Source organism: Cupriavidus sp. BIC8F, assembly GCF_032465815.1.
Taxonomy (GTDB): Bacteria; Pseudomonadota; Gammaproteobacteria; order Burkholderiales; family Burkholderiaceae; genus Cupriavidus; species Cupriavidus necator.
In genome coordinates, this window is the sequence record NZ_CP136094.1 from 2,535,840 (window position 1) to 2,591,537 (window position 55,698).

At 67.9% G+C, this 55,698-nt stretch carries 54 protein-coding genes and 3 pseudogenes (1 of these 57 cut by a window edge); 41 read left to right on the forward strand and 16 right to left on the reverse strand.

Annotation, left to right across the window (positions count from 1 at the left end):
* Window positions 1–43 precede the first annotated feature (43 nt).
* The 5 genes and pseudogenes from RS901_RS11880 to RS901_RS11900 form a co-directional block, all read left to right on the forward strand.
* A complete protein-coding gene (locus RS901_RS11880; protein ID WP_316148965.1) occupies window positions 44–343 on the forward strand; it encodes an antibiotic biosynthesis monooxygenase in 300 nt (99 codons plus the stop codon).
* Window positions 344–365: 22 nt separating this feature from the next.
* Window positions 366–587 (forward strand): hypothetical protein, encoded by a 222-nt coding sequence (locus tag RS901_RS11885; protein ID WP_013956112.1) that lies wholly within the window; start codon window positions 366–368, stop codon window positions 585–587.
* 33 nt (window positions 588–620) lie between these two features.
* Window positions 621–863 (forward strand): hypothetical protein, encoded by a 243-nt coding sequence (locus tag RS901_RS11890; protein WP_316148966.1) that lies wholly within the window; start codon window positions 621–623, stop codon window positions 861–863.
* 91 nt (window positions 864–954) lie between these two features.
* Window positions 955–1,443, forward strand: coding sequence for a low molecular weight protein-tyrosine-phosphatase (locus tag RS901_RS11895; protein ID WP_316148967.1), 489 nt, complete (start codon window positions 955–957; stop codon window positions 1,441–1,443).
* Between the two features lie 87 nt (window positions 1,444–1,530).
* Window positions 1,531–2,295: pseudogene (locus RS901_RS11900) on the forward strand (site-specific recombinase); the annotation flags it as partial.
* 13 nt (window positions 2,296–2,308) lie between these two features.
* Here the strand turns inward: RS901_RS11900 and RS901_RS11905 are convergent.
* Window positions 2,309–3,334 (reverse strand): IS1595 family transposase, encoded by a 1,026-nt coding sequence (locus tag RS901_RS11905; protein ID WP_316148968.1) that lies wholly within the window; start codon window positions 3,332–3,334, stop codon window positions 2,309–2,311.
* Between the two features lie 68 nt (window positions 3,335–3,402).
* Between RS901_RS11905 and RS901_RS11910 the strand changes: the two are divergent.
* The 10 genes and pseudogenes from RS901_RS11910 to iscX all read left to right on the forward strand — a co-directional run.
* Window positions 3,403–4,746: pseudogene (locus tag RS901_RS11910) on the forward strand (site-specific recombinase); the annotation flags it as partial.
* Window positions 4,747–4,852: 106 nt separating this feature from the next.
* On the forward strand, window positions 4,853–5,407 hold the full coding sequence (iscR, locus tag RS901_RS11915; protein ID WP_114134615.1) for a Fe-S cluster assembly transcriptional regulator IscR: 555 nt from the start codon (window positions 4,853–4,855) through the stop codon (window positions 5,405–5,407).
* 55 nt (window positions 5,408–5,462) lie between these two features.
* The gene (locus RS901_RS11920) at window positions 5,463–6,686 is read left to right on the forward strand and encodes an IscS subfamily cysteine desulfurase (RefSeq protein WP_316153480.1); all 1,224 of its coding nucleotides are present in this window, start codon (window positions 5,463–5,465) and stop codon (window positions 6,684–6,686) included.
* Between the two features lie 66 nt (window positions 6,687–6,752).
* The gene (gene iscU, locus RS901_RS11925; RefSeq protein WP_010809025.1) at window positions 6,753–7,151 is read left to right on the forward strand and encodes a Fe-S cluster assembly scaffold IscU; all 399 of its coding nucleotides are present in this window, start codon (window positions 6,753–6,755) and stop codon (window positions 7,149–7,151) included.
* Between the two features lie 43 nt (window positions 7,152–7,194).
* Window positions 7,195–7,515, forward strand: coding sequence for an iron-sulfur cluster assembly protein IscA (gene iscA / locus RS901_RS11930; protein ID WP_010809024.1), 321 nt, complete (start codon window positions 7,195–7,197; stop codon window positions 7,513–7,515).
* 24 nt (window positions 7,516–7,539) lie between these two features.
* A complete protein-coding gene (locus RS901_RS11935; RefSeq protein ID WP_316148972.1) occupies window positions 7,540–7,761 on the forward strand; it encodes a DUF3565 domain-containing protein in 222 nt (73 codons plus the stop codon).
* Between the two features lie 63 nt (window positions 7,762–7,824).
* Window positions 7,825–8,343 (forward strand): Fe-S protein assembly co-chaperone HscB, encoded by a 519-nt coding sequence (gene hscB, locus RS901_RS11940; RefSeq protein ID WP_316148973.1) that lies wholly within the window; start codon window positions 7,825–7,827, stop codon window positions 8,341–8,343.
* A gap of 107 nt (window positions 8,344–8,450) precedes the next feature.
* Window positions 8,451–10,316: a Fe-S protein assembly chaperone HscA gene (hscA, locus tag RS901_RS11945; RefSeq protein WP_316148974.1), complete on the forward strand. Its 1,866-nt coding sequence runs from the start codon at window positions 8,451–8,453 to the stop codon at window positions 10,314–10,316.
* 40 nt (window positions 10,317–10,356) lie between these two features.
* A complete protein-coding gene (gene fdx, locus RS901_RS11950; protein WP_013956120.1) occupies window positions 10,357–10,695 on the forward strand; it encodes an ISC system 2Fe-2S type ferredoxin in 339 nt (112 codons plus the stop codon).
* A gap of 33 nt (window positions 10,696–10,728) precedes the next feature.
* The gene (gene iscX, locus RS901_RS11955; protein ID WP_013956121.1) at window positions 10,729–10,923 is read left to right on the forward strand and encodes a Fe-S cluster assembly protein IscX; all 195 of its coding nucleotides are present in this window, start codon (window positions 10,729–10,731) and stop codon (window positions 10,921–10,923) included.
* A gap of 43 nt (window positions 10,924–10,966) precedes the next feature.
* Here iscX and RS901_RS11960 read toward each other — a convergent pair whose 3' ends face one another.
* The 5 genes from RS901_RS11960 to prfB form a co-directional block, all read right to left on the reverse strand.
* Window positions 10,967–11,986, reverse strand: coding sequence for a hypothetical protein (locus tag RS901_RS11960; protein WP_316148975.1), 1,020 nt, complete (start codon window positions 11,984–11,986; stop codon window positions 10,967–10,969).
* 129 nt (window positions 11,987–12,115) lie between these two features.
* The gene (locus RS901_RS11965) at window positions 12,116–12,856 is read right to left on the reverse strand and encodes a glycine zipper 2TM domain-containing protein (protein ID WP_316148976.1); all 741 of its coding nucleotides are present in this window, start codon (window positions 12,854–12,856) and stop codon (window positions 12,116–12,118) included.
* A gap of 265 nt (window positions 12,857–13,121) precedes the next feature.
* Window positions 13,122–14,666 (reverse strand): lysine--tRNA ligase, encoded by a 1,545-nt coding sequence (gene lysS / locus RS901_RS11970; protein WP_316148977.1) that lies wholly within the window; start codon window positions 14,664–14,666, stop codon window positions 13,122–13,124.
* A 63-nt stretch (window positions 14,667–14,729) separates the two neighbouring features.
* Window positions 14,730–15,488 carry an SDR family oxidoreductase gene (locus RS901_RS11975; protein WP_316148978.1) on the reverse strand — a complete coding sequence of 253 codons (759 nt, stop codon included), beginning with the start codon at window positions 15,486–15,488 and terminating at the stop codon, window positions 14,730–14,732.
* A 122-nt stretch (window positions 15,489–15,610) separates the two neighbouring features.
* Window positions 15,611–16,715 (reverse strand): peptide chain release factor 2 gene (gene prfB / locus RS901_RS11980; protein ID WP_316148979.1). Its coding sequence is split into 2 segments (ribosomal slippage): window positions 15,611–16,633 and window positions 16,635–16,715, totalling 1,104 coding nucleotides; the frame shifts between segments, so codons are not numbered across the junction.
* A 192-nt stretch (window positions 16,716–16,907) separates the two neighbouring features.
* On the opposite strand from prfB, the gene RS901_RS11985 reads away from it, so the two are divergent.
* Window positions 16,908–17,618: a peptidoglycan DD-metalloendopeptidase family protein gene (locus RS901_RS11985; protein ID WP_316148980.1), complete on the forward strand. Its 711-nt coding sequence runs from the start codon at window positions 16,908–16,910 to the stop codon at window positions 17,616–17,618.
* Window positions 17,619–17,644: 26 nt separating this feature from the next.
* Here RS901_RS11985 and recJ read toward each other — a convergent pair whose 3' ends face one another.
* Both recJ and RS901_RS11995 read right to left on the reverse strand, forming a co-directional pair.
* Complete coding sequence (gene recJ, locus RS901_RS11990) at window positions 17,645–19,342, reverse strand: single-stranded-DNA-specific exonuclease RecJ (RefSeq protein WP_316148982.1); 1,698 nt, start codon at window positions 19,340–19,342, stop codon at window positions 17,645–17,647.
* A gap of 61 nt (window positions 19,343–19,403) precedes the next feature.
* Window positions 19,404–20,513 (reverse strand): hypothetical protein, encoded by a 1,110-nt coding sequence (locus RS901_RS11995; RefSeq protein ID WP_316148983.1) that lies wholly within the window; start codon window positions 20,511–20,513, stop codon window positions 19,404–19,406.
* 147 nt (window positions 20,514–20,660) lie between these two features.
* Here RS901_RS11995 and RS901_RS12000 point away from each other — a divergent pair, with 147 nt between their 5' ends.
* The 4 genes from RS901_RS12000 to RS901_RS12015 all read left to right on the forward strand — a co-directional run bounded on the left by RS901_RS12000 (window position 20,661) and on the right by RS901_RS12015 (window position 25,915).
* Window positions 20,661–21,911, forward strand: coding sequence for a lipoprotein-releasing ABC transporter permease subunit (locus RS901_RS12000; RefSeq protein WP_316148984.1), 1,251 nt, complete (start codon window positions 20,661–20,663; stop codon window positions 21,909–21,911).
* Window positions 21,904–22,644 (forward strand): lipoprotein-releasing ABC transporter ATP-binding protein LolD, encoded by a 741-nt coding sequence (gene lolD / locus RS901_RS12005; RefSeq protein ID WP_316148985.1) that lies wholly within the window; start codon window positions 21,904–21,906, stop codon window positions 22,642–22,644. The genes RS901_RS12000 and lolD overlap by 8 nt, the downstream gene beginning before the upstream one ends.
* A 13-nt stretch (window positions 22,645–22,657) precedes the next feature.
* A complete protein-coding gene (locus RS901_RS12010; RefSeq protein ID WP_316148986.1) occupies window positions 22,658–23,518 on the forward strand; it encodes a TatD family hydrolase in 861 nt (286 codons plus the stop codon).
* A 72-nt stretch (window positions 23,519–23,590) separates the two neighbouring features.
* Entirely contained in the window at window positions 23,591–25,915 is a 2,325-nt protein-coding gene (locus tag RS901_RS12015; protein ID WP_316148987.1) for a ComEC/Rec2 family competence protein, read from the forward strand.
* Between the two features lie 166 nt (window positions 25,916–26,081).
* Here RS901_RS12015 and RS901_RS12020 read toward each other — a convergent pair.
* Window positions 26,082–27,028 (reverse strand): annotated as a pseudogene (locus RS901_RS12020) (MurR/RpiR family transcriptional regulator).
* Between the two features lie 255 nt (window positions 27,029–27,283).
* Here RS901_RS12020 and edd point away from each other — a divergent pair.
* From edd to ftsB, 12 genes are all read left to right on the forward strand, one after another.
* A complete protein-coding gene (edd, locus tag RS901_RS12025) occupies window positions 27,284–29,179 on the forward strand; it encodes a phosphogluconate dehydratase (protein WP_316148988.1) in 1,896 nt (631 codons plus the stop codon).
* A gap of 149 nt (window positions 29,180–29,328) precedes the next feature.
* Window positions 29,329–29,835 (forward strand): gluconokinase, encoded by a 507-nt coding sequence (locus RS901_RS12030; RefSeq protein WP_316153482.1) that lies wholly within the window; start codon window positions 29,329–29,331, stop codon window positions 29,833–29,835.
* Between the two features lie 333 nt (window positions 29,836–30,168).
* The gene (locus tag RS901_RS12035; RefSeq protein WP_114134598.1) at window positions 30,169–31,644 is read left to right on the forward strand and encodes a circularly permuted type 2 ATP-grasp protein; all 1,476 of its coding nucleotides are present in this window, start codon (window positions 30,169–30,171) and stop codon (window positions 31,642–31,644) included.
* Between the two features lie 67 nt (window positions 31,645–31,711).
* Window positions 31,712–32,665, forward strand: a complete 954-nt coding sequence (locus tag RS901_RS12040; protein ID WP_013956138.1) for an alpha-E domain-containing protein — start codon at window positions 31,712–31,714, stop codon at window positions 32,663–32,665.
* Window positions 32,666–32,712: 47 nt separating this feature from the next.
* On the forward strand, window positions 32,713–33,552 hold the full coding sequence (locus tag RS901_RS12045; protein WP_316148990.1) for a transglutaminase family protein: 840 nt from the start codon (window positions 32,713–32,715) through the stop codon (window positions 33,550–33,552).
* Between the two features lie 115 nt (window positions 33,553–33,667).
* Window positions 33,668–34,489 (forward strand): peptidase, encoded by an 822-nt coding sequence (locus tag RS901_RS12050; protein ID WP_316148991.1) that lies wholly within the window; start codon window positions 33,668–33,670, stop codon window positions 34,487–34,489.
* Between the two features lie 21 nt (window positions 34,490–34,510).
* A complete protein-coding gene (locus RS901_RS12055; RefSeq protein WP_316148992.1) occupies window positions 34,511–35,317 on the forward strand; it encodes an alpha/beta hydrolase in 807 nt (268 codons plus the stop codon).
* Between the two features lie 162 nt (window positions 35,318–35,479).
* The gene (locus RS901_RS12060; RefSeq protein ID WP_316148993.1) at window positions 35,480–37,132 is read left to right on the forward strand and encodes a CTP synthase; all 1,653 of its coding nucleotides are present in this window, start codon (window positions 35,480–35,482) and stop codon (window positions 37,130–37,132) included.
* A 28-nt stretch (window positions 37,133–37,160) separates the two neighbouring features.
* Window positions 37,161–38,030: a 3-deoxy-8-phosphooctulonate synthase gene (gene kdsA, locus RS901_RS12065; protein WP_010808998.1), complete on the forward strand. Its 870-nt coding sequence runs from the start codon at window positions 37,161–37,163 to the stop codon at window positions 38,028–38,030.
* Window positions 38,031–38,112: 82 nt separating this feature from the next.
* Window positions 38,113–38,406 carry a DUF1330 domain-containing protein gene (locus tag RS901_RS12070; protein WP_316148995.1) on the forward strand — a complete coding sequence of 98 codons (294 nt, stop codon included), beginning with the start codon at window positions 38,113–38,115 and terminating at the stop codon, window positions 38,404–38,406.
* An 88-nt stretch (window positions 38,407–38,494) separates the two neighbouring features.
* Window positions 38,495–39,784: a phosphopyruvate hydratase gene (gene eno / locus RS901_RS12075; protein ID WP_013956143.1), complete on the forward strand. Its 1,290-nt coding sequence runs from the start codon at window positions 38,495–38,497 to the stop codon at window positions 39,782–39,784.
* A 168-nt stretch (window positions 39,785–39,952) separates the two neighbouring features.
* Entirely contained in the window at window positions 39,953–40,294 is a 342-nt protein-coding gene (ftsB, locus tag RS901_RS12080) for a cell division protein FtsB (protein WP_316148996.1), read from the forward strand.
* Between the two features lie 55 nt (window positions 40,295–40,349).
* On the opposite strand, the gene RS901_RS12085 is transcribed toward ftsB, so the two are convergent.
* From RS901_RS12085 to RS901_RS12095, 3 genes are all read right to left on the reverse strand, one after another.
* On the reverse strand, window positions 40,350–40,772 hold the full coding sequence (locus RS901_RS12085; protein WP_316148998.1) for a hypothetical protein: 423 nt from the start codon (window positions 40,770–40,772) through the stop codon (window positions 40,350–40,352).
* 103 nt (window positions 40,773–40,875) lie between these two features.
* Window positions 40,876–41,877, reverse strand: coding sequence for an Hsp33 family molecular chaperone HslO (locus RS901_RS12090; RefSeq protein WP_013956146.1), 1,002 nt, complete (start codon window positions 41,875–41,877; stop codon window positions 40,876–40,878).
* Between the two features lie 39 nt (window positions 41,878–41,916).
* Complete coding sequence (locus tag RS901_RS12095; RefSeq protein WP_010808992.1) at window positions 41,917–42,441, reverse strand: gamma carbonic anhydrase family protein; 525 nt, start codon at window positions 42,439–42,441, stop codon at window positions 41,917–41,919.
* 137 nt (window positions 42,442–42,578) lie between these two features.
* Here RS901_RS12095 and RS901_RS12100 point away from each other — a divergent pair, with 137 nt between their 5' ends.
* Complete coding sequence (locus RS901_RS12100; protein ID WP_410054106.1) at window positions 42,579–43,460, forward strand: ferritin-like domain-containing protein; 882 nt, start codon at window positions 42,579–42,581, stop codon at window positions 43,458–43,460.
* Between the two features lie 17 nt (window positions 43,461–43,477).
* Here the strand turns inward: RS901_RS12100 and RS901_RS12105 are convergent, their stop codons facing one another.
* A complete protein-coding gene (locus RS901_RS12105) occupies window positions 43,478–44,683 on the reverse strand; it encodes an MFS transporter (RefSeq protein WP_316149001.1) in 1,206 nt (401 codons plus the stop codon).
* Between the two features lie 39 nt (window positions 44,684–44,722).
* Window positions 44,723–45,925, reverse strand: a complete 1,203-nt coding sequence (locus RS901_RS12110; RefSeq protein WP_316149003.1) for a serine hydrolase domain-containing protein — start codon at window positions 45,923–45,925, stop codon at window positions 44,723–44,725.
* Window positions 45,926–46,040: 115 nt separating this feature from the next.
* Here RS901_RS12110 and RS901_RS12115 point away from each other — a divergent pair, with 115 nt between their 5' ends.
* Entirely contained in the window at window positions 46,041–46,928 is an 888-nt protein-coding gene (locus RS901_RS12115; protein WP_316149004.1) for a LysR family transcriptional regulator, read from the forward strand.
* Here the strand turns inward: RS901_RS12115 and RS901_RS12120 are convergent.
* A complete protein-coding gene (locus RS901_RS12120) occupies window positions 46,925–48,655 on the reverse strand; it encodes an acyl-CoA synthetase (RefSeq protein WP_316149005.1) in 1,731 nt (576 codons plus the stop codon). The two genes, RS901_RS12115 and RS901_RS12120, sit on opposite strands and share 4 nt — an antisense overlap.
* Window positions 48,656–48,823: 168 nt before the next feature.
* On the opposite strand from RS901_RS12120, the gene RS901_RS12125 reads away from it, so the two are divergent.
* Window positions 48,824–49,723: an alpha/beta hydrolase gene (locus RS901_RS12125; RefSeq protein WP_316149006.1), complete on the forward strand. Its 900-nt coding sequence runs from the start codon at window positions 48,824–48,826 to the stop codon at window positions 49,721–49,723.
* 16 nt (window positions 49,724–49,739) lie between these two features.
* On the opposite strand, the gene RS901_RS12130 is transcribed toward RS901_RS12125, so the two are convergent.
* The gene (locus RS901_RS12130) at window positions 49,740–50,825 is read right to left on the reverse strand and encodes an NAD(P)/FAD-dependent oxidoreductase (RefSeq protein WP_316149007.1); all 1,086 of its coding nucleotides are present in this window, start codon (window positions 50,823–50,825) and stop codon (window positions 49,740–49,742) included.
* Between the two features lie 160 nt (window positions 50,826–50,985).
* Between RS901_RS12130 and RS901_RS12135 the strand changes: the two genes are divergently transcribed.
* The 6 genes from RS901_RS12135 to bamC all read left to right on the forward strand — a co-directional run.
* Window positions 50,986–51,831 carry a 3',5'-nucleoside bisphosphate phosphatase gene (locus tag RS901_RS12135; RefSeq protein ID WP_316149009.1) on the forward strand — a complete coding sequence of 282 codons (846 nt, stop codon included), beginning with the start codon at window positions 50,986–50,988 and terminating at the stop codon, window positions 51,829–51,831.
* Window positions 51,832–51,902: 71 nt separating this feature from the next.
* Complete coding sequence (locus tag RS901_RS12140) at window positions 51,903–52,526, forward strand: L-threonylcarbamoyladenylate synthase (protein ID WP_035822863.1); 624 nt, start codon at window positions 51,903–51,905, stop codon at window positions 52,524–52,526.
* A gap of 79 nt (window positions 52,527–52,605) precedes the next feature.
* Window positions 52,606–53,271: a site-2 protease family protein gene (locus RS901_RS12145; RefSeq protein WP_316149011.1), complete on the forward strand. Its 666-nt coding sequence runs from the start codon at window positions 52,606–52,608 to the stop codon at window positions 53,269–53,271.
* 16 nt (window positions 53,272–53,287) lie between these two features.
* The gene (locus RS901_RS12150) at window positions 53,288–53,866 is read left to right on the forward strand and encodes a class I SAM-dependent methyltransferase (RefSeq protein WP_316149012.1); all 579 of its coding nucleotides are present in this window, start codon (window positions 53,288–53,290) and stop codon (window positions 53,864–53,866) included.
* Between the two features lie 137 nt (window positions 53,867–54,003).
* Complete coding sequence (dapA, locus tag RS901_RS12155; RefSeq protein WP_010808980.1) at window positions 54,004–54,888, forward strand: 4-hydroxy-tetrahydrodipicolinate synthase; 885 nt, start codon at window positions 54,004–54,006, stop codon at window positions 54,886–54,888.
* A 48-nt stretch (window positions 54,889–54,936) separates the two neighbouring features.
* Window positions 54,937–55,698, forward strand: the 5' portion of a protein-coding gene (gene bamC / locus RS901_RS12160) for an outer membrane protein assembly factor BamC (protein WP_316149013.1). Its footprint extends 459 nt past the window's final position; 762 of the gene's 1,221 nt are visible here — the first part of the coding sequence; the start codon lies at window positions 54,937–54,939; its stop codon lies beyond the right edge, outside the window.

Here is a 55,698-nt window from a genome sequence, read left to right on the forward strand (position 1 = left end):
GGCCTATAGTGAAATGCGTCACACCTGATCTAGGAGGCGCATCATGGTAAAACTTGGACTGTGGGTACCGCTGGAGGCCAGGCCGGGCAAGGAGCAGGAGGTTGAGCAGTTCCTGCGCGACGGGCTCGCGCTGGTGGAGCAGGAGGCCGGCACCACGGCCTGGTTCGCGCTGCGGCTGGGCCCGTCGATGTTCGGCATCTTCGATGCTTTCCCCGATGAGTCAGCGCGCGAGGCGCACCTCGGCGGCAAGGTTGCCGCGGCGCTGATGGCCAGGGCGCCGGAGCTGTTCATGGCGACGCCGCCGATCCAGAAGCTGGAGGTGGTGGCGGCCAAGCTGCCTTGATGGCGAACGACAAGGAGCTACGATGGAACGCCAGTTTGAATACGGCGGCTACGCGGTCGTGGTCAGCGCGGTCCCGAATGCCGCAGGCGGGTTTGCGGCGCAGATGCGCATCGCCGATGCCTTCGGCGAGCCTTCCGGCCCCAGCTTCGAGGCGATTGCGGGCGACGCGCCCACGCCCGAAGGGGCCATCGCCCTGGCGGAGGCCGGCGCCATGCGCGCGATCGACGCCGGCGAGGTCAACTAGCCAGGCATCCCCCATTTTCCGTGGAGAACCACAATGACCGAAATCGGCGAATGGAAGAAGAAGGTCTATGAAACCCACGAAGTGCAGGTCCAGGTCAGGCAGCGCTCACAGAGCGAATGGTCCTACACCGTGCGCGTCTGCCGCCCCGGCACCAATATCCGCGCCGCCGGCACGCTGACTGAGGCCTCGCGCATCACCGAGCACTACAAATCGCGCGAAGCCGCGGAAGTGGCCGGGTTTGCGCACGGCGAGCGGCTGGCCAAGCAACTGGCCTGAAGGGCTGCGGGTAGAATTGCGGGCTGTCCGGCCGGCGGCCCTGCCGAGGGCCGGTGCGCCTGCCGTTCCACTCCCGCCAAGCCGTGATCCAATGAAGACATACGCCATCCTGATGTGTTGCATGGGAAACATCTGCCGTTCCCCGACGGCGGAGGGCGTGCTGCGCGCCAAGCTGGCTGCGGCCGGGCTGGCCGCGCTGGTGGAGCTGGATTCGGCAGGCACGCATGAATACCACCTCGGCCGCGCGCCCGATCCCCGTACCCAGCGCCATGCGCTGCAGCGCGGCTATGACCTGTCCGCGCTGCGCGCGCGCAAGGTCGGCCTGCCTGACTTCGACCGCTTCGACCTGATCCTGGCGATGGACCGCGAGAACCTGGCCGGCCTGGCGCGGCTGCGCCCCGATGCCGGCGACAAGCTGCGCCTGCTGATGAGCTTCGCCACCCGCCACGACGCCGACGAAGTGCCGGACCCGTACTACGGCGAAGGCGATGGCTTCGAGCGCGTGCTCGACTACATCGAAGATGCCTGCGACGGCCTGGTGGCCGAGCTGCGCCAGCGCCTGCAAGGCAGCGCCGGCTGATCCGGGCGCCCGTTCCGTCGTCTTTTCTGCGGCCCGCGCCGCGACGCCACGAGCGCCGCGGCCGGCGGCCCGATCCCACGAGAATCCATGCTTCGCAAACTGTTCCGCAAATGGCGCGAATCGCGCAATGCCAGCCTGCAGCTCGACGCCATCCTGGCCGCGGCCGATCCTGAGGCGCCGCTGGCCGAGCGCAACGGCTGGCTGATCGAACTGGGCTTCTGGATCCGCCGCGATGGCGGGCTGGGCGCAGATGCTGGCAGCCAGGATCCTGGCGCGGACCGCCGCCACCCCGAGCATGTGCGGCTGCGCTACCTGCTGCAGGTGCTGGAGCGGCATCCCGACTGGGCCGAACGTTTTGCCCTGACGGTACGCAGTCTGGTGCGCGAGAACGACCCCACCGGCCTGTTCTGCGATACCGGCGTGGCCCTGCACCCGGGCTTCGTCAGCGAGATGGTGGGACGGCTGCAGGACCGCTTCCTGCCGCCGCCGCCCAACCGCAGCGACATGGCGGGGCTGTTTGCGCTGGTGTTCGTCGGGGATGAGGACGCGGAGTGGGTCGAGGCTGTCGACGATGAAATGCTGGCGCGGCTGGCGCGCGTGCTGCAGGCCGGCGGCCCCGAGGGCGAAGCGGCGGGCATGGCGCACTATCGCGATGCGCTGGGCCAGACGCTGGCCACCAGCATCGCGGTGCTGGTCAGCCAGGTGCGCGCCACCGGCCTGAGCCAGGCGATCCGTTCGCGCCTGGCCGGGCGCGTGGAAGAGACGCCGTTCTTCCGCCTGGACGAGGCCATCCAGGCCTTGCGTGAAGATGGCCTGCGCCATGACGACAACAGCTTCGGCCATCGCCTGAACCGTGCTTATCCGGTTAGCTCCCAGACCTACTAGATGTAGTGGGTAGCGATTTTTTGGCATAGAGCTCGGCATAGGTCGGCGCGGTGACGTCACCAGCGATGCCGAGCAGGGAGCGAAACGCGTTGAAGGGATAGAAACGGCGGTTGAAGCGGAAGGTGAATTCGTTGAGATAGGCTTGTAGGTGCTGCGGGCTGACACCGTGATGACTGCCGCGCAGCCAGGTCTTGAGATTGGAGAACACAAGGTGAATGATCGGCAGGAGGGTTTCGGCCACTTGCATGTCACCACGCTGCGCGATGGCGATATGGCCATAGCCGCGCTCGCCCAGCTTGGCATAACCGCTCCAGTCGTCGGTGATGATGGTTGCGCCGGATGCAACGGTACGCTCGATGAATCCGTCCAGCGACCGGGCACTTCGGTCAGGAACCAGAGCGAGCCGAACTCGTCCGGCATACCGTGCGCTCTTGCGTTTGTTGCGGCTGCCGGCAAGCTTGCGTTGCCGAACCTCGACAGCGCCGGCCACAAGAACCATGTCGTGCACGCCCCTGCCTTTGCCGCGAGTACGCCCACCGACGTAGGTCTCATCGGCCTCGACGTGTTCCTCAGGCTTGCCGCCGATCCGATCCTGGTCGGGGCGCACCATGCCGGCGCGCAACTTGTGGAGTATCTGGAAGGCGGTCTCGTAACGCGACAGGCCAAGTTGGCGCTGGAACTGAACGGCCGACATGCCAGGCGTCTGACTGGCGACCAGATACGCCGCCCAGAACCAAACCGACAGCGGTGTGTGCGTGCGCTCCATGACGGTGCCAGCGGTGAGGCTCGTGTCGCGTGTGCAATGGCGACAACGGAAAACGCCGGGGCGATTGGCAAAGCGGTACGGCTCATCAAGCAAGCCACAGTGGCCACAAATGAACCCATCGCTCCATCGAGCGCGCTCAAGGTAGGCCATGCATGCCGCTTCGTCTGGAAACATCTGCTGAAACTCCGGCAGCGAGCCCGGAAACGGCAGATCGCTTCGGTCAAGCACGTCAATAACCATGGTTGCCCCGGGTAGGCACAGATGACCAACATACTATCGGTAGGGGGCTTGGGAGACAACCGGATAAGCACGGCCTGAACTATTTCCGCGCGCTGCTGGACGGCTGCCATGCCGCGATCCGCCATGTGTATGAGGACCTGGAGGAAAACGGCGTATCGATCGAGGTGGTGTTCCAGATCGAGCGCATGAAGGTGCAGCTCAGCCGCATCGAGCTGCTGCTGGCGGCCTGGGTCGAACCCCACCGGCCCGGCATGCATGCGCACCTGGTGGCGGAACTGATCCGATCCACCCAGGCCCGGCGCAGCCTCTCGCATCTGGCCGGTACCTCGTTCGCGCAGCTGGCGCGCAAGGTGGTGGAGCGCTCGGCCGAGACCGGCGAGCACTACATCACGCGCGACCGCAAGGAATACGCCGAACTGGTGCGCGCCGCGGCCGGCGGCGGCCTGGTCTCGGTCGCCACGGTGTACCTGAAGTTCCTGATCTACGGCCTGCACCTGGACAAGTTCAGTGAGGGGTTGCTGGCCTCGCTCAACTACGCCGGCAGCTTCCTGGCCATCCACTTTGCGCACTTCACGCTGGCGACCAAGCAGCCGGCCATGACCGGGCCGGCGCTGGCGCACCGGCTGGACGGGGCAGGGCGGCCGGAAGGGCGCGAGATATTCGTCGACGACACCATCGCCATGATCCGCTCCAATGCGGCGGCGATTGTCGGCAACCTGGCGGTGGTGTTCCCGGTGGCGCTGGGGATCCAGTGGCTTGCGCACAAGCTGCTGGGCGCCAACCTGATCACGCCGGCCAAGGCGATTGCCACCATCGAATCGTTCTCGATCCTGGGCCCGACGCCGCTCTATGCCGCCTTCACCGGCGTGCTGCTGTGGTTGTCCAGCCTGATTGCCGGCTGGGCCGACAACTGGTTTGCGCTGCACCGCGTGCATGACGTGATGGCCTACAACCGGCGCCTGGGCTACGTGCTGGGTGCGCGCGGCGCCACCCGGCTGGCGGATTTCTGGAAGCGCAACCTGTCGGGTATCGTCGCCAATGTGTCGCTGGGCTTGCTGCTGGGGCTGGGGCCGGAAATCCTGAGCTTCTTCGGGCCGCATATGGAAGTGCGCCATGTGACACTGTCGACCGGCTCGGTCGGCGCGGCCATCGGCGTGCTGGGGCTGGATGCGCTGCGCATGCCGTCGCTGTGGCTGGCGGTGGCGGGCATTGCGCTGATGGGGATGCTGAACGTGGCGGTGAGCTTCGCGCTGGCGTTCAATATGGCGCTGCGGTCACGCAACCTGCGGCGCGTGGACCGCGCCGAGCTGAGCGCGGCCGTGCGGCGGCGCATCCTGACGCAGCCGCTGTCGCTGGTGATGCCGCCGCGCGTGGCAGGCCCGGAGACGGCCGCAGGCGGGCGCGAAGCGTGATGGGGACGTGGTGCGGTGCGGCAGGGGTAGTTGACTGAATTAGTCGGGTACCTTTATACTTGACGGAAACGATCAAGTATTGGCATCACCCCCAGAGCCCTGCACCATGAGACTGACCACCAAAGGCCGCTTCGCGGTCACTGCGATGATCGACCTGGCCATGCGCCAGGACCAGGGACCGGTCACGCTCGCCGGCATCAGCCAGCGGCAAAAGATCTCGTTGTCCTACCTGGAACAGCTGTTTGGCAAGCTGCGCCGGCACGAGATCGTTGAAAGCGTGCGCGGCCCGGGCGGCGGCTACAGTCTGGCGCGCAAGGCCGAGGACGTCACCGTGGCGGACATCATCATCGCCGTGGATGAGCCCCTGGATGCCACCCAATGCGGCGGCAAGGGCAATTGTAACGGAGATGACGGCTCCGGGCGCTGCATGACCCACGAACTGTGGGCCACGCTGAACCAGAAGATGGTCGAGTACCTCGACTCCGTTTCCCTCAAGAACCTGGTGGACCAGCAGCGCGAGCGCCAGCCCGCGGCCGTACTGCACGACATGCGCGAAGACGCCGCGCAGCCGGCGGCAGCGGTGCGCGGCAAGGCCGACAAGCAGGAAAAGCCGGTCCGGGCCAGAATGGTGAATTCAGTTTTCAGCCTGGCGCAGTCCTGAGCGCGCCCAGGCAACGACAGCAAAACAGCGATCAGCGGTCCCTAACAAGGCAGTCATAACGATGAGCACCCCACATTTCCCCATCTACATGGATTACTCGGCCACCACGCCGGTGGACCCGCGCGTGGCGGACAAGATGATTCCGTACCTGCGCGAGCAGTTCGGCAACCCCGCCTCGCGCAGCCATGCGTACGGCTGGGAAGCAGAGCGCGCGGTGGAAGAAGCGCGTGAGCAGGTGGCCGCACTGGTCGGCGCCGACCCGCGCGAAATCGTGTGGACGTCGGGCGCGACCGAATCGAACAACCTGGCGATCAAGGGTGCCGCGAACTTCTATTCGGGCAAGGGCAAGCATCTCATCACCCTGAAGACCGAGCACAAGGCCGTGCTCGACACCACGCGTGAGCTGGAGCGCCAGGGCTTTGAAGTGACCTACCTGGACGTGAAGGAAAACGGTCTGCTCGACATGGAAGTGTTCAAGCAGGCACTGCGCCCGGACACGATTCTGGTCTCGGTGATGCTGGTCAACAACGAGATCGGCGTGATCCAGGACGTCGAGCAGATCGGCGAGATCTGCCGCGAGAAGGGCATCATCTTCCATTGCGACGCCGCGCAGGCGACCGGCAAGGTGGCAATCGACCTGAACAAGCTGAAGTGCGACCTGATGTCGTTCTCGGCCCACAAGACCTACGGCCCCAAGGGCATCGGCGCGCTGTACGTGCGCCGCAAGCCGCGCGTGCGCATCGAGGCGCAGATGCACGGCGGCGGCCATGAGCGCGGCATGCGCTCGGGCACGCTGGCCACGCACCAGATCGTCGGCATGGGCGAAGCCTTCCGCATCGCCCGTGAAGAGATGGCGACCGAGAACGAACGCATCCGCATGCTGCGTGACCGCCTGTGGAATGGCCTGTCGGACATGGAAGAGGTCTACCTGAACGGTGACCTGGAACACCGCGTGCCGCACAACCTGAATGTCAGCTTCAACTTCGTCGAAGGCGAGTCGCTGATCATGGCGATCAAGGACGTGGCGGTGTCGTCGGGCTCGGCCTGCACCTCGGCCTCGCTGGAACCGTCGTATGTGCTGCGCGCGCTGGGCCGCAACGACGAACTGGCCCACAGCTCGATCCGCTTCACGGTGGGCCGCTTCACCACCGAGCAGGAGATCGATTACACCATCGAACTGCTCAAGAGCAAGATCGGCAAGCTGCGCGACCTGTCGCCGCTGTGGGAGATGTTCAAGGACGGCGTCGACCTGAATTCGATCCAGTGGGCCGCGCACTGAGCGCCCGCCGAAACCGGTAGAAATAGCAGCAATACCCCCGCAAAAGATACGCAAGAGGTAAGCAAAATGTCATATAGCACCAAGGTTCTCGACCACTATGAAAACCCCCGCAACGTCGGTTCGTTCGACAAGAACGACGATGCGGTCGGCACCGGCATGGTCGGCGCCCCGGCTTGCGGCGACGTGATGAAGCTGCAGATCAAGGTCAATGAGGCTGGCGTGATCGAAGACGCCAAGTTCAAGACCTACGGCTGCGGCTCGGCCATTGCCTCGTCCTCGCTCGTGACCGAGTGGGTCAAGGGCAAGACCGTGGATCAGGCGCTGGAGATCAAGAACACCCAGATCGCCGAAGAACTGGCGCTGCCGCCGGTGAAGATCCACTGCTCGATCCTGGCCGAAGACGCGATCAAGGCTGCCGTCGAAGACTACAAGAAGAAGCACGGCGCCGAGCAGAAGGCTGCCTGATTCTGTCGCACTGACCACGGCATCGACGAAGGAAGACGCAACGATGATCACCATGACCGAGAAGGCGGCCAAGCATGTGGCCCGCTACCTGGAACGCCGCGGCAAGGGCGTGGGCCTGCGCCTGGGCGTGAAGACCACCGGCTGCTCGGGCCTGGCCTACAAGCTGGAATACGTGGACGAGCTGCTGCCGGAAGACGCGGTGTTCGAATCGCACGGCATCAAGGTCATCGTCGACGCCAAGAGCCTGCCGTATATCGACGGCACCGAACTCGACTACGCACGTGAAGGGTTGAACGAAGGTTTCCGCTTCAACAACCCCAATGTCAAGGACGAGTGCGGCTGCGGCGAGTCCTTCACGGTCTGAGCACGCCAGCGCAAGCAAGCCCCGGTGGAGCGCAGCATCGTCGGGTTCCGCCGGGACGAGGAAGGCCACTGGGTGGCCGAACTCAAATGCGGGCACGGCCAGCATATGCGGCACGACCCACCATGGCAGTCGCGGCCATGGACGCAAAGCGAGCAGGGCCGCGCCGGCATGATCGGCATGCGGGTGAACTGCCTGAAGTGCGACCGCAACGAACCGCCGGCCGAGTGGGCACGCAAGCCCGCCTGAGCGGCACCGTGGCGGCAATGGACAAAGGGGCGGCGCGGCCGCTCCTTTTTCTTGGGGAAGCAGTTGAAAGACGATTTTTTTGCGCTGTTCGGCTTGCCGGCGCAGTACGGTGTCGACGAGGCCGCGCTGGATGCGGCGTACCGCACCGTGCAGTCGCAGGCACATCCGGACCGCTTTGCCAAGGCGGGCGACGCCGAGCGTCGCGTGGCCATGCAGTGGGCCGCGCATGCCAATGAAGCCTACCGTACGCTGCGGCAGCCGTTGCGGCGCGCGACCTACTTGCTGAAGCTGCGCGGCGTCGATGTGCAGGCCGAGAACAACACCGCCATGACGCCGGCCTTCCTGATGCAGCAGATGGAATGGCGCGAGGCGCTGCAGGAAGCGGCGGAAGAGCGCGCAGTGGACCGGCTCGATGCGCTGCTGCGCGAGCTGCGCCAGGAAAAGCGCGAGCGCCACGAAACACTGGGAGCGCTGCTGGATGCCGGCGACAACGAGGCGGCCGGCGGCGCGGTGCGGCAACTGATGTTTATCGAGAAGATCGAACACGATACCAGCGAGGCCATCGACCGGCTGGAAGACTGACCGGCACGTTTGCCGGGGCCGTGACACAATGGCGCCCGGCGTGAAAACCGCCCCCATGCCGCCCGCATGGCGGTTTCCCCTGCCGCACAAGACAGCAAAGAAATACCATGGCACTGCTCCAGATTTCCGAACCCGGCATGTCGCCGGCGCCCCACCAACGCCGCCTGGCCGTCGGCATCGACCTTGGCACCACCAATTCGCTGGTGGCCGCGGTGCGCAGCAGCATTCCTGAAGTGCTGGGCGACGAACGCGGCCGCGCGCTGCTGCCGTCGGTCGTGCGCTACCTGCCGGACCGTACCGCCCATATCGGCTACCGGGCCCAGGAAGAAGCGGTGCGCGACCCCAAGAACACCATCGTCTCGGTCAAGCGCTTCATGGGCCGCGGCCTGCGCGACGTGGCCAATATCGAGCACAGCCCGTATGACTTTGTCGATGCGCCGGGCATGCTGCAGATCAAGACCGCCGCCGGCGTGAAGAGCCCGGTGGAGATCTCGGCCGAGATCCTGGCCACGCTGCGCCAGCGCGCTGAAGACACGCTGGGCGACGACCTGGTCGGCGCCGTCATTACGGTGCCGGCTTACTTCGACGAGGCCCAGCGCCAGGCGACCAAGGACTCCGCGCGCCTGGCCGGCCTGGAAGTGCTGCGCCTGCTCAATGAGCCCACCGCCGCGGCCATTGCCTACGGCCTGGACAATGCCTCGGAAGGCATCTACGCGGTCTATGACCTGGGCGGCGGTACCTTCGATATCTCGGTGCTCAAGCTGACCCAGGGCGTGTTCGAAGTGATGGCCACGGGCGGTGACTCGGCACTCGGCGGCGACGATTTCGACCAGCGCGTGCTGTGCTGGATCGTCGAGCAGGCCGGCCTGCAGCCGCTGTCGGCGCAGGACATGCGCCTGCTGATGGTGCGTGCGCGTGCCGCCAAGGAAGCGCTGTCGGAAGCGGACAGCACCGTGATCGATGCCGTACTCGATTCCGGCGAGATCGTCCACCTGACGCTGACCGACGAGACCTTCGAACAGATCACCGCGCATCTCGTGCAGAAAACGTTGGCGCCGGTGCGCAAGTCGCTGCGCGATGCCGGCGTGGCCACCGACGAGGTCAAGGGCGTGGTGCTGGTCGGCGGCGCCACGCGCATGCCGTCGATCCGCAAGGCCGTGGGCGACTACTTCGGCCAGACCCCGCTGACCAACCTGGACCCGGACCGGGTGGTGGCGCTGGGCGCCGCGATGCAGGCCAACCTGCTGGCCGGCAACCATGCCCCGGGCGAAGACTGGCTGCTGCTCGATGTGATCCCGCTGTCGCTGGGCGTCGAGACCATGGGCGGCCTGGTCGAGAAGATCATCCCGCGCAACAGCACCATCCCGGTGGCGCGCGCGCAGGAATTCACCACCTTCAAGGATGGCCAGACCGCGATGGCGATCCACGTGCTGCAGGGCGAGCGCGAGCTGGCCAGCGACTGCCGCTCGCTGGCGCGCTTCGAGCTGCGCGGCATCCCGCCTATGGTGGCGGGCGCGGCGCGCATCCGCGTGACCTACCAGGTCGATGCCGACGGGCTGCTATCGGTGACCGCGCGCGAGACGCACTCGGGCGTGGAGGCTTCGGTCACGGTCAAGCCGTCGTACGGCCTGGCCGACGACGATATCGCGCGCATGCTGCAGGACAGCTTCCGCGAGGCCGAGCACGACATGAAGAGCCGCGCGCTGGCCGAAGAGCGGGTGGAAGCCGACCGGCTGGTCGAAGCCACGCAGCGCGCGCTGGAAACCGATGGCGACCTGTTGTCGGCCGATGAGCGCACTGCGGTGGAAGCGCTGATGGCGACGGTGCGCGAGATCGCCACCGGTGAAGACCACCACGCCATCCACGCCGCAGTGGAAAAGCTGTCGCACGGCACCGACGAATTCGCCGCCCGCCGCATGGACCGCTCGATCAAGAGCGCGCTGGCGGGGCGCAAGGTGCAGGAGCTGGGCTGATCACCACGCCTGCACCGCATTACAGATACCAGGACACGAGATGCCACAGATCATAGTTTTGCCCCACGTCGAATACTGCCCGGATGGGACGGTGATTGAAGCCGAGACGGGTGTCAGCGTCTGCGATGCGCTGCTCTCGCACGGCATCGCGATCGAGCATGCGTGCGAGAAATCGTGCGCCTGCACCACCTGCCACGTGATCGTGCGCGAGGGTTTCAACTCGCTCAACGAGGCCGAAGAGAAGGAAGAAGACCTGCTCGACAAGGCCTGGGGGCTGGAGCCGAATTCGCGGCTGTCGTGCCAGGCCATCGTCGATGAGGAAGACCTGACCATCGAGATCCCGAAGTACACCATCAACCACGCCAAGGAAGGCCACTGAGCGGCCCGGCAGACCTCAGCGGAGAATAACCCCATGAAGTGGACCGATACCTACGACATCGCGGCAGCCCTGTACGACAAGTATCCCGATGTGGATCCCATGTCGGTGCGATTCACCGACCTGCGCCGCTGGGTGCTGGAGCTGGATGGCTTTGCCGATGTGCCGGAGCGTTCCGGCGAGAAGATCCTGGAAGCGATCCAGGCTGCCTGGATCGAAGAATCCCAATAAGCAAGAACGCACTGAAACAGGCCGGCTCCGCCGGCCTGTTTGCTTAGAAGCGGTAGCCGACGCCCGCCAGGATCACGTCGGTATCGCGGTCGTAGCCGGTCACGGTGCGGTTCCATGTCAGCCGCGTCAGCCAGTGGTCGCCGAGCCGGTAGCTGGCCGACATCGACATCAGGCCGGACCAGCGCGACGGCGGGCTGGCCGCGCTCAACCCTTTCTGGCTCAGGTCGATAGCGTAGTACGGGCCCACGCCGACCCCGAGTGTCAGTTTGTCGTGGAAGAACGCGCGCGCGAGCCAGGCTTGCGCGGCCACGCCGTTGCGGCGCAGCGCCGCGTTTTCTCCTTCGTTGATGTAGCTGATGGTGCCGTCCACGTATTGCCACAGCCCGCGCCGGTATTCCACCGCTTTGGCGAAGGAAGTCTGTGAACTGAAGCTGTTGACGATGGTTCCGCCAAGGAACACCGTCAGCTCATTCTGCGTGACATTGTCGGTCCGGCCCGGCGGCGGCACCACCGGCCCGCCGCGGTCACCGCGATCGAGCTGGTAGCCGACGCCCACCAGCAGCGTGTTGGTCTTGATGCTAGACGGCGTCTGCGTCCGGTTGTAGCGCGCCTGCAGCATCCAGGGGCCGCCATTCACGTACCAGGTTGCCGCGGCGCTCAGCAGCGCCCCCCAGCCGTGCTGGTTGTCATAGGTGCCGTCCGGCCGCGGGTCGGTGGTATCGAAATAGCGGTAAGGGCCGGCGCCGAGGGCCAGCGTCAGCCTGCGGTCCAGGGCCAGGTAGCGCCACCACAGCTGGACGCTGTGGCCGTCGCGGTGATGGTTGGTGACATGGCCTTCATTCAGGTAGGTGAAGGTCGCGTACCAGTTCTCGCCGAGGTTGTGCTGGTAGGAGTAGGCGTAGCCGTAGCTGCGCTCGCCGAGGGATTCCGTCGACTGGAGGCCGCCGAGCAGCAGCAATTCCTGCCCGTGCGCCGCGTGGTGTGACAGCGCCAGCAGCAGCGCGCCGGCCAGTGGGAGAAGCCGTTGCCAGATCCTGCAGGTGTTGTGGGGGGCTGGCTGCATGGTATGGACTCCGGTTCACCGGGAGGTGGCGCCCAAGAATCATAGCAAAGCGGCCATGAAAAAGGCCGGCGACAAGCCGGCCTTGGTTTGCAACGGCACAATCAATGCGCCGGCGCGTGCTGTGGGAGGTCACCCGGTCACCAGCGCACCATTCTCCAGGTGCACGCGCTGGCCCACCTGCACGCCAGGGTTCTGCTCGTAAGTGAAGCTGCGATGGCTGCCATCGTCCATGCGTACGCGGACTTCGTAATGCGTATCCTTGCTGACCGCCTTCTCGATCTGGTTGCCGGCTACGCCGCCGCCCACGGCACCTACCACGGTGCCGACGATGCGGCCGTTGCCCTTGCCGACCTGGTTGCCCAGCAGCCCGCCCACCACGGCGCCGCCGAGCGCGCCCAGGCCGCTGGTGTTGGGCTTCTGGGTCTGGATCGGCGTCACGGAGACGATATGGCCGGCGTAGGGGCTGCCCTTGGCTGCCTGGCGCTCGGTGTCGGCGCGCTGGCTGGCGCGCGGCTCGCTGTCGCGCTGCGCGGCCTGGCGTGCCGGGGCGGTGCGCGGTGCGGCTTGCGACGAACGGGCAGCGTCCTGATTGGCCGGGCGCGGCTGGCCGTCGTCGTAGACCGGTGGGCGCGTGGTGCTGCCCGGCGGGGGCGCGGTTTCCGCGGTGACTGGCAGCGGACCCTGCGGACCTTGTTGCGTTTGCAGGTCGGGGTTGGCCTTGCTGATCGGCAGCACGCCGGTCACGGCGGCGACAGCGGTCAGGCTGGCGATCACCACGGCCACGGCCGCCGCGCCGATCAGTGGATGCAGCCGGCGTTGCGGCGGCAGCGGGGCAGGGGTGTGGTCTGGCGAGGTGGCTTGGCTCTGCATTGTGGCTCCGGTGCGGCGAAGGCCGCGATGGGATGGAACCAGTGTGGCCGAAGCGGGTGCCATTTTCCGTTTGTTTTTGTAAATATATGTAGTTGGGAAAATCCTTTCGATTCAATGGGTTGCGGTTATTCCGCCGATGCGGTTGCGGACCGGGCTGTAACAATCGAGGCGCTGGTGTGCCTTTCGCTACCCAAAGAAAAACCCCACCGCAGGCGGTGGGGTTCATGGCTTCTGCAGTGGGGCGTCCGGCCGGACGCCGCCTGCATCAGTCTTCCCGGCGCAGGTGCGGGAACAGGATGACGTCGCGGATATTGGGGCTGTCCGTCAGCAGCATCACCAGGCGGTCGATGCCGATGCCGCAGCCGCCGGTCGGGGGCATGCCGTATTCCAGCGCGCGGATGTAGTCGGCGTCGAAGTACATGGCTTCTTCATCGCCGGCGTCCTTCTGCTCGACCTGCTTGCGGAAGCGGTCGGCCTGGTCTTCGGCATCGTTCAGCTCCGAGAAGCCGTTGGCGATCTCGCGGCCGGTGATGAACAGCTCGAAGCGCTCGGTGATGCCCGGCACCGTGTCCGAAGCGCGCGCCAGCGGCGAGACCTCGACCGGGTAATCGACGATAAAGGTCGGCTCCCACAACTGGCTTTCCGCGGTTTCCTCGAACAGCACCAGTTGCAGCGTGCCCAGGCCAGCGTTGAGGAACTGTGGCGCGTTGGTGTTGACGCCGAACTTCTTCAGCTCGGTGCGCAGGAACCCGGCATCGGCCAGTTGCGCATCGGTGTACTGCGGCGCGAACTTCTGGATCGCCTGGCAGATGGTCAGGCGATGGAACGGCTTCGACAGGTCCAGCTCGCGGTCCTGGTACGTCAGCACGGCGCTGCCGCGCGCATCGATCGCGGCCTTGCGGATCAGGTCCTCGGTGAAGTCCATCAGCCAGCGGTAGTCCGTGTAGGCCGCGTAGAACTCCATCATGGTGAACTCGGGGTTGTGGCGCGGACTCACCCCTTCGTTGCGGAAGTTGCGGTTGATCTCGAACACGCGCTCGAAGCCGCCCACGATCAGGCGCTTCAGGTACAGCTCGGGCGCGATGCGCAGGAACATCTGCATGTCCAGCGCATTGTGGTGCGTGATGAAGGGCTTGGCCGCGGCGCCGCCCGGGATCGGGTGCAGCATCGGCGTTTCCACTTCCATGAAGCCGGCATTGGCCATATGGCGGCGCAGCGACGAGATCGCGTTGGTGCGGGCGCGGAAGGTGTTGCGCGTTTCCGGCGACACGATCAGGTCGACATAGCGCTGGCGGTACTTCATTTCCTGGTCGGCCAGGCCGTGGAACTTGTCCGGCAGCGGGCGCAGCGACTTGGACAGCAGGCGCAGCTCGCGCACCTGCACCGACAGCTCGCCCTTGTTGGTGCGGAACAGCTCGCCGCGGGCGCTGATGATGTCGCCCAGGTCCCAGTGCTTGAAGGCCGCGTAGACCTCTTCGCCGACCTTGTCGCGGGTGATGTAGAACTGGATCTGGCCGCTGCCGTCCTGCACCGTGGCAAAGCTGGCCTTGCCCATCACGCGCTTGAGCATCATGCGCCCGGCGATGGCGACTTCGACCGGCGCGGCCTCGAGCGTGGCCTGCTCGGTCTCGGCGTACTGCGCCTGCAGCGCGGCGGCCTGGTGGGAGGGGCGGAAATCGTTGGGGAAGGGCACGCCTTGCTGGCGCAGCGCGGCCAGTTTCTCGCGCCGCTCCGCGATGATCTTGTTCTCGTCGACGGCGGGGGTGTCTGCGGCGGCTGGCTTGGCCTGGGCGCGGTTCGGTTCAGTCATGATGTCTTGTCGGATCGCGCGCGGCGTGCCGCGCGCGGATTCAGATGGCTTGATGGGTGCGGCTTAGTAGTTGCGGAGATCGTCCAGCTCGGTGCTGCCGAAATCCGGGCGGTGCAGGTAGGCGACGATGCGGCCGGCGGTTTCCTCGGCCGACGCCAGCTGTTCATTGGCTTTCAGCTCGCGGAAGCGCTGCACCTGGGCGAAGTCGGCATTGCGGATGGTGGCCTGCATGCCGGTGTCGATCACGCCCGGGGCCAGCGCCACGGCGCGCACGGTGCGCGGGGCTTCGGCCTGGGCGTACTCGGCGTTGACCGAGCGCATGAACATGTCCAGCCCGGCCTTGCCGGCGCAGTATGCGCTCCAGCCTTCGACCGGGCGGCGCGCCGCGCCAGAGGAGATCGCCAGCACCTTGCGCGGGCAGTCGAACTTCTCGGTGCGCTCCAGGAACGCAGCGGTCATCGTCATCGGCGCCGCCAGGTTGGTCAGCAGGTGCGGCACCAGGGTCTTTTCCTGCAGACGCGCGACCGGGCCAATCGGCTCGACCACGCCCGCGTTCAGGATCAGCGTGGCGCTGGTCGGCGGGATGTCGAGCGTATCGAGCACGCTGCCGAGCCAGCTGGCGGCGGGGCCGGCCTGCGACAGGTCCTGCAGGTGCCAGGCCACCGGCACGCCGCTCATGGTGGCAATGCGCTCCAGCTCGCTGTTGCGGCTGCGCGCCACGCAGATCAGGCGGTTGCCCGGCACGAGCAGGGCATTGGTCAGTGCCGCGCCCAGCCCGCGCGAGGCGCCGGTGATGATGTAGAGGTGATTGGCTTCGCTCATGGTGCCCCGGTCGGAGATGTCGCCCTGCCGCCGTGCCGGTGTGGCATGGGCGGCGGTACAGCGGTGGATGGATTGCTGTGCCGCCGCCGGCCGCGCCGGCAGGGCGGACGGCGGGTGCTGCCTTACAGTCCCTGCTTGAGGCTGGCCTCGATGAACGGGTCCAGGTCGCCGTCCAGCACCTTCTGGGTGTTGGACATTTCCACGTTGGTGCGCAGGTCCTTGATGCGGCTCTGGTCCAGCACGTAGGAGCGGATCTGGTGGCCCCAGCCCACGTCGGTCTTGCCGGCTTCGAGCTTGTCGGCTTCGGCCTGGCGCTTGCGCATCTCGTGCTCGTACAGGCGCGATTTCAGCATCGACATGGCTTCGGCACGGTTGCGGTGCTGCGAGCGGTCGTTCTGGCTCTGCACCACGATCCCGGTCGGGATGTGCGTGATCCGCACGGCCGAATCGGTCTTGTTGATGTGCTGCCCGCCCGCGCCCGAAGCGCGGTAGGTGTCCACGCGCAGGTCCGCCGGGTTGACCTCGACCTCGAACGAGTCATCCACCTCGGGGTAGACGAACACCGACGAGAACGAGGTATGGCGCCCGCCCGACGAATCGAACGGCGACTTGCGCACCAGGCGGTGCACGCCCGTTTCGGTACGCAGGTAGCCGAAGGCGTATTCGCCCTCGATCTTGATGGTCGCGCTCTTGATGCCGGCCACGTCGCCTTCGGACTCTTCCAGCACCTCGGCCTTGAAGCCCTTGCGCTCGCAGTACTTCAGGTACTGGCGCAGCAGCATCGAGGCCCAGTCGCACGCTTCGGTGCCGCCGGCGCCGGCCTGGATGTCGATAAAGGCGTTGGCCTGGTCCATCTCGCCCGAGAACATGCGGCGGAATTCCATGCCCGCGACGATCTCCTCGAAGCCCTTGACGTCGGCCTCGATCGCTTCGAGCGTGTCGTCGTCGCCTTCTTCCCTGGCGAGCTCAAACAGCTCATCGGCCCCGCTGAGGTCGTCGGTGAGCTTGCTGAGCACGCTTACCACGCCCTCGATTGCCTTCTTTTCCTTGCCGAGGTCCTGGGCCCGCTTGGGGTTGTTCCAGACGTCGGGGTCTTCCAGCAAACCGTTGACTTCGTCCAGCCTTCCTACTTTGACATCGTAGTCAAAGATACCCCCGTAGATCTTCCGTCCGGGAACGGAGATCGGAGATGGCACCGGAGATGGCGTTGAGGCGTTCTGCTTCCATGATGTTCCTGCGCTTAGAAAACCTCGAATTATAGCGGATCGGCGCGGCAACCCGGGGCTTCCGGGCCGCCTCGGGCGGGCCGCGGACCGAACGGAATGGCCGCCGCGCGGTCTATCCGCCGGTGCCGGGCGACGCACGCGGCGATAATACGGGTCGCAAGCCGCTCCCCGGCAAGACAGAGAACAGGGACGAATGACGCAAACCAGACATGACATCGAGCCAGGCCGGCGCCGCGCGCTGGGCCTGCTGCTGGCCGCCGCGGCCGCGGTCGCGGCCGGCTGCGGCACCACGGGCGGGCCCGTGCCGGACGGCTACTACCGCGTTGAGCGCGGCGACACGCTATATTCGATCGCGCGCAAGCACCGCCGCAGCGTGCGCGACCTGACCCGCTGGAACAGCGACATCACTAGCCCCAGCCAGATCGAGGTGGGCCAGCTGGTCCGCGTGCGGCCGCCGGGTGGCAGCGCCCCGGCCTCCACCGGCACCGACCAGACCGTGACCGATACGCCGCGCGTCGACAGCGGCTCGTCCAGGCCGCCCGCCAGCGGCATCCGCCTGCAGTGGCCGGCCGATGGCCGCGTCACCGGAGGCTATGCGCCGCCGGCCAGCAAGGGCCTGCGCATTGCCGTGCCGGCCAATGGCACGGTGCGCGCCGCCGCCGCGGGGCGCGCCATCCACGTGGGCAACCTGCGTGGCTACGGCATGCTGGTGATCGTCAAGCACAACGACGACTGGCTGACCGTCTACGGCAACCTCGACCAGCCGCTGGTCACCGAGGGCGCCTCGGTCGCGGCCGGACAGGACGTGGGCCGCATGGGCGCCAGCGCGAGCGAGCTGCATTTCGAGGTGCGCGGCAACGGCAAGCCGGTCGACCCGATGGCCTACCTGCCGTCGCGCGGCTGAACGGGGGTAACGCCCCCCGGAGCACGCTACTGCGCGTGCTCGATCACCAGCTGCACGCGGGTGACGCCGTTGAAGGTGTTGTTGTCGAGCCGGTAGGCCACCTGCGCGCTGGCACCGAGCGAGTCGGCGTGATTGAACCAGATCGCGTCAAAGCGCTGGCCGCCGCGCCCCAGCTGCAGCTTCAGGTGCTTGCCCTTGAGCACGCTCTGGCGCAGCACGTCGAACTCGCCGCAGAAGGTCGGCGCCGGGAAGCCCTGGCCCCATACCTGCTGCTCCAGCAGGGTGACGAATTCCGGACTGAAGCACTGGTCCTCGATATCGCCGTCGGTCTCGATCACGCGCGCCAGCTGGTCGTCGGTCAGCCATTCGCGGCCGACCGCCTCGAAGGCTTCCTGGAACTCGGCAAAGCGCTCGGCGCGCACGGTCAGCCCGGCCGCCATGGCGTGGCCGCCGAACTTGAGCAGCATGCCGGGATGGCGCTTGGACACCAGGTCCAGCGCATCGCGCAGGTGGAAGCCCGGGATCGACCGGCCCGAGCCCTTGACCGTAGTCTCGTCACCGGGGGCGAAGGTGATGGTGGGGCGATGGAACTTGTCCTTGAGCCGCGACGCCACGATGCCGATCACGCCCTGGTGCCAGGTGTCGTTGAATACGCTGACGGTAAAGCGCGCCGACGGATCCGGGCCGGCCAGCGGCTGCTCCAGGATCTGCAGCGCCTCCTGCTGCATGCCGGCCTCGATGTCGCGCCGCTCGCGGTTCATGCTGTCCAGTTCCTGGGCGATCTCCCAGGCGCGGTTGGCATCTTCGGTCAGCAGGCATTCAATGCCCAGCGACATGTCCGCCAGCCGGCCGGCCGCGTTCAGGCGCGGACCCAGCCCGAAGCCCAGGTCGAAGGTATTGGCGCGCGCCGCCTCGCGCCCGGCGGCACGGAACAGCGCCGCCACGCCCGGCTGCATCCGTCCCGCGCGCATGCGGCGCAGGCCCTGCGCCACCAGGATGCGGTTGTTGGTGTCCAGCCTGACCACGTCGGCCACCGTGCCCAGCGCCACCAGGTCCAGCAGCGTCTGCAGCGGCGGTTGCGTGGCCTGGGTATAGACGCCGCGCTGGCGCAGTTCCGCGCGTAACGCGAGCAGCACATAGAACATCACGCCCACGCCCGCCAGGTTCTTGCTGGGGAATTCGCAGCCCGGCTGGTTCGGGTTGACGATCACCGCGGCCTGCGGCAGCTCCGACCCCGGCAGGTGGTGGTCGGTCACCACCACGTCCATGCCCAGCGCGTTGGCCGCGGCCACCCCGTCGACGCTGGCGATGCCGTTGTCGACCGTGACGATCACGTCCGGCTGCTGCTTGGCCGCCAGCGCCACGATCTCAGGCGTCAGGCCGTAGCCATACTCGAAGCGGTTCGGCACGATGTACTCCACCCGCGCGCCCAGCATGCGCAGTCCGCGCACGCCGACCGCGCAGGCGGTGGCGCCGTCGCAGTCATAGTCGGCGACGATCAGCAGGCGCTTGCCGGCGGCGATGGCGTCAGCCAGGTAGGCCGCGGCGTGGCCGATGCCTTTCATGGCCGCGGGCGGCACCAGTTCGGGCAGGTCGGTGGCCAGCTCGGCGGCGCGGGCCACGCCGCGCGCGGCCAGGATGCGGGCCAGCGTGGGGTGCAGGCCGGCGGCGGCCAGCGAGCTGGCGTGTTCGGGGGAAAACTGGCGGATGGCGATCCGGGTCATGGGCGGGGCGGCAGGTGATGTTTCGGTAGGGGCGGCGCTTGTCAGGCGGCTTCAGGCAGCTTTATGCGGCATAGGCTAGGTCGGACAGCAGCGCGCGCCAGTCGCCGCGCTGGCCCATGCCGCGCCAGAACTTGCGCAGGTCGGCACGGCGCACGGTGAACTCGGCAAAGTGGTTCTCGCCGCCCAGCACCAGCGTGATGGCGCCGACCTGGCCGGCCACCAGCGCTTCCAGCGCCGGCGCGAACCAGTCGGCATCCAGCGCATGCATGCGGTCCAGCCACAGGCCCCAGTCTTCGGCGATATGCGCTTCGGTGGCGCTGTCGAGCATGGCGAGCACTGTGCCCTCCGTCCCGGCGGTGCCGGCCAGGCCGGCCGGCACCGGCAGCACGCGGCTGCCGGCGGCCAGCGCCAGCCCGCTCAGGAAGGGATCGTTGCTCAGCACCGTATCGGCCAGCCGCGGCACCGGCTGCAGCGCGCCGCCGCCGTACAGCCAGACCGAATTGACCGGCGCCTCGCCGGCGGCCTCGCGGGCCTGGTTGACGCGGTGGTCATGCCAGGTCATCTGGATCTCGTTCTGCAGGCGGCGCCAGTCGCGGGCGCGCTCGCCGGCCTGCATCCAGATATCGATATTGCGGCCCGCCGCGCGCAGTGGCGTGGTCGCCTCCAGCGGGCCGAATGCGGCCTCGGGCAGGTACCAGCGCTGCGCGCAGGGCGATTCCAGCGCGATGCCCGATTCCAGCAGCAGTGCGTCGATGGCGGCGCGCAGGGCCGTGGCTTCCTGCGGCCGGATGCGCAGCTGGGCGGGCGGCATCAGCACCAGGTGATCGCGCGCGGCATGGATGTGCACCGGCTGCAGGCAGGTCCAGGACTGGCCATCGGCGGTGGCGGGGACGGCGCCGCCGCTGTCGGCCAGCCGCATATAGGGCGCCAGCGGCACCCGGACCGGGTCCAGCCCCGCCTTGCCGGCCAGCCAGCGCTCCTGCGGCAGGCTGCGCAGGAAGGGGTCTTCATGCCGCTCGCGCGGACCGGGCTCGGCCCGGGTCAGCAACTTTCCGAGCGCCGGCAGCTCCAATTGCCGCAGCAGCGCGCCGGGAACGACATCGTCCCGGCCGTCGTCGCCGGCGCCCGGCGGGACGGAAAAGGGCACAATCAGGGTCAGGTGCGTCATCATGGTGGCGAGATTGTAAACTCCCGGCTGGCCGGCGCCAGTCCCGGGTGACGCCGTGGCGTGACCGGGACGGCGCCCGCCAAGGCTGCATGAGTGCCGCCAGCGCCCCCGGCGGGGTACCGGCGCTTTCCCGAAACAACAGGAATCCTCTTGAACTTTCCCTACGAGTGGCAGATCGGCTGGCGATATACCCGCGCAAGCAAGCGCGCCAGCCGCAACACCTTCATTTCGTTCATCTCGATGATCTCGATGTTCGGGATCGCCCTTGGCGTGGCCGCGCTGATCGTGGTGCTGTCGGTGATGAACGGGTTCCAGAAGGAAGTGCGCGACCGCATGCTGTCGGTGCTGGCGCATATCGAAGTGATCGGCCCGTCGGCGCTGCCGGACTGGCAGAAGACCGCGGCCGAGGCCTTGCAGAACAAGGAAGTGGTCGGCGCCGCGCCCTACGTCGCGGCCCAGGCCATGCTGACCCGCGACGACGCCGTGCGCGGCGTGCTGCTGCGCGGCGTGGAGCCGTCGCAGGAGCCCAAGGTGTCGGACATCGGCAGCCAGTTCCGGGCCGGCAGCATGACGGCGCTGGCGCCGGGCGGCTTCGGCATTGCGCTGGGCAACGAACTGGCCAACGCCATGGGCGTGCAGGTCGGCGACAAGGTCACGCTGGTGGCGCCGCAGGGCACCATCACGCCGGCGGGCGTGCTGCCGCGGCTCAAGCAGTTCACCGTGGTGGGCGTGTTCTCGTCCGGGCATTTCGAGTTCGACAGCGCGCTGGCGCTGGTCAATATGCACGACGCCGAGACCCTGTTCCGCCTGAGCGGCCCCACCGGCGTGCGCCTGAAGCTGCAGGACATGCAGCGCGCGCCGCAGGTGGCCAACGAGCTGGCCGGCACCATGTCGGGCGAGCTCTACCTGCGCGACTGGTCCAAGCAGAACCGCAACTGGTTTGCCGCGGTGCAGACCGAGAAGCGCATGATGTTCATCATCCTGACGCTGATCATCGCGGTGGCGGCATTCAACCTGGTGTCCACGCTGGTGATGACCGTCACCGACAAGCAGGCCGATATCGCCATCCTGCGCACCATGGGCGCGCAGCCGGGCTCGATCATGAAGATCTTTATCGTGCAGGGCGTGGCCATCGGCTTTATCGGCACCATCCTGGGCGTGGCCGGCGGCACGCTGATCGCCACCAATATCGACGTGATCGTGCCTTTCATCGAGCGGCTGCTGCACGTGCAGTTCCTGCCGCGCGACATCTATTTCATCAGCGAACTGCCTTCGGATCCCCGCGTGAACGATATCGCCACCATCGGCATCATTTCCTTTGTGCTGGCCACGCTGGCCACGCTCTATCCCAGCTGGCGTGCCGCCCGCGTCAACCCGGCGGAGGCGCTGCGCTATGAGTGAAGCCGTGTTGCATGCCGATACGCCCACGTCCGCCGCGGACCAGCCGCGCACCGGCTCGCCGGTGCTGGTGGCCGAGGGCCTGACCAAGCGTTTCCGCCAGGGCGAACTCGACGTGGACGTGCTGCGCGGCGTCGATGTGCGCGTTGATGCAGGCGAGAAAGTTGCCATCGTCGGCGCCTCGGGCTCGGGCAAGAGCACGCTGCTGCATGTGCTGGGCGGGCTGGACGAGCCCGACTCCGGCCGCGTCGCGCTGCTCGGCAAGCCCTTCACGGCGCTGCGTGAGCGCGAGCGCAACGTGGTGCGCAACCGCCAGTTGGGCTTCGTCTACCAGTTCCACCACCTGCTGCCGGAATTCACCGCGCTGGACAACGTGGCGATGCCGATGCGCATCCGCGGCCTGACCCAGCATGACGCGCGCGGCGTGGCGCAGGCCATGCTGGAGCGCGTGGGCCTGGGCGGGCGCGCGAAGCACCGCCCGGGCGAGCTGTCCGGCGGCGAGCGCCAGCGCGTGGCCATCGCGCGCGCGCTGGTGGGGCAGCCGGCCTGCGTGCTGGCCGACGAACCCACCGGCAATCTCGACGACCACACCGCCGGCGGCGTCTATGACCTGATGCTGGAACTGTCGCGCACGCTCGGCACCAGCTTCATCATCGTCACCCACGACCTGGACCTGGCCGGACGCTGCGACCGCGTGCTGCGGCTGCGCGACGGGCACCTGCACCAGGAACGCTGAGCCGGGCCGGCCCATGTGGATCGACACCCACTGCCACCTCGACGCCAGCGAGTTCGACGCTGACCGCCAGCAGGTGGCCGACGCGGCCGAGGCCGCCGGCGTGCGCGGCATCGTGGTACCCGCGGTGGCAGTGTGGAACTTCGATGCCGTGCGCGCGCTGGCGCGCCACGATGCGCGCTGCGTCTACGCGCTCGGCATCCATCCGCTGTGCTCGCCCGGCGCCGGCCAGGCCGACCTGGACACGCTGCGGCGCGAGGTGGCGGCCAGCATGGGCGACCCGCGCTTTGTCGGCATCGGCGAGATCGGGCTCGACTTCTTCGTCGCGGGGCTGGATGCGGAGCACCAGACCTGGCTCTATGCGGAGCAGCTGAAGATCGCGCGCGAATTTGACCTGCCGGTGCTGCTGCATGTGCGCAAGTCGCAGGACCAGGTTGGCGCGCAGCTGCGCAAGCTGGGCGTGAAGCGCGGCATTGCCCACGCCTTCAACGGCAGCAATGAACAGGCGCGGCGCTTTGTCGAGCAGGGCCTGAAGCTCGGCTTCGGCGGCAACGTCACCTTCAGCCGTGCGCGGCAGATCCGCCGGCTGGCGACGGAGCTGCCGCTGGAGGCGCTGGTGCTGGAAACCGACGCACCCGACATGGCGCCGGCGTGGCTGTCGGACGATCAGTTCGGCGAACAGCACAAGGCGCGCAACATGCCCGCGGAGGTGGCGGGCGTGGCGCGTGTGATGGCTGAATTGCGCGGCATCGATGCGATGACGCTGGCGCAGGCGACATGGCGCAATGCCGTGGATGCGATGCCGCGGCTGGCAGCGTTTGCGGACACCATGGCGCCCCCGGTTTCCGCCGGACACACAACTTCCAAATCTTCTTGACGGGCTGACAAGCTCGGCGCGCCCCGGCGCGGGTACAACTCCGGCTATGCAAGCTCAGCCGGGGGAGGTGCCGTGCGTCGGTTCGTGGTGGCATTCGTCGCGGGATGCTGGATGCTGCAGCAGCAGTCAACGCTGCCGCAGCAGGATGGCTTGCGCCTGGGCGCCGTGGTGCTGGTCTTGGCCGCGCTCGGCATGGTCGTGTGGGGCAGGCGGCTGCATGTGGCGGCGCAGGGCCTGGCGCTTGCCGGGCTGGCGTTCGGCGCCGCCTTCTGCTGGGCGGCCTGGCGGGCCGAACTGCGCATGCGCGACTGGCTGCCGGCCACGCTGGAGGCGCGCGACCTCGACGTGCGCGGCGTGGTGTCGGGGCTGCCGGCGGATGCCGCCACCGGGACGCGTTTTGCTTTCACTGTTGAGCAGGGTGAAGCGGGCCAGCCTCTGCCGCGCCGCGTGATCCTCAACTGGCGTGATGCGCCGCCCGACCTGCGCCCCGGGCAGCGCCTCACGCTGACCCTACGCCTGCGGCGTCCGCGCGGGCTGGCCAATCCTTTCGGCTTCGACTATGCCTACTGGCTGCTGGCGCAAGGCTACGGCGCCACCGGCTATGTGCGCAGTGCACAAGGCCCGCTCCGGGATGCGTCAGGAGAGCGGCTGGCGTGGCAAATAGAAGCCTGGCGCGCCGCCGTGCGCGATCACCTGCGCGTGGCGCTGCCGGCCGATGCGCGCTTCGGTCCGGTGCTGATCGCGCTGGTCATTGGCGACCAGCGTGGCATCGACGCGGACGACTGGCAACTGTTCCGGCGCACCGGCGTCAGCCACCTGGTTGCGATCTCCGGGCTGCATATCACCATGATCGCCGGCATGGCGGCGTCGCTTGCCGGGCTGCTGTGGCGGCATTCGTTCGGACTCGGCCGCTGGCTGCGCCGGCCGTTGCCGCTGTGGCTGCCGGCCCGGCAGGCCGCGCTGGTGGCGGCCGTGGCCAGTGCGCTGGCTTACGGCCTGCTGGCCGGCATGCAGATCCCGGCGCTGCGCACCGTGGCCATGCTCTGCGTGGCGGCCATTGCGGTATGGGGTGCGCGTGCGCCGCCCGCCTCGGTGGTGCTGGCCTGGGCGGCGCTGGTGGCATTGCTGCTGGATCCGTGGGCGGTGATGTTGCCCGGCTTCTGGCTGTCCTTCGGCGCGGTGGCGGTGATCTTCTTTGCGGCCCGGCCCGGCCGGGATGCTTCGACGCAAGGGCGTTGGCAACGCCTGCGGTCCGCGCTCGCCGCCGGGGCGCGCACGCAGTGGGCCGTGACCATCGGGCTGGTGCCGCTGACGTTGCTGCTGTTCGGCCAGGTATCGGTGGTGTCGCCGTTGGCCAATGCGGTGGCGATCCCGCTCGTCAGCCTGCTGGTGACGCCGCTGGCATTGCTCGGCGCGGCCTTGCCGATGGCGCTGGCCAGGCCGGTGCTGGCGGTGGCCCACCTGGCCATGGTGGCGCTGGCCGCGGTGCTGGGCTGGCTTTCCGCGCTGCCATGGGCGATGTGGGAAGCGGCCAGCGTGGGGCCGTTGGCGCTGGTGCTGGCGCGCGGCCCGCCGGTTGCGCATGGCGAGTTCCGCGCCGTGATGCTGGACGTGGGGCAGGGCACGGCGGTGCTGGTGCAGACGCGCGCGCATGCGCTGCTGTATGACGCCGGGCCGGCGTATGGGTCGGGATCCAGCGCCGGTGCGCAGGCGGTGGTGCCGTTGCTGCGGGGCGAGGGGATCGGCCGGCTCGACCACCTGATGGTGAGCCATGAAGACACCGACCATGCCGGCGGCGTGGCGGACGTCGAGGCGGCGGTGGCCGTGGCCGCGCGCAGCACCGGCGCGCCTGCCGGTCACGTTCTGCTTGGGTCGGCGGCCAATGACTGGTCGCCATGCGCGGCGGGTCAGCAATGGGAGTGGGACGGCGTGCGCTTTACCGTGCTGCATCCGCTCGCGGAGCAGGCGCAGCAGGCCGCCATTGCCAGCAATGCGCGCAGCTGCGTGCTGCGCGTGGATGCGGCGGCGCACAGCCTGCTGCTGACCGGGGATATCGGCGTGGCGCAGGAGCGTGCATTGATCGACAGGTTGCCGGCCGAGGCGCTGCGTGCCGACGTGCTGGTGGTGGCCCACCATGGCAGCGGCACCTCGTCCGGCGCAGCCTGGCTGGAGGCGGTGCGCCCGTCGGCGGCGGTGTTCCAGCTGGGTTATGCCAACCGCTATCGCCACCCGAGCGGCGAGGTGTGGGAGCGCTACGGCCGCGCGGGCGTCCTGCGCTACCGGACCGATGAAACCGGCGCGGTGACCATGGACACCGCGCCCGGGGGCTTTGCGTTGTCGATGTTCCGGCAGGCGCAGCCGCGCTACTGGCGGGCGCGACCGCCGGCGCCGCGTTAGTGTCCTGTTCCGTAGATAACTTGCCAGAATGAAATCGCCCAGTTGGTCGTCAGGCTAGGCGCGAGGAGGCGCCATAGCCGTAGCTATGGCAACGACGAGCAACGACGCATGGCGGCCAACTGGGCGATTTCATGGCAAGGTATTTGCGGAACAGGACACTATCGAGTCAGCTGGCCTTGCGGCGGCGCGTGCGGGTGGCGGGCGGCGCGGGCGTGGCTGGCTCGGCCGCAGCGGGCCTGGCGCGGCTTCGTGCCGGCGGTACTGGCCGGGCCGGCTCCGCACCGGCGATGCGCCGTTCTCGCAGATGCGCCTTGGCGCGCTGCAGGCGGGGGCGACGGTGTCGGCGCGCGCCAGCGCCACGCCGGCGGCCAGGACGTCGCCCAGCACCAGGTGGCTGATGCGCGAGGTCATCGGCGTGTAGACCTCGCTGTCTTCCTCGACGTCGGAGAACACGCAGACGTCGGCCAGCCGCGCCAGCGGCGAGCCGCTGTGCGTGATCGCCAGCACGCTGGCGCCGCTGCTGCGCGCCAGCGTGGCGGCGGTCAGCATGTCCCAGGTGCGGCCGCTGTTGGAGACCAGCACGGCCACGTCGCCACGGGCGAGCAGCGCGGCCGACATGCTGAACACATGGGGGTCGGAATACGCAACCGTCGGCATGCCCAGGCGGAAGAACTTGTGCTGGATGTCCAGCGCGACGATGCCGGAGTTGCCGCAGCCGTAGAACTCGATGCGCCGCGCGCCGGCGAGCAGCTGGATGCCATGCTCGATCTGGTCGGCGGAGAGCGCATTGCGCACGCTCATCAGCGTGGCAATGGTGCGGTCGAAGACCTTGCCGGCGATGTCCGCGGGGCGGTCGTCGGCCGCAACGTCCTGGTGCACGAAGGGCGTGCCGCCGCCCACGTTCTGCGCGAACTGCAGCTTGAATTCGCGGAAGCCGTCGTAGCCCAGCGCCGCGCAGAAGCGCGCGATGGTGGGCTGCGACACGCCGGCGCGCTCGGCCAGCTCGGGCATCGACAGCCGGATCACGGCGGCGCCATGCCGGGCGACATAGTCGGCCAGGCGGCGTTCAGAAGGGCGGAGCGTGTCGTAGACGGCTAGGATTCGGTCGCGCATGGCGGCGGGGCGGCAGTGTCGGGGGTTGCGGGTATGTAGAGATTCTACATCGGATGGCGCCGCATCTTGCCCGAAATGGTGCGTCGAGCGCCCTCGGGGTTTGCCCTGATTCCGGGAATTTCTGCGCGATTGTGATGCATGGGCGGGTCGACGGCGCGCTTGCGCTCGGTATAATGGCAGCGATCTGTAGAAAATCTACATGCGATGGCGCGGCGTTGCCGCGCTGCCACCCAGCCCACAAGGAACGTCTCCGCCATGCCTTCTGCCGTCCATGCCGAGCTTCTTGCCGTCACCGAGCGCATCGTTGCGCGCAGCCGCGCCAGCCGCGCCGCCTACCTTGCCCGCTGCGAGCGCGCGCAGGCTGAACTGGGGCCGCTGCGCGGCATGTCCTGCGCCAACCTGGCGCACGGCTTTGCCGCACTGCCGGCCAACGACAAGCTGAAGCTGCGCGTCGACCATGCCCCCAACCTGGGCATCGTCACCGCGTACAACGACATGCTGTCGGCGCACCAGCCGTACGAGCGCTACCCCGCCGTGATCCGCGAGGCCGCGCGCGCGGTGGGCGCGGTGGCGCAGGTGGCGGGCGGCGTGCCGGCGATGTGCGACGGCATCACGCAGGGCAACCCGGGCATGGAGCTGTCGCTGTTCTCGCGCGATGCGATTGCCATGGGCACCGCGGTGGCGCTGTCGCACAACACCTTTGATGCGGCGCTGATGCTGGGCGTGTGCGACAAGATCGTGCCGGGCCTGCTGATGGGCGCGCTGCAGTTCGGCCACCTGCCGATGGTGTTCGTGCCGGCGGGGCCGATGGCCAGCGGGCTGCCCAACAAGGAGAAGGCGCGCGTGCGCCAGCTCTACGCCACCGGCCAGGTCGGGCGCGATGCGCTGCTCGAAGCCGAATGCCAGGCCTACCACGGCGCCGGCACCTGCACCTTCTACGGCACCGCCAACAGCAACCAGTTCCTGATGGAAATCATGGGCCTGCACCTGCCGGGCGCGGCCTTCGTGCACCCGGACAGCGGCCTGCGCGATGCGCTGACCGCGGCGGCCGCGCAACGCGCGATCGCCCTGCGCGCGCGCGGCGACGAATACCTGCCGCTGGCGCGCATCGTTGACGAGCGCGCTATCGCTAACGCCATGGTCGGCCTGCTGGCGACCGGCGGCTCCACCAACCACACCATCCACCTGGTGGCGATGGCGCGTGCCGCGGGCATCGTCATCGACTGGAATGATTTCGACCTGCTGTCGCGCATCACGCCGCTGCTGGCGCGCGTCTACCCGAATGGCTCGGCCGATGTGAACCACTTCCATGCCGCGGGCGGCGCTGGCTTCGTCATCCGCGAACTGCTGCAGGCCGGTCTGCTGCACGAGGACGTGCAGACCGTGGCCGGCCCCGGGCTGGCCCGCTATGCGCAGGAGCCGGTGATGACCGACGGCGTGCTGCGCTGGCGCGACGGCGCGGCGCACAGCGGCGACGCGCAGGTGCTGGCGACGGCCGCGGAGCCTTTCTCGGCCGAGGGCGGGTTGCGGCTGATGCAGGGCAACCTGGGCCGCGGCGTGATCAAGGTCTCGGCGGTGGCGCCGGAGCACCGCGTGGTCGAAGCCCCGGTGCGGGTGTTCGATGCGCAGGAGGCGCTGCAGGCGGCCTTCGATGCGGGCGAGCTGACCGGCGACCTGGTCGCGGTGGTGCGTTTCCAGGGGCCGAACGCCAACGGCATGCCCGAGCTGCACCGCCTGACCCCGGTGCTGGGCGCGCTGCAGGACGCCGGCCACAAGGTGGCGCTGGTGACCGACGGCCGCATGTCCGGCGCGTCGGGCAAGGTGCCGGCGGTGATCCACGTCGGCCCCGAGGCGCTGGCCGGCGGCGCGCTGGCGCGCGTGCGCGATGGCGACCGCATCCGTGTCGATGCCGTTGCCGGCACGCTGCAGTGGCTGGGCGACGAAGGCGAATTCGCGGCGCGCGAGCTGGCCGCGGCGCCGGACGACGATTTCGCGCAATTCAGCCTGGGGCGCGGCCTGTTCGGCCTGTTCCGGCGCCACGCGCGCATCGCGGAAGAGGGCGGCAGCGCACTTGACCTGTCCGAGGCGGATGCCAAGGCTGGCGCAGGCGGGCGCCAACGTACCGCAGCGGCGCAATCCGTCGCACAATAGCCAGGCCTGAGGCCGATTTTCCCCTGAAGTCTCCTGCGGGGCGGCAGCGCCCCCGGGCGTCTTTGCGCCGCCGCAAGGACGTCCAGCTGGACCGACAAGGACAGACAAGGATGGCGACACCATCCGATACCAAGACCGACGGAGCAGACATGATCTATATCCTGATGGGCGTTTCCGGCAGCGGCAAGACCACGGTCGGCCAGTTGCTGGCGCAGCGCCTGGGCTGCGGCTTCCATGACGCCGATGCATTCCACAGCGACGCCAACAAGGCCAAGATGCATGCGGGCATCCCGCTGACCGACGAAGACCGCTGGCCGTGGCTGGCGGCCATGCGCGCCGCCATCGACGCGGCCCGGGCCGAAGGCCGCACCCATGTGTTTACCTGCTCGGCACTGCGCCAGGCCTACCGCGACCGGCTGACCCCGCCCGACGGCGGCGTGACCTTCGTCTTCATGAAAGGCGATGCATCACTGATCGGCGCGCGCCTGTCCGTGCGCACGGAACACTTCTTCAACCCCGACCTGCTGCAAAGCCAGTTCGATACGCTGGAAGAGCCCAGCGACGCGCTGGTGCTTGACATCCGCCAGTCGCCTGAGGCGCTGGTCGCCACCATCCTGCAGGCCACGGTGCCGCAGGGCGCCGGCGCGGCGCGCTGACCTGCTGACCGCGCCGGCCGTTCCGGCCGGCCCGTTCCCGCGCAGCCCGCAAGCGGCCGCCAGCCTGGCTGGCGGCCGTTTTTTGCGTGCGCTGGCAGATATCTTGCTAGTTCACTTTCCGTGCCGGCCGGCACCCGCCAGCTTGCGGGTTTCGCCGGTACGGGTATGCTGAAAGGGCCAGTGACTCGACAGTATCGCCGTGAGCGCCCCGAACGGGCAGGCGCGGCGGGCTGGGGACAGAAAGCCAGGGCAAAACCAGGGCAGCCGGTAGCGACCACGAAGTCGCAGTGAAGCGGTAGCACCGGAAGCCCGCGACATGGAGGAACGGCCATCATGGCGGGGCGGTATTTCGACGAGATGCTGGACTGGCGCACGGACGGGGCGCAATTAGTCATCCAGGCGGGGCAGGCAATGCCTGAAGGCGCGGTACGCCCCCATTACCGGCATTTCGCTGACTGGCTGGCGCGGCAGTCTGAAAGCACGATGGGCAACAAGCGCGCCGAGGCCGACCTGATCTTCCGGCGCGTGGGCATTACCTTTGCCGTCTACGGCGACAAGGATGAAGCCAACAGCGGCACCGAACGCACCATTCCGTTCGACGTGATCCCGCGCATCTTCCCGGCCAGCGAATGGGCGCTGCTGGAAAAGGGTCTGCGCCAGCGCGTGGCCGCGCTCAACCGCTTTGTTCACGATATCTACCACGGCCAGGACATCATCCGCGCCGGCGTGATCCCGCCCGACCAGATCTACAACAACGCCCAGTACCGGCCCGAGATGCTAGGCGTCAACGTGCCGCACGACATCTATGCGCACGTGGCCGGCATCGACGTGGTGCGCGCCGGCGAGGGCGAGTTCTACGTGCTGGAAGACAACCTGCGCGTGCCCTCGGGCGTGTCGTACATGCTGGAAAACCGCAAGATGATGATGCGGTTGTTCCCGGACCTGTTCGCGCGCAACCGCGTGGCGCCGGTGGCCCACTATCCTGACCTGTTGCTTGACATGCTGCGCGGGGTGTCGCCGCAGGCCATTGCCGATCCCACCGTGGTGGTGCTGACGCCGGGCATGTACAACTCGGCGTACTTCGAGCATGCCTTCCTGGCGCAGCAGATGGGCGTGGAGCTGGTCGAAGGCAGCGATCTCTTCGTCGAGGACGACCACCTGTTCATGCGCACCACGCAGGGCCCGCAGCGCATCGACGTGATCTACCGCCGCGTCGACGACGACTTCCTCGACCCGCTGGTGTTCCGCCACGATTCCTCGCTGGGCGCGGCCGGCCTGCTGTCGGTCTACCGCGCCGGCAACGTGACCATCTGCAATGCCATTGGCACGGGCGTGGCCGACGACAAGTCGATCTATCCGTACGTGCCCGACATGATCCGCTTCTACCTGGGCGAAGAGGCGATCCTCAGCAACGTGCCGACCTATATGTGCCGGCGCCCGGACGACCTGCAGTACGTGCTGGACCATATGGAAGAACTGGTGGTCAAGGAGACCCACGGCGCCGGCGGCTACGGCATGCTGGTCGGCCCGGCCGCCACGCGGGCCGAGATCGATGCCTTCCGTGAAGTGGTGAAGGCGCGCCCGGAGCAGTACATCGCGCAGCCGACGCTGGCGCTGTCGACCTGCCCGACCTATGTGGAGTCGGGCATCGCGCCGCGCCATATCGACCTGCGCCCGTTCGTGCTGTCGGGCAAGGAGGTGCGCATGGTGCCAGGCGGGCTGACCCGCGTGGCGCTGCGCGAAGGCTCGCTGGTGGTGAATTCCTCGCAAGGGGGCGGCACCAAGGACACCTGGGTGCTGGAACGATGAACGCGAACCACGTGATGACCGCCTCAATGACCGCCATGGCGACCGCCGCCACGCCAGGAGAGCCCACATGCTGAGCCGCACCGCCGACCACCTGTTCTGGATGGCCCGCTACACCGAGCGCGCGGAGAACACCGCGCGCATGCTCGACGTCAACTACCAGACCTCGCTCCTGCCGCAATCGGCCGAGGTGGCCGAGCAGGGCTGGTGGGCCATGCTCGATATCTCCGAGCTGACCGACGTCTTCGACCACAAGTACGGGCTGCTGTCGCGCGACGATGTGATCGACTTCATGGTGCGCGACATGACCAACGCCTCGTCCATCATGAGCTGCCTGCGAGCGGCGCGCGAGAACGCGCGCGCGGTGCGCGGCTCGCTGACCACCGAGGTCTGGGAAACCGTCAACACTACCTGGCTCGAGGTGCAGCGCCTGATCGCCGACGGCGTGCTGAAGGAAGACCCGTCGCGCTTCTTCGAGTGGGTCAAGTTCCGCTCGCACCTGGCGCGCGGGGTCCAGTTCGGCACCATGCTCAAGGACGATGCCTTCCACTTCATGCGGCTGGGCACGTTCCTCGAGCGCGCCGACAACACCGCGCGGATCCTCGACGTCAAGTTCCAGGCATCGGGCAGCGACGAGAGCGATGCCAACCGCGACCAGAATGATTTCTATCACTGGGCCGCGGTGCTGCGCTCGGTATCGGGCTTCGAGGTCTACCGCAAGGTCTATCGCGCGGTCATTACGCCGCAGCGCGTGGCCGAGCTGCTGATTCTGCGGCCCGACATGCCGCGCTCGCTGGTGTCGAGCATGGACGAGGTGGTGGCCATCCTGCATACGGTGCGCAACCAGCAATCGGCGGAAACCGAGCGCCAGGCTGGTAAACTCCACGCCGACCTGAAGTACGCGCGCATCGACGACATTTTCGCTGTCGGCCTGCATGCGTACCTGACCAGCTTCCTGGAGCGCATCGGCGATCTCGGCAATGGCATCAGCCGGGACTTCCTCGTGCCGCTGCTGGCTGCCTGAGATGGGCCGCCGGCAGCCTCCATGTGCCGCCGCCGCGCCCTGATACCGTGAAATACAAGATCCACCACCATACTGTTTACCGCTACGCCGAGCCGGTGCGCCGCAGCGTGCACGAAGTGCGGCTCGAGCCGCGTTCGGGCCCGCTGCAGACCGTGCGCCGCTGGCAACTGGTCGCGCCTGGCAATCCGTCGGCGGCGCATGACGGCTTCGGCAACATCGTGCACAACTTCACGGTGGCCGGACCGACCAGCACCATCTCGCTCGAAGCCAGCGGGGAGGTGGAAGTGCTGCCGCCGCATGGCGACCTCGACCGGGACGGCCACCATGCGTTCTGCGACGCACCGCCCCCCGGCGAAGCGCGGGTCTCGCCGCTGTACTTCCTCGGCAGCACTCCACTGACCTCGGCACCGCCGGAGATACAGGCGTTTGCCGCGCCGTTCCTGGCGGCCGGGCACGAGATTCCGGCGCTGCTGGCGCTGGCCCAGGGGATTGCGGAGCGGGTGCGCTACAAGCCCAACACCACTGACGTCGGCACCTCGGCGGCCGAGGCCTTCAGCCTGGGCAGCGGCGTGTGCCAGGACCAGGCGCAGGTGATGGTTGCGGCGTGCCGCGCGCTGGGTATCCCGGCACGCTATGTGAGCGGATACTTCTACGATCCGGCCGCGATCGAGATGGCCAGCCATGCCTGGGCCGACGTATGCCTGGACCCGGCGCGCGAGGTGTGGTGCAGCGTTGACATCACCCACGGCTGCCTGACCGACGAGCGCCATATACGCCTCGCGGTGGGGCGCGATTACGCGTCGGCTGCACCAGTCAGGGGCATCCTGGAAGGGGGTTCCGGCGAGACACTCGAAGTCGATGTGAGTATTACGCCGCTTTTTACCTGATTAGGTGCCTGATTCCAGACAGGGCGCGGTGCCGCGGCACCGGCGCTAGAATCCGGGGTATGCAGGCCATCGGCTGGCCACTTCCGGCCGCCGCGAAGCACACCAAAACAAGACCATGACTTACTGTGTAGCCATGCGGCTGGATGCCGGCCTGGTATTCCTGTCCGATTCCCGCACCAATGCGGGGGTAGATGCCATCTCCACGTCGCGCAAGATGACGGTGTTCGAAGAACCCGGCGACCGCGTGATGGTGCTGATGACCGCCGGCAACCTGGCGATCAGCCAGTCGGTGCGCCAGATTCTGGCCGAGAACCATGACGAGAAGCGCTCGCTGTGGACCGCTCGCGACATGTTCGAGGCCGCTTCCATCGTCGGCGAGGCGGTGCGCCAGGTGCACAAGCGCGACGCGCATGCGCTGCGCGATGCCGGCATCGAATTCAATGTCAGCCTGATCTTCGGCGGCCAGGTGCGCGGCGAGCGTGTCCGCCTGTTCAACATCTACGCGGCGGGCAATTTTGTCGAGGCCACGCCCGAGAACTGCTACTTCCAGATCGGCGAGGCCAAGTACGGCAAGCCCATCGTCGACCGCGTGGTGCACCCGTCGCTGCCGCTGGCCGAGGGGGTCAAATGCGCGCTGATCTCGATGGATTCGACGCTCAAGTCGAATATCTCGGTCGGCTTGCCGCTGGACCTGCTGGTCTATGAGGCCGATACGCTGTGCGTGACGCGCTTCGTCAACATCGACGAGCGCAACGCCTACTTCCGCATGATCCGCGATACCTGGGGGCAGCGCCTGCGCCAGGTCTTCGGCGAGATCCACAACCCGGAGTGGGATCCGGCCGCGCCCGCCGAATTCTCGCTGGCGCGTCCCGGCGAGGCCGACCGCTGGGGCCAGCCGGTGCGCGCCAAGCGCAATCCGTCGCGTACCCAGGACTGAGGGCCGAGCGAGAAACAAGCGATGCGCGAGATCATTCATTTTTCCCATGCCAACGGCTTTCCGGTGACCACCTACCGCAAGCTGTTTGGCGAACTGGACGGCGACTTCGAATTCCGCGCCGTGGACCGCTACGGGCACAAGCCTGAATTCCCGGTGACGCGCGGCTGGCCGCACCTGGTGGAGGAGCTGCTCGGCGAGGTCGACCGCCAGTACCGCGAGCCAGTGTGGCTGGTGGGCCATTCGCTGGGCGGCTTCCTGTCGCTGATGGCGGCGCTGCGGCGCCCGGAGCGCGTGCGCGGCGTGGTGATGCTGGATTCGCCGATCATTGCCGGCTGGCGTGCTTCGCTGCTGAAGACCGCCCAGATGTTCGGCATGGACGAAAAGCCCGGCCCGGCAGCAGTGACCAAGAACCGGCGCACCCACTGGCCGGATGCCGAGGCGGTCTGGGAACACTTCCGCGCCAAGCCCAACTTCGCGGTGTGGGACCAGGAAGTGCTGCGCGACTACGCCATCCACGGCACCGAGCCGACCGGCAAGGACAACGAGCGGCGGCTGCGCTTTGACCGCGAGGTCGAATACTGGATCTACCGCACGCTGCCGACCAGCCTTGGGCGCAAGGTGGCGCGCGGCGCGCCGGTGCCGGTCGGCTTTGTCGCCGGCACCCGTTCGCGTGAGGTGCGTCAGTGCGGGCTGGGTGCCACCCGCAAGCTGGTCGGCCCGAACCTGCGCTTTATCGAAGGCGGCCATCTGTACCCGATGGAGCGGCCGCAGGAGACGGCGCAGCTGGTGCGCGACCTGATCGGCGCGATGCGCCGCGAGGGGCGCTGAGGCGGGCGTAGCGGGGGCATGCGGGAGGCGTGCGGCGCATGCGCCGCAACACACAGGGAACCCCTGTTGCAGCCCCGCCGAGGAGGGGTGCTGTCACAAATTCCGGGTCGGCGGGAATCGGGCTCTCATGTATAATCCCGATTTCCCCGGCAAGCTCGGTTTATGACCAAATTCGTCTTCGTCACCGGTGGCGTCGTCTCTTCTCTCGGCAAGGGCATCGCTGCTGCCTCGCTCGCGGCCATTCTTGAGTCGCGCGGCCTCAAAGTCACCCTCCTCAAGCTAGATCCCTACATCAACGTCGATCCCGGCACGATGAGCCCTTTCCAGCATGGCGAGGTGTTTGTCACGGAAGACGGTGCTGAAACCGACCTGGATCTCGGCCACTACGAGCGTTTCGTCTCGGCCAAGATGCGCAAGTCGAACAACTTCACCACCGGCCAGATCTACGAATCGGTGATCCGCAAGGAGCGCCGCGGCGAATACCTGGGCAAGACCGTGCAGGTGATCCCGCATATCACCAACGAGATCCAGGCCTTCGTCGAGAGGGGCGCCGCGGCGTCGCACGACGGCAAGGCCGACGTGGCGCTGGTGGAAATCGGCGGCACCGTGGGTGACATCGAATCGCTGCCGTTCCTCGAAGCCGCGCGCCAGATGAGCCTGCGCATGGGCCGCAACCACTGCGCCTTCGTGCACCTGACGCTGGTGCCGTTCATTGCCAGCGCCGGCGAGCTCAAGACCAAGCCGACCCAGCACTCGGTGCAGAAGCTGCGTGAAATCGGCATCTCGCCGACCGCGCTGCTGTGCCGCGCCGACCGCCCGATCCCGGACGACGAGCGCGCCAAGATTTCGCTGTTCGCCAACATCCCGCAAGACGCCGTGATTTCGGTGTGGGATGCGGACAGCATCTACAAGATCCCGCAGATGCTCAACGAGCAGGGCCTGGACCGCCTGATCTGCGAGGAACTGCGCCTGGATCCCAAGCCGGCCGACCTGTCGATGTGGCAGAAGCTGGTGAACGCCCAGGAAAATCCCGAGCACGAGATCACCATCGGCATGGTCGGCAAGTACGTCGACCTGACCGAGTCGTACAAGTCGCTGATCGAGGCCCTGCGCCACGCCGGCATGCACACCGCCACGCGCGTCAACATCGAGTACATCGATTCCGAGGAACTGGAATCGGGCCACCTCGAAGTGCTGGCCCCGCTCGACGCCATCCTGGTCCCGGGCGGCTTCGGCAAGCGCGGCACGGAAGGCAAGATCCGCGCGATCCAGTACGCCCGCGAGAACAACATCCCCTACCTGGGCATCTGCCTGGGCATGCAGCTGGCCGTGATCGAGTTTGCCCGCCACCTGGCCGGCATGACCGATGCCAACTCGACCGAGTTCAACGTTGAAACCGAGCACCCGGTGGTCGCGCTGATCACCGAGTGGGTTGACCGCGAAGGCAAGGTCGAGCAGCGCTCGGCCGATTCCGACCTGGGCGGCACCATGCGCCTGGGCGCCCAGCGCGTGCCGGTCAAGGAAGGCACCAAGGCAGCGACGATCTACGGCGCCGAGGTCAACGAACGCCACCGTCACCGCTACGAGGTCAACAACCACTACGTGCCGACGCTGGAAAAGGCCGGCATGGTGATCTCGGCGCGCACGCCGACCGAGAACCTGCCGGAAATGATGGAGCTGCCGGAGTCGATGCACCCCTGGTTCGTCGGCGTGCAGTTCCACCCGGAATTCACCTCGACGCCGCGCGACGGCCACCCGCTGTTCAAGGCCTACGTCGAAGCCGCGCTGGCCAGCCAGCAGCGCAAGGGCGCCTGAGCCCCGGCGGCAAGCAGGAGAGACAGTCATGAAACTCTGTGGATTCGAGGCCGGCCTCGACAAGCCGTTCTTCCTGATCGCAGGTCCTTGCGTGATCGAGTCCGAGCAGATGGCGCTGGATACGGCCGGCGAGCTCAAGGCCATCACCGCTGAACTGGGCATCCCGTTCATCTACAAGTCGTCGTTCGACAAGGCCAACCGGTCTTCGGGCAAGTCGTTCCGCGGCCTCGGGATGGAAAAGGGCCTGGAGATCCTGGCGACGGTCAAGCGCGAGATCGGCGTGCCGGTGCTGACCGACATCCATGAGATCGACGAGATCAAGCCCGTCGCCGCCGTGGTGGACGTGCTGCAGACGCCGGCCTTCCTGTGCCGCCAGACTGATTTCATCCGTGCCTGCGCCCAGAGCGGCAAGCCGGTGAACATCAAGAAGGGCCAGTTCCTGGCGCCGCACGACATGAAGAACGTGATCGACAAGGCGCGCGATGCCGCGCGCGAAGCCGGTCTGCCTGACGATGTCTTCATGGCCTGCGAACGCGGCGTCTCGTTCGGCTACAACAACCTGGTGTCCGACATGCGCTCGCTGGCGATCATGCGCGAGACCGGTGCTCCGGTGGTGTTCGACGCCACCCACTCGGTGCAGCTGCCGGGCGGCCAGGGCACCAGCTCGGGCGGCCAGCGCGAGTTCGTGCCGGTGCTGTCGCGCGCCGCCGTCGCCACCGGCGTGGCGGGCCTGTTCATGGAAACGCACCCGGACCCGAGCAAGGCCATGTCCGATGGCCCCAACGCGGTGCCGCTGTCGCGCATGAAGGAACTGCTGGCCGTGCTCAAGGACCTGGACACGCTGGTCAAGCGCGCCGGCTTCCTGGAAGACAACTTCGGCTGGCCGGCCTGCGCCTGAGCAGGCCCGGTTTTGTCACCACCGCAATGCCGGTGGTGACAAACCATATCGAAAGACAATACAAAAAATCGGGAGATATTCCATGGCCGCGGGCTATATCATCGCCTACGTCGACGTGACCGACCCCCAGCAGTACGAAGAGTACAAAGTGCTTTCGAGCAAGGCCATGCAGATCCATGGCGCCGAAGTGCTGGTGCGCGGCGGCAAGGCCGAGCCGCTGGAGGGCGAGTGGGCGCCGACCCGCGTCGTGGTGCTGAAATTCCCCAGCTATGAAGCCGCCAAGTCGTTCCACGACGGCGAAGCCTATCGCGCCGCCCGCAAGGCGCGCGAGCACGCGGCAAAGATGAACATGATCGTGGTGGAAGGCGCTGCCTGAGGGTTGTCGGGCAGTTTGACATGCGCCTGACACGGGCACAGGTTGAAGTAATCAGCAGCAGCAAGAATCAACAGTCAGAGAGGAATTCATGAGTGCAATCGTAGATATCATCGGTCGCGAGGTTCTCGACTCGCGCGGCAACCCCACCGTCGAATGCGACGTGCTGCTGGAATCCGGCGTGATGGGCCGTGCGGCCGTGCCGTCGGGCGCCTCCACCGGTTCGCGCGAAGCCATCGAACTGCGTGACGGCGACAAGTCGCGCTACCTGGGCAAGGGCGTGCTGAAGGCCGTCGAGCACATCAACACCGAAATCTCCGAAGCCATCATGGGCCTGGACGCCTCCGAGCAGGCCTTCCTGGACCGCACCCTGATCGACCTCGACGGCACCGAGAACAAGGGCCGCCTGGGCGCCAACGCCATGCTGGCGGTGTCGATGGCCGTGGCCAAGGCCGCCGCTGAAGAAGCCGGCCTGCCGCTGTACCGCTACTTCGGCGGTTCGGGCGCGATGCAACTGCCGGTGCCGATGATGAACATCGTCAACGGCGGCGCGCACGCCAACAACAGCCTGGATATCCAGGAATTCATGATCATGCCGGTGTCGCAGACCAGCTTCCGCGAAGCCCTGCGCTGCGGCGCCGAGATCTTCCACGCGCTGAAGAAGATCCTGGCCGACAAGGGCATGTCCACCGCGGTGGGCGACGAGGGCGGCTTCGCCCCGAACTTCTCGTCCAACGAGGAATGCCTGAACACCGTGGTGCAGGCCATCGAGAAGGCCGGCTACCGCGCCGGTGAAGACGTTCTGCTGGCACTGGACTGCGCCGCCAGCGAGTTCTACCACGAAGGCGAGGGCGTGTACCAGCTGGAGGGCGAAGGCCTGAAGCTGACCTCGACGCAGTTCGCCGACTACCTGGCCAACCTGTGCGACAAGTTCCCGATCGTGTCGATCGAGGACGGCATGGCCGAAGGTGACTGGGACGGCTGGAAGACGCTGACTGAGAAGCTGGGCACGCGCGTGCAGCTGGTGGGCGATGACCTGTTCGTCACCAACACCAAGATCCTGAAGGAAGGCATCGAGAAGGGCATCGGCAACTCGATCCTGATCAAGATCAACCAGATCGGCACCCTGACCGAAACCTTTGCCGCCATCGAGATGGCCAAGCGCGCCGGCTACACCGCCGTGATCTCGCACCGCTCGGGCGAAACCGAAGACAGCACCATCGCCGACATCGCCGTGGGCACCAACGCCGGCCAGATCAAGACCGGCTCGCTGTCGCGCTCGGACCGCATGGCCAAGTACAACCAGCTGCTGCGCATCGAGGAAGACCTGGGCGATATCGCCAGCTACCCGGGCAAGGGCGCGTTCTACAACCTGCGCTGACACCTTGCCCCGTCGTTCCCGCTTGCGCGGGAGCGACGGCAAGCGGATGGAATGGCGGCGGCCGGGACTCCCTGGCCGCCGCCGTTTTTGTATCGAAATCTGCCTGGCAATTGCCTTCTAGGCTGAGTTCGCAGATCATTGTGCGGAATTTCCTGTCCGCCATCTTTCATGCGCCTGATTTCGCTGCTGTTGTTTGTGCTGCTGCTTGCCATCCAGTACCCACTCTGGCTCGGCAAGGGCGGATGGCTGCGCGTGTGGGACCTGAACCGGCAGCTGACCGAGCAGGGCACCCGCACCCAGACGCTCAAGCTGCGCAACGCCAAGCTGGAAGGCGAAGTCGCCGACCTGCAGGACGGCACCGGCGCGATCGAGGAACGTGCCCGCTATGAGCTGGGCATGGTGAAGGAAGGCGAGGTCTTCGTGCAGTTTGTCGCGCCGGCGCCCAAGGTCAGCGCCACGCCGCCGTTGCCGCCGCCGCCGAATTCGGCCGCCGGCAGAGGCGGCCACTAAGAGGCGTCTTGCTTCTCGCTGTCGGTGGGCTTGGATCCAGCCCGCTGGCTGCCCGTCACCACCAGCCGTACGGATAACCGCCCCAGCCCCAGCCGGGCATGCCGACGCTGACGCCGCCGCCCCAGTGGCCGCCACCCCATCCCCCGTAATACAGGTTCCAGCTGGTGTTCGGATAGCCATAGGCCGCGCGCGCGGCCGCGGCCTGCTGGTCGAGCGCGATCGCGGCGGCTTGCTCGCGCAGTATCTGCTGGTTCAGCGTGTCGAGCTTCTGCTTGTCGTCGGCCGTCAGCGGCGCTGGCGGGATGGCGTTGGGCGCCAGCCGCGCCGTGGGCGGCGAGCCGTTGACGTCGCGCGGCAGCTCTGCGCAGCCGGCGGCCAGCAGCAGTGCGCCGGTCGCGGCGCAGGCGGCAATGCCGCGCAGCACGGCCGGCACGATGGCGGGAGATTCAGGCAGGGAGGGGGTGGCTCGGGCGGACATGGCTGTTCTCAGGCTCGCTTGCGGCAGCTCGATGCTGCCATCGTACAGCCGTTGGACCGGACGGCAAGGCGGTTGTTTCCGCCGTGCCGCCCCGGCCCGCCGCTCAGTGGTGCTGGTGCGCGCCGGCACCGGCGCCGGTGGCGATATGGGTGGCCGAGAACAGCTGGGCGCAGTCGACCGGATCAAACTCATAGCGCAGGCCGCAGAAGTCGCAGTGGATTTCGACCTGGCCGCGCTCGGCGATGATGCCTTCGATCTCTTCCTGGCCCAGCGACTGCAGCATGCCCGCCACCTTGGGGCGCGAGCACGAGCAATGGAAATGCGGTGTCAGCGGCTCAAACACGCGCAGGCCGGCGGCCTGCAGGTCTTCCCAGAACAGGCGGCGCAGCAGGGTGTCGGGGGTTTCGGCCAGCAGTTCGTCGGCCTTGAGCGTGGCGCCCAGCTGCACGGCGCGGTCCCAGGTGTCCAGGTCCTGCGCGCGGGCATGGCTGGCCAGCGGCGCGCCGGTCTCGCCGACTTCCGCGGTGCCGCCGTAGGCCGGCAGCTTCTGCAGCAGCATGCCGGCGGCGACGTGGTCGTCCGCCGCCAGCCACAGGCGCGTGTCGAGCTGCTCGGACGCCTGCATGTAGTGCTCCAGCACGGCGCTGATCGATGCCAGCGGGCCATGCGCGTCGGCCAGCGGCACGATGCCCTGGTACGCCTGCTGGCCCGGCAGCTTGTCCTTCGGGTCCAGCGTGATGGCAAAGCGGCCGTGGCCGTGGGCGTTGACCATCTGCGCCAGCGTGGCGTCGTCGGCGATGTGCGCGTCCTCGGCCAGCTTGGCGGTGGCGCGCATCGACAGGTCGGACAGGCATTCCACCACCAGCATGCGCACCGGGCCGTCGCCGTGCAGCTGCATCACCAGCGCCCCGTTGAACTTCAGGTTGGCCGACAGCAGCGCCGCGGCGGCCATCATCTCGCCCAGCAGCCGGCGCACCGGTGCGGGATAGCTGTGGCGGCCCAGCACTTCTTGCCAGGTGGCTTCCATGCGCACCAGCTCGCCGCGCACGGGAGCCGCGTCGAACAGGAACTTCTGCAGGGTGTCGGGGGTGGTGGTATCGGTCACAATAATCTGTCGATGATTCGGTAAGTGCCGCCGCGGTCGTCAGCCGATCCGCTTGAGCTGTTGCTTGTACATGGCCTGCCGGGTGGCGTAGGTCTCGGCGTTGCGATACAGGTTGGCGACGTCGGCGTCGGTCAGCTGGCGCACCACCTTGGCCGGCGCGCCCAGGATCAGCGAGCGGTCCGGGAAGACCTTGCCTTCGGTCACCACGGCACCGGCGCCGACCAGGCATTCCTTGCCGATCACGGCGCGGTTCAGCACTACGGCCTGGATCCCGATCAGCGAGCCTTCGCCCACAGTGCAGCCATGCAGCATGGCCTGGTGGCCGATCGAGACCTTGTCGCCCAGGGTCAGCGGGCAGCCCGGGTCGGTATGCAGCACCGAGCCTTCCTGGATGTTGGTGTCCTCTCCCACCACGATCGGTTCGTTGTCGCCCCGGATCACGACACCGGGCCAGGCACTGGCGCGGGACTTGAGGGTCACGTTGCCGATGACGGTGGCCTCGGGGGCCACGTAGGCATCGCTGTCGATATTGGGCTTGACGTCGCCGAGCTGGTAAAGCGCCATGAGGTCTCCTGCACGAAGGGCTTTTGTTGAAGTGGGGGTTGCCGCCGGACTTTAAAGGGCCAGGGTGGGGTGCGGGCGCGCGGCGCCAAGGCGACTGCGCGGCTTGCCCGGCAGTCGGGCACCGGCCAGGCCCTACAATGGCGGCAGACCCGGATTTTACGCTCATGCCAGAAAAAACACCCGCCGCCGCCTTGCCTGAACCGTCACTTTCGCCGCGTCACCAGGCGCTGGCAGTGCTGTGCATGACGGATCCCCGGCAGAAGTCCGTGGCGGCGCGGGCACTTTACCGCCATGTGACGACGTTGCCGGACGAGGCGCTTGCCGCCGGCGAGGCGATCCAGGCCGATGCCGGCCAGGCCATCCCCGGCCGCCCCGCGCGGCCGCCGCTGGTGGCGCCGCAGGACGTCGAGCGGCGCCGCTCGCTGCATACCCCGGCCGGGCGCGCGGCGATGATCCATGCGCTGTGCCATATCGAGTTCAATGCCATCAACCTGGCGCTGGACGCGGCCTGGCGCTTCGCCGGAATGCCGCCTGGCTACTACCGCGACTGGCTGCGCGTGGCCGATGAAGAGGCGTACCACTTCACGCTGCTGGCCGACCACCTTGGCACGCTGGGCGCGGCCTACGGCGATTTCCCTGCCCACAACAGCCTGTGGGAGATGACCGACAAGACCGCCGGCGACGTGCTCGCGCGCATGGCGCTGGTGCCGCGCACGCTGGAGGCGCGCGGGCTCGATGCCTCGCCGCCGGTGCGCGCCAGACTGGCCGGCGCCGGCGATCACGCCGCCGCGGCCATCATCGACATCATCCTGCGCGACGAGGTCGGCCACGTCGCCATCGGCAACCACTGGTACCGCTGGCTGTGCGCGCAGCGCGGCCTGGACCCCGTTGCCACCTACGCGCAGCTGGCCGGGCGGTACCGCGCGCCGAAGCTGCGCGGGCCGTTCAATCTCGAGGCGCGGCGCGCGGCGGGCTTCGATGAAGAGGAACTGGCCTGGCTGGAGGCATCGGCCGGTTAGGCCTGCCGTCCTGTACCTTAGCCGCGCGGAGGAAAGCCATGCCTGCGCGCCGACCAGACCGCCAGCCAAGTGGCGGCGAGCAGGGCAGCCAGCACGGGCGGGAACGCGCCGATCCCGAAGCCATCGAGCAGCAGCCCGCCGATGACGCCGCCACCGGCGATGGCAATATTCCAGGCCGTGACCAGCATCGACTGGGCCACGTCTGCGGATTTGCCGGCGGTCTTTGCCAGCGCCGTCTGGAACAGCGTGGAGACGCCGCCGAAGCCAAGGCCCCAGATCGCGGCCGCGGCATAGACCACGGCCAGGTGCCCGCCTCCGGCCCCAAGCGCCAGCACCGCAAGCCCGAACAGCAGCGTGCTGGCCAGCGTCAGCGCCCGCAGCCACCGGTCGATCAGCACGCCGGTGATCCAGATGCCGGCGAGCGAGGCCACGCCGAACACGAACAGGACCAGATCAAGCCGTGCCCCGGCGTTGCCGGCTCGCAGGAACGGCGCGATATAGGTGTAGAGGATGTTGTGCGCCAGCACGAAGGCGAGCGTCACGAACAGCACGGGACGCACGCCCGGCACGGTGAACACGCGCGCGATCGGCAGCCGCTGGCCGGCGGGCTGGCCGGCAAAATCCGGCACGCTGGCCAGCACCCAGGCAATCAGGCCCAGCGTCAGCACGCTGATGATGCCGAAGCACGCGCGCCAGCCCATGAGGGCACCGAGGAGGGTCCCGGATGGCACGCCCAGCGACAAGGCCAGGGGGATGCCAACCATCGCGACAGCAATGGCCCGGCCCTTGAGGTGATCGGGAACCATGCGCGCGGCATAGCCAGCCAGCAGCGCCCACAGCAGGCCGGCCGAGACCCCCGCAAGGAAGCGCGCCGCCATCGTCAGGACATAGTTGCCGGACCAGGCCGTCACGGCGTTGGCGACGGCAAAGCCCGCGATGGCAAGCAGCAGCAGCGGCCGTCGCCGCAGCCCTTGCGTGGCTGCCGTCAGCGGCATGGCGGCCACCAGTGAACCGAAGGCGTAGACGGTGACGAGCTGACCGGCAAGCGGCTCGGAGATGGCAAGGCCCGCGCCGATCTGCGGCAGCAGCCCCGCCGGCAAGGCCTCGGTCAGGACGGTGATGAAGCCTGCGACGGCAAGCGCAAGCAGTGCCGGAAGCGGTAGCCGCGCAGGCTGCGCACCCTGCTGTGCATCGTTCGCAAGCGTGTTGGTGGCTGTGGTCATGTTGGCGCCTTGATAAGGGGTGATGCGTTGCGCGGATGGTTACGCGGCAGCGGGGGCGACACCGTAGACCGCGTCGCGCAGATCGGTGACAAAGCGGCCGGACATGCCCTCGTACAGCGTGTTGGTGAACGCCACCACGCTCAGCCCCTGGCTGCGGTCGACGAACCAGGCGTGGCCGTAGGCCCCGCCCCAGCGCCAGGTGCCGGCGGCTTCCGGGGAACCCGCCCGGCGCGGATCGCGCAGCACCGAGAAGCCCAGCCCGAAGCCGGTTCCCGGCGCATCGGGCAGGTCCAGGCCGCCGGTCTGGTCGCGCGCCATGTCTTCGACCAGGGCGGATGGCAGCAACGCGCCGCCGCCCTGGCGCAAGGTCTCCAGCAAGCGCAGGAAGTCTTGCGCCGTGCCCGCCATGCCCGCCCCGCCGGACGGGAAGGCCCGCGCATTGAAGATGCGGGCGGGGCTGTAGGGAATGCCAACCGTGCCTTCGAGCACGGGCACGGCTTCGCCTTCGCGCAGGCGGTGCGGGTGCGGGTTGTCATTCACATATGGGGTCGGCACGCGGTGCGCATCGCGTGCCACGAAGCCGGTGTCGTCCATGCCCAGCGGGCCGGTCACCAGCTGGCGCACTGCGGTGTCCAGCGGCGTGCCATGGACGCGCTCTATCAGCGCGCCCAGCACGTCGGTCGCGAGCGAGTAGCCCCACGCGTTACCCGGCTCGTACAGCAAGGGCACGCTGGCGATGCGCCGCAGGTTCTCCGCCAGGCTGATGGTCGTGTCGTCCATGCCGTCGGAAACACCGGCGCGGGCATAGGGTCCGTCTTCGCCGGACTCGAAGAAGCGATAGCCCAGCCCCGCGGTATGGCTGAGCAGCTGCCGCGCCGTGATGCGTGCCGGCCGGCCATCGGCCAGGCGCGGGCGGAATTCGGGCAGCCAACGGTCGATACCCTGGTCAAGGTCGAGCCGGCCTTGTGCCACCAGCACCAGTGCAGCTACGGAGACGATCGGCTTGCTTACCGAAGCCAGCCGGAAGACGGCGTCCCTGCGTATCGGCTGTCCGCTCTCCCGATCGGCCAGGCCTGCCGCCTGCTGGTGGACCAGTTCGCCGTCACGGCTGACCAGCACGACGGCGCCGACCAGTCGCCGTTGCTCCAGCGCCTGCCGGACCACGGCGTCGATGTGCGCATTCAGGGGCGCGGGGGATACATGGGACACACCTGGGCGCGGTGCAATCGCGGGGAGGGACACAGCGGATTCCTTGTTCAATGAACGACCCGCTCACGATAAGGACCCGGCCATTAAAGAAAAAGTGGGCTACAGTTCCTTTTTCTCCGGAACTTTGTGTCCGCAATCGGAGGGCATCATGGACAGCCTCAGTGGCTTCGCAGTGTTTGTGCAGGTGGCGGAGACCCGCAGTTTTGTCGCGGCGGGGCGCTTGCTGGGGGTGTCGGCCTCCGCCGTCGGCAAGAGCGTGGCGCGGCTGGAAGAAAGGCTCGGCGTACGGCTGTTCCACCGCAGCACGCGCAGCGTGACGCTGACCGCCGAAGGCACGCTGTTCCTGGAGCGCAGCCGCCGCGTGCTCGCCGAGATCGAAGCGGCGGAGCTGGAACTGGCCGAAGCCACCGCGGCGCCGCGCGGCCGCCTGCGGGTGAGCCTGCCGCTGGTCAGTTCACTGGTCTTGCCCGTGCTGGGCGATTTCATGCGCGCGTATCCGGACATCGAGCTGGACCTGGATTTCACCGATCAACTGGTCGATGTCATCGAGGAGGGCTTCGATGCGGTGGTCCGCACCGGCGAGCCCGCCGACTCGCGCCTGTCGGCGCGCAGGCTGGGTGCGTTCCAGGCAATGCTGGTGGCATCGCCCGAGTACCTGGCGCAGCGTGGCACGCCGAAGGTGCCTGCCGACCTGGCTGGCCATGCCTGCCTGCACTACCGCTTTCCCCATACCGGCAAGCTAGAGGCCTGGCCGCTGCGGCGCGCGCCGGGCGAGCCCGAGCTGGCGCTGCCGACATCGATGATCTGCAACAACATCGAAACGCGCCTGTGTTTTGCGCTGCGCGGCCTGGGCATTGCCTGCCTGCCGGATTTCGCCATCCGCGAGCAGCTGGCCGATGGCAGCCTGTGCCAGGTACTGGCTGGCCATGTGGGGCCGGCCAAGGCCTTTCATGTGCTCTGGCCGGCGAGCAGGCATCCCTCGCCCAAGGTGAGGGCGCTGGTCGATTTCCTCTGCGAGCGGGTCTTTCCTGCCTAGGCGCGCTTGCCCGCGCGCTCTTCCTCCAGCAAGCGCAGCACGCGCCGCTGGATCTTGCCGGTAGTGGTCATCGGCAGCTGGTCGATGAACTCGATCGCCTTCGGGTATTCATACGGCGCCAGCTGGCCGCGCACATGCGCCTGCAGCTCCGTGACCAGCGCCGCGTCGCCGTCGAACGAGCGCGCCACCGACGGCGTCAGCACCACGAAGGCCTTGACCACGGCGCCGCGCTCGGGGTCGGGCGAGGGCACCACGGCGCAGTTGGACACCGCCGGATGCTTGAGCAGGCAGTTCTCGATCTCGCTGGGCCCGATGCGGTAGCCCGAGGACTTGAACACATCGTCGGCACGCCCCTGGTACCACAGGTAGCCATCGGCATCGACGCGCGCCAGGTCGCCGGTGCGGCACCAGCGCAGGCCGTCGCGCTCGGTGTACTTGCCCGCGGTGGCGGCCTCGTTCTTCCAGTAGCCGAGGAAGAACACCGGGTCCGGATGCCCGGCGCTGTCAGTGGCGCATACCGCCACCTCGCCGTCTTCGCCGGACGCGCAGGGGCGGCCTTCGTCGTCGATCACCTGCACGCGGTGGCCCGGATAGGGGCGCCCCATCGAGCCCGGCCGTGCCGGCCAGCCCAGCTGGCTGTCGTCGTTCTGGGCGGTGCAGTTGCCGACGATGTAGTTGATCTCGGTCTGGCCGAACATCTCGTTGACGATCACGCCCAGCGCATCGCTGCACCAGCCGAACACGGTCTCGCCCACGGCCTCGCCGGCGCTCATCAGCGCACGCAGCCTGATGTCGTAGCGCTGCCGCGGCTCGGGGCAGGCCTTCATCATCTGCTTGAGCGCGGTCGGGAACAGGAAGGTGTTGGTGACGGCGTAGCGCTCCAGCAGCTCGAAGGCGCGCTCGGCGGAGAAGCGTCCCTGGTACCCGACGATGGGCTTGCCGAAATACAGCGCCGGCATCAGCGCATCCCACAGGCCGCCGGTCCAGGCCCAGTCGGCGGGGCTCCAGAACACGTCGTCGTCCTGCGGATACCAGTTCTGCGAGCAGACAAAGCCGGTCAGGTTGCCGATCAGCGCGCGGTGCGGGATCAGTGCGCCCTTCGGCGGGCCGGTTGTGCCGCTGGTGTAGATCAGCACGGCGGCTTCGTCGGCCTTGGTCTGCTCGGCGGTAAAGGCGGGCAGCTGCGCGGCCAGCAGCACGTCCCAGTCGTAGTCGCCGCGGCCATGGGCGCCGCCGGCGGCAATCACGGTGGCCAGCGTCGGGCATTCCGGGCGCGCGGCCAGCACATTGTCAATGGAAGTCTCGTCGGCGATCGCCACATTGGCTTCGCTGTGTGCGATGCGGTAGGCCAGCGCCTCGGGCCCGAACAGCATCGACAGCGGCATGGCGATGGCGCCGAGCTGGTAGATTGCCATATGCGCGATCACGGTCTCGATCCGCTGCGGCATCACGATTGCCACGCGGTCGCCGCGCGCCACGCCCAGTGCGCGCAGCGCCGCCGACAGGCGGTTTGCCTCGGCCTGGATATGGGCAAAGGTATGCGCGTTGCGGCGGCCGTCCTCGTGCTCGGTATAGACCGCGATGCGGTCCATCGTGGCCTGGTCGCGCGCCCAGCGCCCGCAACAGGCCTCGGCGATATTGAAATGCGGGGGGATTTCCCAGCGGAAGGATTCATACAGGGCGCGATAGTCGTCGCGCCGGCTTGCCGGCAAGGCAGCTGCGGCCATCCAGGGTCTCCGGTAGGTTCGGATCGCGGCAATGGCGGCCCCCGAGATGGCGGTGGCCGCTATAATGCGCTCAAGCGAACGATCGTTCTATTTTGTGTGGGCTTCCCTCGCCAGCCCCCGTGGCGCCGCGCCCGGCGGCAGGAAGACCCACGCGCCAGGGTGGAGACAATGACAATCAAGGAAACCTCGCGGTCTGAATTTATCACGTTGCGCGGGCTGCGCTACCACGTGCGCCACTGGGGCAAGCCCGGCGCGCGCAAGCTGTTCATGCTGCATGGCTGGATGGATGTGGCCGCCTCGTTCCAGTTCCTGGTCGATCACCTGCGCGGTGACTGGCATGTGATTGCGCCCGACTGGCGCGGGTTTGGCGAGACCGACTGGCCCACGCGCTACCCTGGCACGCAGTCGTACTGGTTCGCGGACTATATCGCCGACCTCGAGGCCTTGCTCGACCATTACGAGCCCGACGGCCAGGTCGACCTGGTCGGCCACAGCATGGGCGCCAACGTGATCTGCCTGTATGCCGGCATCCGCCCGCAGCGCGTGCGCCGCGTGGTGGACCTGGAGGGCTTCGGCATGACGGCGACGCGGCCGGTGCATGCGCCGAAGCGCTATGCGCGCTGGCTCGACGAACTGCGCGCCGGCTCGGCGCTGAAGACGTATGACAGCGTGGACGGCGTCGCCGCCCGGCTGCAGAAGACCAACCCGCGCCTGCCCGACGACCGCGCCGCCTTCCTGGCCGAGCACTGGTCGCGCCGCAATGCGGAGGGCCGCTGGGAGATACTGGGAGACCCCGCGCACAAGCTGGTCAACCCGATGCTGTACCGGCTCGATGAGGTGATGGCGATCTGGGAGCAGGTCAGCGCGCCAGTGCTGCATGTGGAAGCGCGCGATTCGGAGACGCTGCGCAATATCGCCCACAAGCAGGCCATCGACGAATTCAAGGAGCGCTTCCGCGCCTTCCGTGACTTCCGTGAAGCGGTGGTCGATGACGCTGGCCACATGCTGCATCACGACCAGCCCGCCGCGGTGGCGGAGCTGGTGGAATCGTTCTGCAGCGCGGTGTGAGCGCTGGCGCCGCCGCTCAGGCGTGCGTCAGCTTTTCCTTCAGCGCGGCGTTGTTGCTGGTGTGCACGTGCACCAGTGCCTTTTCCGGGAAGGCGTAGTGGTAGGCGCGGCGCAGCGCCAGCGCGGCCTCGTGGAAGCCTGACAGGATCAGCTTCTGCTTGTTGGTGTAGTAGGCGATATCGCCCGCGGCAAAGATGCCGCGGCGCGAGCTTTCGTAGGTGGTGGTGTCGACCAGGATGCGGCCGGCGCGCATGTCCATGTCCCACTGCGCGATCGGGCCCGGCTCGGACACCAGGCCGTACAGCGCCACCAGTTCATCGGCGGGCAGCACCGTGCCGCCGTCGCGGGTGCGCACCTCGACCTCGGTCAGCGGGCCGTCCTGGCCTTCGGTGCGCAGGGCGCCGAGCATGCCGACCACGAAATCCATCTCGCCGGCCGCCACCGCCTCGCGCATTTCCGCGACGGTGCCGTCGGCTGCGCGGAAGCCCTCGCGCCGGTGCAGCAGCGTCACACGCGCGGCCACCTTGCGCAGCGCCAGCGCCCAGTCCAGCGCCGAGTCGCCGCCGCCGGCCACCACCACGCGCTTGCCGGCAAAGCGCGACACATCGCGCACGGCGTAGTGCACGTGGCGGTCTTCCAGCGCGGGTGCTTCCGGCAGCGATACGCGCTGCGGCGCGAACGCACCCGCGCCGGCGCAGACCAGCACCGCGGCGACATCGAAGCGCTTGCCGCCGTCGGTGGTCACCAGCAGGCGTTCGTGCGCGGGATGTTTCTCCGGCACGGGCTGTGCCGGGATTTCGGACACGCTTTCCGCGCGCTGGCCGAAGTGCATCGGGAAGCCGAACGGCGCGCATTGCTCCAGCAGCCGGTCGACCAGGTCCTGCGCCAGGCAGCCCGGCACGGCGGGGATGTCGTAGATCGGTTTTTCGGGGTAGAGCTCAGTGCACTGGCCGCCGGCGCGGTCGAGCACATCGATCAGCTCGCACCTGAGGCCGAGCACGCCGGCCTGGAACGCGGCAAAGAGCCCGACCGGGCCGGCGCCCACGATCAGGACATCGGTGGTGGTGACGGGGGCTGGTGCGAGGGGGGTGGCGGTGGGCATTGGGCATGGCGGGCACGCCAGGTGCCCGCAAAAAGGACGGTGCAAGGCCCGACTATACCCCGCACATCGCCCGTTTCCGCCGACGCCAGCGTTGCCGGCAGGGCTTTCCAGGGTGCGCCGGCGTCACGCATGCAGGGGGCGACGGGAGTAGAATGGCCCCATGCAAAACGCCCACGCCATCAATGCCGACCTGCATTGCCATTCCACCGTGTCCGACGGCACGCTGGCGCCGCGCGCCATCGCCGAAATCGCCCGCGACGCGGGGGTCGCGTTCTGGGCGCTGACCGACCACGACGAATTGGGCGGGCAGGCCGAGGCGCGTGCCGCGGCCGAGGAATTCGGCATGCGCTATGTGCCGGGCGTGGAGATCTCGGTGACCTGGGCGGGGCAGACCGTGCATATCGTCGGGCTGCAGATCGACCCGCACTGCCCGGAACTGATCGACGGCCTGACCGATACCCGCTCGGGGCGCGCGCGCCGCGCGCGCGATATCGCTGACGCGCTGGCAAAAGTGGGCATCACCGGCGCCTATGAGGGGGCGCTGCAGCACGTGGGCAACCCGGACCTGATCTCGCGCACGCACTTTGCGCGCTGGCTGGTCGACCAGGGCCGTTGCGCCACCGTGGGCGAGGTCTTCAGCGAGTACCTGTCGGAAGGCCGCCCCGGCTATGTCGGCCACCGCTGGGCCAGCCTGGCCGACGCAGTCGGCTGGATCCGCGCCGCCGGCGGCATCGCCGTGATGGCGCACCCGGGCCGCTACAATTACACCGATACCCAGCACGACGCGCTGTTCGATGAATTCACCGCGCTGGGCGGTGGCGCCGTCGAGGTCGTGACCGGCAGCCACACCCCCGACCAGTACCGCCGCTATGCCTCGGTGGCCCGCCACTACGGGCTGCTGGCCTCGCGCGGCTCGGACTTCCACGGCCCCGGCGAAGGGCGCGTTGAACTGGGCAAGCTGCCGCCGCTGCCGCCGACGGTGACGCCGGTCTGGCACGACTGGTAGGCGCAAGCCCGGCCTGGCCGGGGTACCCCCCAGATTCCGCTCCGATCTGTCTGAATCCGCCACCCTGGTCCATGTCACAGTACTTCGAGATCCATCCGCTCAATCCGCAGTCGCGCCTGGTCAAGCAGGCCGCCCAGATCCTGCAGAAGGGCGGCCTGATTGCGCTGCCGACCGATTCCAGCTATGCGCTGGCCTGCCGGCTCGACGACAAGGGCGCTGTCGAGCGCCTGCGCCGGCTGCGTGGCATCGATGACCGCCACCACCTGACGCTGATGTGCCGCGACCTGTCCGAGCTCGGCAACTTTGCCCGCGTCGACAACCGGCAGTACCGCTGGCTCAAGGGCGCCACGCCGGGCCCGTACGTATTCATCCTGGAGGCGACCAAGGAGGTGCCGCGGCGGCTGTCGCACCCGGCGCGCAAGACCATCGGCGTGCGCGTGCCTGAACACGCGATTCCGCTGGCGCTGCTGGGCGAGACCGGCGAGCCGCTGATCTCGGCCACGCTGCAGATGCCGGGCGACGAAGAACCGCTCAACGACCCGGCGGAAATCCGCGCGCGGCTGGAGAAGCAGCTTGACCTGGTGGTGTGCGGCGGCCCGGCGCCGGCGCAGCCGACCACGGTGATCGACCTGACCAGCGGCGAGCCCGAGCTGATCCGCGCGGGCCGCGGCGACGTCGAGCGCTTCGGGCTCTGAGTTCCCCAGGCGCTGCCACCCCGCCTCGCGGGTGCACAAGCGTGCGCCCGGGCGGCTCCGGGCCGTTACAATAGGGATCATGGATTCCTCCCTTATCCAGACCTTCGCGGTCTATGCCCTGCCGGTGCTGTTCGCCATCACGCTGCATGAGGCGTCGCACGGCTACGTGGCCAAGCTTTTCGGCGACGACACGGCCTATGCGCTCGGGCGCGTCAGCCTGAACCCGATCCGCCATATCGATCCGATCGGCACCATCGCGGTGCCGCTGCTGCTCTACATCATGACCAGCGGCCAGTTCGTGTTCGGCTATGCCAAGCCGGTGCCGGTGGCGTTCGAGCGCCTGCGCAACCCGCGCTGGCACGGCATGTGGGTGGCGCTGGCCGGACCGGCCAGCAATGTGGTGCAGGCCTTCGTCTGGGTGCTGCTGGCCATCGGCCTGACCTGGGGCGGCGTGCGCGAGCCGTTTTTCGGCGAGATGGCGCTGGCGGGCGTGCGCGTCAATCTGGTGGTGGCGGCCTTCAACCTGTTCCCGGTGCCGCCGCTGGACGGCGGCCGCGTGCTGACCGCGCTGCTGCCGCAAGGCATTGCCCGCGCGGTGTCCCGCATGGAGCCGTACGGCATCTTCGTGGTGCTGGCGCTGGTGGCCGCGGGCGTGATCACCACGGTCTGGATGACGCCGGTGGTCAATGTGCTGATGGCGCTGATCGAGCTGCTGCTGCGCCCGATCGTGATGCTGCTGCATTGACGTGCCGGGGAACGCCATGACGCTTGCACACGCCGGACTCTCAGCCCCGTCCCCCTGGGTTGCCCGCTGGGCACACCTGCTGCACCCCGGCGCGCGGGTGCTGGACCTGGCCTGCGGCAGCGGCCGCCATGCCGCCTGGCTGGCGGCGCGCGGCCATGCGGTGCTGGCCGTCGATCGCGACGCCGAGGCCGTCGCCGGCCTGCCGGGCGGCGTGAGCGGCCGGGTGGCCGACCTGGAGCAGGGCGCCTGGCCGCTGGCCGGCGAGGCGCCGTTCGACGCCATCGTCGTCACCAATTACCTGCACCGGCCGCTGTGGCCGCACCTGGCGGCGGCGCTGGCTCCCGGCGGCGTGTGGATCCATGAAACCTTTGCTGCAGGCAATGAAACCGTCGGCAAGCCGTCGCGGCCGGATTTCCTGCTGCGGCCGGGCGAATTGCTCGAAGTGGCGCGCCAGTATGGCCTGCGCGTGGTCGCCTATGAGGATGGCCTGGTCGAAGTGCCGAAAACAGCCTTCGTGCAGCGGATATGTGCGGTGCGCGAGGCGGCTGCAGGCGCCGATGCGCCCGCGCCGGCACGCTACCGGCTCGACGCCTAAGCCAAGCATGGCGCTGTCGGCGAGAATGCTGCTGCACACGTTGAAACAGTTGGTATCAACCCCTGTCCGGGCGGCGGTCGAAGCGGCCAGCGGTTCCGGTACAATCCCGTTATTCGCATCCCGAATTCCTTAACGTTATGACACAGATTACCGGCAGCATCGTCGCCATCGTTACCCCGATGCATGAAGACGGCAGCCTGGACTTCCCGGCCCTGCGCGCATTGGTCGACTGGCACGTGGCCGAAGGCACCGATGGCATCGTGATCGTGGGCACCACCGGCGAGTCCCCGACGGTTTCCGTCGAGGAGCACTGCGAACTGATCCGCGTTGCCGTGGAACAGGCCGGCAAGCGCATCCCGATCATCGCGGGCACCGGCGGCAACTCCACCAAGGAGGCCATCGAGCTGACCGCCTTCGCCAAGAAGGTGGGCGCCGATGCGTCGCTGCAGGTCGTGCCGTACTACAACAAGCCGACCCAGGAAGGCATGTACCGCCATTTCCGCACCATCGCCGAAGCGGTGGAGCTGCCGGTGCTGCTGTACAACGTGCCGGGCCGTACGGTCGCGGACATGAACAACGAGACCATCCTGCGCCTGGCGCAGGTGCCGGGCATTGTCGGCGTCAAGGAAGCGACGGGCAATATCGACCGCGCCGCGCAGCTGATCAAGGATGCGCCGGAAGGCTTTGCCATCTACAGCGGCGACGACCCCACCGCGGTTGCGCTGATCCTGCTGGGCGGCCACGGTAATATCTCGGTCACCGCCAACGTGGCACCGCGCAAGATGCATGAGATGTGCGTCGCGGCGCTCAAGGGCGACGTCGTCACCGCGCGCCGCCTGCACATGGAGCTGATCGGGCTGAACAAGGCCATGTTCATCGAGGCCAACCCGATCCCGGTCAAGTGGGCGCTCCAGCAGATGGGCAGGATGGAAGGCGGTATCCGCCTGCCGCTGACCCCTCTGTCCGAGGCCAACCACGACTATGTACGCAAGGCACTGGCCGCCGCCGGCCTGCTGGCCTGATCTTTCGCGGCGTCCTGCTGTCGCCTCACCTACTAGGATTGCGTGTCAATGAAACTGAAGCTTAACCGCCGCGGCGCGACGCAAGTCCGCCGCGCCGCCCTGGTCGTGCCCGTGCTCGCCGCTGGCGTGATCACCGGCTGCAGCAGCATCAACGAAGCGATGCAGCCGGACAAGATCGACTACAAGTCGTCGGCCTCGAAGCGCACGCCTACGCTGGATATCCCGCCCGACCTGACCAAGCTGGAGGGCGATCGCCGCTATTCGGTGCCCGATGCGAACGGTACCTCGACGCTGTCGACGTACAGCCAGGCCACCAAGGTGCGCGAGCAGTCCCCGAGCGAGAACGTGCTGCCCTCCGCCCAGGGCATCCGCATGGAGCGCGACGGCAACCAGCGCTGGCTGGTGATCAGCAACGGCATGCGCGGCGACCAACTGTGGCAGCAACTGCGCGGCTTCTGGCAGGAAAGCGGTTTCCTGCTGGTGCAGGACTCGCCCGAGACCGGCATCATGGAAACGGACTGGGCCGAGAACCGCGCGAAGATCCCGCAGGACATCATCCGCAATACCATCGGCAAGGTCTTCGACGGCTTGTACTCGACCTCGGAGCGCGACAAGTTCCGCACCCGCGTCGAGCGTTCGCAGAACGGCACGCTGGAGGTCTTCATCAGCCACCGCGGCGCGCAGGAGCAGCTGACCGGCATCGACAAGTCGAGCACGGTCTGGACCCCGCGTCCGGCCGATCCTGAGCTGGAAGCCGAATTCCTGTCGCGTCTGGCCCAGCGCCTGGGCGTGCAGAAGGAACAGGCCGAC

What these genes read in the sequence shown, in the direction of transcription:
- RS901_RS11880 (WP_316148965.1), top strand. Translation starts at nt 44, where the DNA reads ATGGTAAAACTTGGACTGTGGGTACCGCTGGAGGCCAGGCCGGGCAAG.
- RS901_RS11885 (WP_013956112.1), top strand. Translation starts at nt 366, where the DNA reads ATGGAACGCCAGTTTGAATACGGCGGCTACGCGGTCGTGGTCAGCGCG.
- RS901_RS11890 (WP_316148966.1), top strand. Translation starts at nt 621, where the DNA reads ATGACCGAAATCGGCGAATGGAAGAAGAAGGTCTATGAAACCCACGAA.
- RS901_RS11895 (WP_316148967.1), top strand. Translation starts at nt 955, where the DNA reads ATGAAGACATACGCCATCCTGATGTGTTGCATGGGAAACATCTGCCGT.
- RS901_RS11905 (WP_316148968.1), bottom strand. Translation starts at nt 3,334, where the DNA reads ATGGTTATTGACGTGCTTGACCGAAGCGATCTGCCGTTTCCGGGCTCG.
- iscR (WP_114134615.1), top strand. Translation starts at nt 4,853, where the DNA reads ATGAGACTGACCACCAAAGGCCGCTTCGCGGTCACTGCGATGATCGAC.
- iscU (WP_010809025.1), top strand. Translation starts at nt 6,753, where the DNA reads ATGTCATATAGCACCAAGGTTCTCGACCACTATGAAAACCCCCGCAAC.
- iscA (WP_010809024.1), top strand. Translation starts at nt 7,195, where the DNA reads ATGATCACCATGACCGAGAAGGCGGCCAAGCATGTGGCCCGCTACCTG.
- hscA (WP_316148974.1), top strand. Translation starts at nt 8,451, where the DNA reads ATGGCACTGCTCCAGATTTCCGAACCCGGCATGTCGCCGGCGCCCCAC.
- fdx (WP_013956120.1), top strand. Translation starts at nt 10,357, where the DNA reads ATGCCACAGATCATAGTTTTGCCCCACGTCGAATACTGCCCGGATGGG.
- iscX (WP_013956121.1), top strand. Translation starts at nt 10,729, where the DNA reads ATGAAGTGGACCGATACCTACGACATCGCGGCAGCCCTGTACGACAAG.
- RS901_RS11960 (WP_316148975.1), bottom strand. Translation starts at nt 11,986, where the DNA reads ATGCAGCCAGCCCCCCACAACACCTGCAGGATCTGGCAACGGCTTCTC.
- RS901_RS11965 (WP_316148976.1), bottom strand. Translation starts at nt 12,856, where the DNA reads ATGCAGAGCCAAGCCACCTCGCCAGACCACACCCCTGCCCCGCTGCCG.
- lysS (WP_316148977.1), bottom strand. Translation starts at nt 14,666, where the DNA reads ATGACTGAACCGAACCGCGCCCAGGCCAAGCCAGCCGCCGCAGACACC.
- RS901_RS11975 (WP_316148978.1), bottom strand. Translation starts at nt 15,488, where the DNA reads ATGAGCGAAGCCAATCACCTCTACATCATCACCGGCGCCTCGCGCGGG.
- RS901_RS11985 (WP_316148980.1), top strand. Translation starts at nt 16,908, where the DNA reads ATGACGCAAACCAGACATGACATCGAGCCAGGCCGGCGCCGCGCGCTG.
- recJ (WP_316148982.1), bottom strand. Translation starts at nt 19,342, where the DNA reads ATGACCCGGATCGCCATCCGCCAGTTTTCCCCCGAACACGCCAGCTCG.
- RS901_RS11995 (WP_316148983.1), bottom strand. Translation starts at nt 20,513, where the DNA reads ATGATGACGCACCTGACCCTGATTGTGCCCTTTTCCGTCCCGCCGGGC.
- lolD (WP_316148985.1), top strand. Translation starts at nt 21,904, where the DNA reads ATGAGTGAAGCCGTGTTGCATGCCGATACGCCCACGTCCGCCGCGGAC.
- RS901_RS12010 (WP_316148986.1), top strand. Translation starts at nt 22,658, where the DNA reads ATGTGGATCGACACCCACTGCCACCTCGACGCCAGCGAGTTCGACGCT.
- edd (WP_316148988.1), top strand. Translation starts at nt 27,284, where the DNA reads ATGCCTTCTGCCGTCCATGCCGAGCTTCTTGCCGTCACCGAGCGCATC.
- RS901_RS12030 (WP_316153482.1), top strand. Translation starts at nt 29,329, where the DNA reads ATGATCTATATCCTGATGGGCGTTTCCGGCAGCGGCAAGACCACGGTC.
- RS901_RS12035 (WP_114134598.1), top strand. Translation starts at nt 30,169, where the DNA reads ATGGCGGGGCGGTATTTCGACGAGATGCTGGACTGGCGCACGGACGGG.
- RS901_RS12040 (WP_013956138.1), top strand. Translation starts at nt 31,712, where the DNA reads ATGCTGAGCCGCACCGCCGACCACCTGTTCTGGATGGCCCGCTACACC.
- RS901_RS12050 (WP_316148991.1), top strand. Translation starts at nt 33,668, where the DNA reads ATGACTTACTGTGTAGCCATGCGGCTGGATGCCGGCCTGGTATTCCTG.
- RS901_RS12055 (WP_316148992.1), top strand. Translation starts at nt 34,511, where the DNA reads ATGCGCGAGATCATTCATTTTTCCCATGCCAACGGCTTTCCGGTGACC.
- RS901_RS12060 (WP_316148993.1), top strand. Translation starts at nt 35,480, where the DNA reads ATGACCAAATTCGTCTTCGTCACCGGTGGCGTCGTCTCTTCTCTCGGC.
- kdsA (WP_010808998.1), top strand. Translation starts at nt 37,161, where the DNA reads ATGAAACTCTGTGGATTCGAGGCCGGCCTCGACAAGCCGTTCTTCCTG.
- RS901_RS12070 (WP_316148995.1), top strand. Translation starts at nt 38,113, where the DNA reads ATGGCCGCGGGCTATATCATCGCCTACGTCGACGTGACCGACCCCCAG.
- eno (WP_013956143.1), top strand. Translation starts at nt 38,495, where the DNA reads ATGAGTGCAATCGTAGATATCATCGGTCGCGAGGTTCTCGACTCGCGC.
- ftsB (WP_316148996.1), top strand. Translation starts at nt 39,953, where the DNA reads ATGCGCCTGATTTCGCTGCTGTTGTTTGTGCTGCTGCTTGCCATCCAG.
- RS901_RS12085 (WP_316148998.1), bottom strand. Translation starts at nt 40,772, where the DNA reads ATGTCCGCCCGAGCCACCCCCTCCCTGCCTGAATCTCCCGCCATCGTG.
- RS901_RS12095 (WP_010808992.1), bottom strand. Translation starts at nt 42,441, where the DNA reads ATGGCGCTTTACCAGCTCGGCGACGTCAAGCCCAATATCGACAGCGAT.
- RS901_RS12100 (WP_410054106.1), top strand. Translation starts at nt 42,579, where the DNA reads ATGGCGGCAGACCCGGATTTTACGCTCATGCCAGAAAAAACACCCGCC.
- RS901_RS12105 (WP_316149001.1), bottom strand. Translation starts at nt 44,683, where the DNA reads ATGACCACAGCCACCAACACGCTTGCGAACGATGCACAGCAGGGTGCG.
- RS901_RS12115 (WP_316149004.1), top strand. Translation starts at nt 46,041, where the DNA reads ATGGACAGCCTCAGTGGCTTCGCAGTGTTTGTGCAGGTGGCGGAGACC.
- RS901_RS12120 (WP_316149005.1), bottom strand. Translation starts at nt 48,655, where the DNA reads ATGGCCGCAGCTGCCTTGCCGGCAAGCCGGCGCGACGACTATCGCGCC.
- RS901_RS12125 (WP_316149006.1), top strand. Translation starts at nt 48,824, where the DNA reads ATGACAATCAAGGAAACCTCGCGGTCTGAATTTATCACGTTGCGCGGG.
- RS901_RS12130 (WP_316149007.1), bottom strand. Translation starts at nt 50,825, where the DNA reads ATGCCCACCGCCACCCCCCTCGCACCAGCCCCCGTCACCACCACCGAT.
- RS901_RS12135 (WP_316149009.1), top strand. Translation starts at nt 50,986, where the DNA reads ATGCAAAACGCCCACGCCATCAATGCCGACCTGCATTGCCATTCCACC.
- RS901_RS12140 (WP_035822863.1), top strand. Translation starts at nt 51,903, where the DNA reads ATGTCACAGTACTTCGAGATCCATCCGCTCAATCCGCAGTCGCGCCTG.
- RS901_RS12145 (WP_316149011.1), top strand. Translation starts at nt 52,606, where the DNA reads ATGGATTCCTCCCTTATCCAGACCTTCGCGGTCTATGCCCTGCCGGTG.
- RS901_RS12150 (WP_316149012.1), top strand. Translation starts at nt 53,288, where the DNA reads ATGACGCTTGCACACGCCGGACTCTCAGCCCCGTCCCCCTGGGTTGCC.
- dapA (WP_010808980.1), top strand. Translation starts at nt 54,004, where the DNA reads ATGACACAGATTACCGGCAGCATCGTCGCCATCGTTACCCCGATGCAT.